55 protein-coding genes (2 of these 55 cut by a window edge) are annotated in these 57671 nt (G+C 45.1%); 20 read left to right on the top strand and 35 right to left on the bottom strand.

The annotated features are described in order from the left end of the window. The 4 genes from A3860_RS03460 to A3860_RS03445 all read right to left on the bottom strand — a co-directional run. A protein-coding gene (locus A3860_RS03460) for an MlaE family ABC transporter permease (protein ID WP_081145175.1) crosses the window boundary here: on the bottom strand, nucleotides 1-549 show its 5' portion. Its footprint begins 249 nt before the window's first position; 549 of the gene's 798 nt are visible here — the first part of the coding sequence; its start codon is at nucleotides 547-549; its stop codon lies off the left edge, out of view. A gap of 74 nt (nucleotides 550-623) precedes the next feature. Further along, on the bottom strand, nucleotides 624-1817 hold the full coding sequence (locus A3860_RS03455; RefSeq protein WP_081145116.1) for a S8 family serine peptidase: 1194 nt from the start codon (nucleotides 1815-1817) through the stop codon (nucleotides 624-626). 230 nt (nucleotides 1818-2047) lie between these two features. After that, complete coding sequence (locus A3860_RS03450; protein ID WP_158085126.1) at nucleotides 2048-2593, bottom strand: NADPH-dependent FMN reductase; 546 nt, start codon at nucleotides 2591-2593, stop codon at nucleotides 2048-2050. Nucleotides 2594-2609: 16 nt separating this feature from the next. Beyond that, nucleotides 2610-3845 (bottom strand): DUF2264 domain-containing protein, encoded by a 1236-nt coding sequence (locus A3860_RS03445; protein ID WP_245843464.1) that lies wholly within the window; start codon nucleotides 3843-3845, stop codon nucleotides 2610-2612. A 193-nt stretch (nucleotides 3846-4038) separates the two neighbouring features. Between A3860_RS03445 and A3860_RS03440 the strand changes: the two genes are divergently transcribed. After that, a complete protein-coding gene (locus A3860_RS03440; protein WP_081145115.1) occupies nucleotides 4039-4458 on the top strand; it encodes a response regulator in 420 nt (139 codons plus the stop codon). An 8-nt stretch (nucleotides 4459-4466) separates the two neighbouring features. Here the strand turns inward: A3860_RS03440 and A3860_RS03435 are convergent, their stop codons facing one another. Both A3860_RS03435 and A3860_RS03430 read right to left on the bottom strand, forming a co-directional pair. Further along, nucleotides 4467-7070 carry a T9SS type B sorting domain-containing protein gene (locus A3860_RS03435; protein WP_081145114.1) on the bottom strand — a complete coding sequence of 868 codons (2604 nt, stop codon included), beginning with the start codon at nucleotides 7068-7070 and terminating at the stop codon, nucleotides 4467-4469. 187 nt (nucleotides 7071-7257) lie between these two features. Beyond that, complete coding sequence (locus A3860_RS03430) at nucleotides 7258-7623, bottom strand: winged helix-turn-helix transcriptional regulator (RefSeq protein WP_081145113.1); 366 nt, start codon at nucleotides 7621-7623, stop codon at nucleotides 7258-7260. Between the two features lie 121 nt (nucleotides 7624-7744). Here A3860_RS03430 and A3860_RS03425 point away from each other — a divergent pair, with 121 nt between their 5' ends. The 3 genes from A3860_RS03425 to A3860_RS03415 all read left to right on the top strand — a co-directional run bounded on the left by A3860_RS03425 (nucleotide 7745) and on the right by A3860_RS03415 (nucleotide 9777). Beyond that, nucleotides 7745-8767, top strand: a complete 1023-nt coding sequence (locus A3860_RS03425) for a zinc-dependent alcohol dehydrogenase family protein (RefSeq protein ID WP_216823361.1) — start codon at nucleotides 7745-7747, stop codon at nucleotides 8765-8767. 76 nt (nucleotides 8768-8843) lie between these two features. Next, nucleotides 8844-9377, top strand: a complete 534-nt coding sequence (locus A3860_RS03420; RefSeq protein ID WP_081145112.1) for a carboxymuconolactone decarboxylase family protein — start codon at nucleotides 8844-8846, stop codon at nucleotides 9375-9377. Between the two features lie 148 nt (nucleotides 9378-9525). After that, nucleotides 9526-9777, top strand: a complete 252-nt coding sequence (locus A3860_RS03415; protein WP_081145111.1) for a hypothetical protein — start codon at nucleotides 9526-9528, stop codon at nucleotides 9775-9777. A gap of 66 nt (nucleotides 9778-9843) precedes the next feature. On the opposite strand, the gene A3860_RS41460 is transcribed toward A3860_RS03415, so the two are convergent. From A3860_RS41460 to A3860_RS03405, 3 genes are all read right to left on the bottom strand, one after another. After that, nucleotides 9844-10020, bottom strand: a complete 177-nt coding sequence (locus A3860_RS41460) for a hypothetical protein (protein ID WP_173820152.1) — start codon at nucleotides 10018-10020, stop codon at nucleotides 9844-9846. Nucleotides 10021-10283: 263 nt separating this feature from the next. Then, nucleotides 10284-10757, bottom strand: a complete 474-nt coding sequence (locus A3860_RS03410; protein ID WP_081145110.1) for an acyl-CoA thioesterase — start codon at nucleotides 10755-10757, stop codon at nucleotides 10284-10286. A gap of 36 nt (nucleotides 10758-10793) precedes the next feature. Next, nucleotides 10794-11393 carry a TetR/AcrR family transcriptional regulator gene (locus A3860_RS03405; protein ID WP_143773919.1) on the bottom strand — a complete coding sequence of 200 codons (600 nt, stop codon included), beginning with the start codon at nucleotides 11391-11393 and terminating at the stop codon, nucleotides 10794-10796. 305 nt (nucleotides 11394-11698) lie between these two features. Here A3860_RS03405 and A3860_RS03400 point away from each other — a divergent pair, with 305 nt between their 5' ends. From A3860_RS03400 to A3860_RS03390, 3 genes are all read left to right on the top strand, one after another. Next, nucleotides 11699-13123: an MATE family efflux transporter gene (locus A3860_RS03400; RefSeq protein ID WP_081145108.1), complete on the top strand. Its 1425-nt coding sequence runs from the start codon at nucleotides 11699-11701 to the stop codon at nucleotides 13121-13123. Between the two features lie 113 nt (nucleotides 13124-13236). Next, entirely contained in the window at nucleotides 13237-14271 is a 1035-nt protein-coding gene (locus A3860_RS03395) for an AI-2E family transporter (RefSeq protein ID WP_081145107.1), read from the top strand. A gap of 195 nt (nucleotides 14272-14466) precedes the next feature. Next, nucleotides 14467-15249, top strand: a complete 783-nt coding sequence (locus tag A3860_RS03390; protein WP_245843463.1) for a murein L,D-transpeptidase catalytic domain family protein — start codon at nucleotides 14467-14469, stop codon at nucleotides 15247-15249. 173 nt (nucleotides 15250-15422) lie between these two features. Here the strand turns inward: A3860_RS03390 and A3860_RS03385 are convergent, their stop codons facing one another. Both A3860_RS03385 and rpoN read right to left on the bottom strand, forming a co-directional pair. Further along, nucleotides 15423-16082, bottom strand: coding sequence for a hypothetical protein (locus tag A3860_RS03385; protein ID WP_081145106.1), 660 nt, complete (start codon nucleotides 16080-16082; stop codon nucleotides 15423-15425). Between the two features lie 9 nt (nucleotides 16083-16091). Next, nucleotides 16092-17579 (bottom strand): RNA polymerase factor sigma-54, encoded by a 1488-nt coding sequence (gene rpoN, locus A3860_RS03380; protein ID WP_081145105.1) that lies wholly within the window; start codon nucleotides 17577-17579, stop codon nucleotides 16092-16094. Nucleotides 17580-17683: 104 nt separating this feature from the next. Between rpoN and A3860_RS03375 the strand changes: the two genes are divergently transcribed. Beyond that, nucleotides 17684-18055: a hypothetical protein gene (locus A3860_RS03375; RefSeq protein ID WP_081145104.1), complete on the top strand. Its 372-nt coding sequence runs from the start codon at nucleotides 17684-17686 to the stop codon at nucleotides 18053-18055. Between the two features lies 1 nt (nucleotide 18056). Here the strand turns inward: A3860_RS03375 and A3860_RS03370 are convergent, their stop codons facing one another. The 5 genes from A3860_RS03370 to A3860_RS03350 all read right to left on the bottom strand — a co-directional run bounded on the left by A3860_RS03370 (nucleotide 18057) and on the right by A3860_RS03350 (nucleotide 23811). Beyond that, nucleotides 18057-18587 carry a hypothetical protein gene (locus A3860_RS03370; protein WP_143773918.1) on the bottom strand — a complete coding sequence of 177 codons (531 nt, stop codon included), beginning with the start codon at nucleotides 18585-18587 and terminating at the stop codon, nucleotides 18057-18059. 106 nt (nucleotides 18588-18693) lie between these two features. Further along, the gene (locus tag A3860_RS03365; RefSeq protein WP_081145170.1) at nucleotides 18694-19911 is read right to left on the bottom strand and encodes a DegT/DnrJ/EryC1/StrS family aminotransferase; all 1218 of its coding nucleotides are present in this window, start codon (nucleotides 19909-19911) and stop codon (nucleotides 18694-18696) included. A 243-nt stretch (nucleotides 19912-20154) separates the two neighbouring features. Beyond that, nucleotides 20155-21726 (bottom strand): glycoside hydrolase family 10 protein, encoded by a 1572-nt coding sequence (locus A3860_RS03360; protein ID WP_081145102.1) that lies wholly within the window; start codon nucleotides 21724-21726, stop codon nucleotides 20155-20157. A 42-nt stretch (nucleotides 21727-21768) separates the two neighbouring features. After that, nucleotides 21769-22221, bottom strand: coding sequence for a MarR family winged helix-turn-helix transcriptional regulator (locus A3860_RS03355; RefSeq protein ID WP_081145101.1), 453 nt, complete (start codon nucleotides 22219-22221; stop codon nucleotides 21769-21771). 558 nt (nucleotides 22222-22779) lie between these two features. Further along, entirely contained in the window at nucleotides 22780-23811 is a 1032-nt protein-coding gene (locus A3860_RS03350; RefSeq protein WP_081145100.1) for a radical SAM/SPASM domain-containing protein, read from the bottom strand. A 135-nt stretch (nucleotides 23812-23946) separates the two neighbouring features. Here A3860_RS03350 and A3860_RS03345 point away from each other — a divergent pair, with 135 nt between their 5' ends. Further along, entirely contained in the window at nucleotides 23947-24723 is a 777-nt protein-coding gene (locus tag A3860_RS03345; protein WP_081145099.1) for a glycoside hydrolase family 25 protein, read from the top strand. Between the two features lie 96 nt (nucleotides 24724-24819). Continuing rightward, nucleotides 24820-25056, top strand: a complete 237-nt coding sequence (locus A3860_RS03340; RefSeq protein WP_081145098.1) for a hypothetical protein — start codon at nucleotides 24820-24822, stop codon at nucleotides 25054-25056. A gap of 81 nt (nucleotides 25057-25137) precedes the next feature. Here the strand turns inward: A3860_RS03340 and A3860_RS03335 are convergent, their stop codons facing one another. From A3860_RS03335 to A3860_RS03295, 9 genes are all read right to left on the bottom strand, one after another. Further along, nucleotides 25138-25992 (bottom strand): DUF6089 family protein, encoded by an 855-nt coding sequence (locus A3860_RS03335; RefSeq protein WP_081145097.1) that lies wholly within the window; start codon nucleotides 25990-25992, stop codon nucleotides 25138-25140. Nucleotides 25993-26182: 190 nt separating this feature from the next. After that, on the bottom strand, nucleotides 26183-27088 hold the full coding sequence (locus tag A3860_RS03330) for a prohibitin family protein (RefSeq protein WP_081145096.1): 906 nt from the start codon (nucleotides 27086-27088) through the stop codon (nucleotides 26183-26185). A 95-nt stretch (nucleotides 27089-27183) separates the two neighbouring features. Beyond that, nucleotides 27184-27609 (bottom strand): YybH family protein, encoded by a 426-nt coding sequence (locus A3860_RS03325; RefSeq protein ID WP_081145095.1) that lies wholly within the window; start codon nucleotides 27607-27609, stop codon nucleotides 27184-27186. A 154-nt stretch (nucleotides 27610-27763) separates the two neighbouring features. Then, the gene (locus A3860_RS03320; protein WP_081145094.1) at nucleotides 27764-28633 is read right to left on the bottom strand and encodes a TIM barrel protein; all 870 of its coding nucleotides are present in this window, start codon (nucleotides 28631-28633) and stop codon (nucleotides 27764-27766) included. Between the two features lie 100 nt (nucleotides 28634-28733). Beyond that, on the bottom strand, nucleotides 28734-29309 hold the full coding sequence (locus A3860_RS03315) for a gluconate 2-dehydrogenase subunit 3 family protein (RefSeq protein ID WP_081145093.1): 576 nt from the start codon (nucleotides 29307-29309) through the stop codon (nucleotides 28734-28736). A gap of 38 nt (nucleotides 29310-29347) precedes the next feature. Then, complete coding sequence (locus tag A3860_RS03310; protein WP_081145092.1) at nucleotides 29348-31063, bottom strand: GMC oxidoreductase; 1716 nt, start codon at nucleotides 31061-31063, stop codon at nucleotides 29348-29350. A 170-nt stretch (nucleotides 31064-31233) separates the two neighbouring features. After that, nucleotides 31234-32913, bottom strand: a complete 1680-nt coding sequence (locus tag A3860_RS03305) for a GMC oxidoreductase (RefSeq protein ID WP_081145091.1) — start codon at nucleotides 32911-32913, stop codon at nucleotides 31234-31236. Nucleotides 32914-32966: 53 nt separating this feature from the next. After that, complete coding sequence (locus tag A3860_RS03300) at nucleotides 32967-33857, bottom strand: hydroxypyruvate isomerase family protein (RefSeq protein ID WP_081145090.1); 891 nt, start codon at nucleotides 33855-33857, stop codon at nucleotides 32967-32969. Between the two features lie 155 nt (nucleotides 33858-34012). After that, a complete protein-coding gene (locus A3860_RS03295) occupies nucleotides 34013-35248 on the bottom strand; it encodes an MFS transporter (RefSeq protein ID WP_081145089.1) in 1236 nt (411 codons plus the stop codon). A 175-nt stretch (nucleotides 35249-35423) separates the two neighbouring features. On the opposite strand from A3860_RS03295, the gene A3860_RS03290 reads away from it, so the two are divergent. From A3860_RS03290 to A3860_RS03270, 5 genes are all read left to right on the top strand, one after another. Beyond that, the gene (locus tag A3860_RS03290) at nucleotides 35424-36590 is read left to right on the top strand and encodes a Gfo/Idh/MocA family protein (protein ID WP_081145088.1); all 1167 of its coding nucleotides are present in this window, start codon (nucleotides 35424-35426) and stop codon (nucleotides 36588-36590) included. 121 nt (nucleotides 36591-36711) lie between these two features. Then, nucleotides 36712-37767, top strand: a complete 1056-nt coding sequence (locus tag A3860_RS03285; RefSeq protein WP_081145087.1) for a sugar phosphate isomerase/epimerase family protein — start codon at nucleotides 36712-36714, stop codon at nucleotides 37765-37767. A gap of 52 nt (nucleotides 37768-37819) precedes the next feature. Beyond that, the gene (locus tag A3860_RS03280) at nucleotides 37820-38215 is read left to right on the top strand and encodes a c-type cytochrome (protein WP_081145086.1); all 396 of its coding nucleotides are present in this window, start codon (nucleotides 37820-37822) and stop codon (nucleotides 38213-38215) included. 86 nt (nucleotides 38216-38301) lie between these two features. Next, nucleotides 38302-39021, top strand: a complete 720-nt coding sequence (locus A3860_RS03275; protein ID WP_081145085.1) for a 3-keto-disaccharide hydrolase — start codon at nucleotides 38302-38304, stop codon at nucleotides 39019-39021. A 28-nt stretch (nucleotides 39022-39049) separates the two neighbouring features. Then, nucleotides 39050-39838 (top strand): 3-keto-disaccharide hydrolase, encoded by a 789-nt coding sequence (locus A3860_RS03270; protein ID WP_081145084.1) that lies wholly within the window; start codon nucleotides 39050-39052, stop codon nucleotides 39836-39838. Nucleotides 39839-39938: 100 nt separating this feature from the next. On the opposite strand, the gene A3860_RS03265 is transcribed toward A3860_RS03270, so the two are convergent. From A3860_RS03265 to A3860_RS03250, 4 genes are all read right to left on the bottom strand, one after another. After that, entirely contained in the window at nucleotides 39939-41270 is a 1332-nt protein-coding gene (locus A3860_RS03265; protein ID WP_081145083.1) for a Gfo/Idh/MocA family protein, read from the bottom strand. Nucleotides 41271-41306: 36 nt separating this feature from the next. Then, nucleotides 41307-42179, bottom strand: a complete 873-nt coding sequence (locus A3860_RS03260) for a sugar phosphate isomerase/epimerase family protein (protein ID WP_081145082.1) — start codon at nucleotides 42177-42179, stop codon at nucleotides 41307-41309. A 165-nt stretch (nucleotides 42180-42344) separates the two neighbouring features. Continuing rightward, nucleotides 42345-43010, bottom strand: a complete 666-nt coding sequence (locus tag A3860_RS03255) for a hypothetical protein (RefSeq protein WP_081145081.1) — start codon at nucleotides 43008-43010, stop codon at nucleotides 42345-42347. After that, nucleotides 42997-43512, bottom strand: coding sequence for an RNA polymerase sigma factor (locus A3860_RS03250; protein ID WP_081145080.1), 516 nt, complete (start codon nucleotides 43510-43512; stop codon nucleotides 42997-42999). Before A3860_RS03250 ends, A3860_RS03255 begins: the two co-directional genes overlap by 14 nt. 277 nt (nucleotides 43513-43789) lie before the next feature. Here A3860_RS03250 and A3860_RS03240 point away from each other — a divergent pair, with 277 nt between their 5' ends. Continuing rightward, nucleotides 43790-44143 (top strand): arsenate reductase family protein, encoded by a 354-nt coding sequence (locus A3860_RS03240; RefSeq protein ID WP_081145078.1) that lies wholly within the window; start codon nucleotides 43790-43792, stop codon nucleotides 44141-44143. Nucleotides 44144-44268: 125 nt separating this feature from the next. Here A3860_RS03240 and A3860_RS03235 read toward each other — a convergent pair whose 3' ends face one another. Beyond that, the gene (locus A3860_RS03235) at nucleotides 44269-44871 is read right to left on the bottom strand and encodes a transposase (protein WP_081145077.1); all 603 of its coding nucleotides are present in this window, start codon (nucleotides 44869-44871) and stop codon (nucleotides 44269-44271) included. 327 nt (nucleotides 44872-45198) lie between these two features. Beyond that, nucleotides 45199-45726, bottom strand: coding sequence for a hypothetical protein (locus tag A3860_RS03230; protein ID WP_081145076.1), 528 nt, complete (start codon nucleotides 45724-45726; stop codon nucleotides 45199-45201). Between the two features lie 378 nt (nucleotides 45727-46104). Here A3860_RS03230 and A3860_RS03225 point away from each other — a divergent pair, with 378 nt between their 5' ends. The 3 genes from A3860_RS03225 to A3860_RS03215 all read left to right on the top strand — a co-directional run bounded on the left by A3860_RS03225 (nucleotide 46105) and on the right by A3860_RS03215 (nucleotide 48568). Then, nucleotides 46105-46452 carry a hypothetical protein gene (locus A3860_RS03225; RefSeq protein ID WP_081145075.1) on the top strand — a complete coding sequence of 116 codons (348 nt, stop codon included), beginning with the start codon at nucleotides 46105-46107 and terminating at the stop codon, nucleotides 46450-46452. A gap of 225 nt (nucleotides 46453-46677) precedes the next feature. After that, nucleotides 46678-47844, top strand: coding sequence for a sensor histidine kinase (locus tag A3860_RS41590; protein WP_216823360.1), 1167 nt, complete (start codon nucleotides 46678-46680; stop codon nucleotides 47842-47844). Continuing rightward, nucleotides 47837-48568: a LytR/AlgR family response regulator transcription factor gene (locus A3860_RS03215; RefSeq protein WP_081145074.1), complete on the top strand. Its 732-nt coding sequence runs from the start codon at nucleotides 47837-47839 to the stop codon at nucleotides 48566-48568. Before A3860_RS41590 ends, A3860_RS03215 begins: the two co-directional genes overlap by 8 nt. A gap of 102 nt (nucleotides 48569-48670) precedes the next feature. On the opposite strand, the gene A3860_RS03210 is transcribed toward A3860_RS03215, so the two are convergent. The 4 genes from A3860_RS03210 to A3860_RS03195 all read right to left on the bottom strand — a co-directional run bounded on the left by A3860_RS03210 (nucleotide 48671) and on the right by A3860_RS03195 (nucleotide 55415). Then, nucleotides 48671-51025, bottom strand: coding sequence for an ATP-dependent helicase (locus A3860_RS03210; protein WP_081145073.1), 2355 nt, complete (start codon nucleotides 51023-51025; stop codon nucleotides 48671-48673). A 203-nt stretch (nucleotides 51026-51228) separates the two neighbouring features. Next, on the bottom strand, nucleotides 51229-51582 hold the full coding sequence (locus A3860_RS03205) for a hypothetical protein (RefSeq protein ID WP_081145072.1): 354 nt from the start codon (nucleotides 51580-51582) through the stop codon (nucleotides 51229-51231). A gap of 171 nt (nucleotides 51583-51753) precedes the next feature. Beyond that, the gene (locus tag A3860_RS03200) at nucleotides 51754-53619 is read right to left on the bottom strand and encodes a M1 family metallopeptidase (protein WP_081145071.1); all 1866 of its coding nucleotides are present in this window, start codon (nucleotides 53617-53619) and stop codon (nucleotides 51754-51756) included. Nucleotides 53620-53852: 233 nt separating this feature from the next. Then, entirely contained in the window at nucleotides 53853-55415 is a 1563-nt protein-coding gene (locus A3860_RS03195; RefSeq protein ID WP_081145070.1) for a C1 domain-containing protein, read from the bottom strand. A gap of 845 nt (nucleotides 55416-56260) precedes the next feature. Between A3860_RS03195 and A3860_RS03190 the strand changes: the two genes are divergently transcribed. Then, a protein-coding gene (locus tag A3860_RS03190) for a helix-turn-helix domain-containing protein (protein ID WP_081145069.1) crosses the window boundary here: on the top strand, nucleotides 56261-57671 show its 5' portion. Its footprint extends 836 nt past the window's final position; 1411 of the gene's 2247 nt are visible here — the first part of the coding sequence; the start codon lies at nucleotides 56261-56263; the stop codon falls past the right edge of the window.

Genomic DNA, 57671 nt, shown 5'->3' with positions numbered 1-57671 from the left:
TTGCTCATTTGAATGCACATTTACAAATGCACCCAGCAATGCAAGCAGCGCCATATACAACATTAATAAAGGCACCATACAGGTGGTGGCTATTACTCTTGTAACCACTAAAAATTTAAAGGGATTGGTGGCTGATACTTCCATCGCATCTATTTGTTCCGTCACTTTCATGGAGCCCAGTTCTGCGCCAATGTTCGAACCAACCTTGCCGGCAGTAATGAGGCCGGTCACTAAGGGCGCCAATGCTCTTATAATAGCAATAGCCACCAGCGATGGCAGCCAGGAGGTTGCACCAAAATCTGATAAGGAAGGCCGGCTTTGTTTTGTAAATACGATGCCGGTAATAAAACCCGTCAATGTGATGAGTGATAAGGATTTTACTCCTATCATATAACACTGCCTGATGATCTCTTTAAACTCGTAAGGTGGTAGCAATAGGGCGCGAAAAAACCGCGCAACAAACTGGCCGAAAGCGTATACATCAAAGAAAAATGTATCGAGCTTTTGGGTAAAGATATATCTGCGGGGCTGTTTCTGTTTTAATTTCATGGATGCATCATGCATCGAAATTTAGAACCAGCCTTCCTGGGCAACTATTTCCCCAATATGAATATCAGTAGTAACTATTTATGCGCTATGGGATCGGGATTGCCGTCGGGGTCATTTTTAGCTGTGCCTGAAGACGTTATGCTGTTTCCTTTCAGCAATAACAAACCGGCCACATGTGGCGCGGCCATGGAAGTACCGCTGAAGATGGCATATTTCCCGTTCAAGTAAGTAGAGGGAATGCGAACACCGGGAGCAGCAAAATCTACCACATCATTTCCGTAGTTCGAAAAAGAAGCAAAGTTATCGAGGCTGTCTACAGCAGATACTGTATAGATATTAGTTCCATTTACCCGGCCCGGCGAAAACTGTGAGGCTGGCTTGCTATCGTTACCCGCCGCAATGGCAACATAAATACCTTTGGCTGCCACATTTTGAACCTGTTGATCCAGAATTGACGACACCTGATCTTCACCCAGGCTCATATTCACCACATCACCGGCTTTGGCGTTGCTGCTCACATACGAAAGGGCCTGAATAATAGAACCCAATGTTCCTTCACCATTTTTATCAAATACCCGTAATGCAACCAGGTTGGCGCCAGATGCTACACCCAGCACACCAAATGAATTATTCTTTGCACCAATAATTCCGGCTACATGGGTTCCATGTCCGTTTTCATCGGCGGCAGAAGTTACACCACTTATAAAGCACTTGCTGCGGACAGAATCTGCATTGAGGTCGGGGTGTGCGAAATCGATGCCCGAATCAATGATCCAGGCTGTTTTGCCGGTTCCATCGCCATAGCCAACACGGGCCACGTTCCAGGTAATCGTTTTGGGTTCAACAACCTGGAAGCAGGTACCATAGGCAATAACCCGGTCCTGTTCTATAAGACCAACAGTAGAATCCTGCTTTAACTTTTCCAACTCCACTGCCGATAAATGGGCAACAAAACCTCCGTACCTGCCGGTAAAGGTTTGCTTTATAGCAGTATTATTGATCCTGAGTCGTTGAAATAGCGAGTTGGTATATGACGTAACTCTTGCAATAGTAGAAAGTGTAGGCTCAGCATTTAAGCCTGTGTTGGTTTCACCGTTGTAAGTTATAATGTACTGATCGGGAATAATCCTGCCATTGTCAGTGCTCTGTGTCACTACACAATTGCTGGTAGAAGCATTATTATCGGAAGAGATCTTATCTGTTTTGCGGCAGGCTGCAAATAGCAACAGACCGATGGCAACTGAACTGGTTATTGATTTTATATGCATGGGCTGGGCCTCCGGATTATAATAACGGTTTTTTATAATGAATGGCTGGGTTCAATCTTTCCTTTAACAACCTTTTAAATATTCTACTTAAATATGCTGACCCGGTTCTATGGCAAATAGCGAACCAACCGGGCCCAAAAACCCGCTCCGGATAGCGTGATGTCAAAAAAAAGCAGTGGAACTTATCAACACTAATGAGTTACCCTGATACATAATCAATTACCGGGATGCTATGTGCCTGCAGCCATTTGTTTAATGGCATTTATCAACGCCTGCAGCACCGCCTCAACCGCGGTTTTGGTTGCCGCATCGGCTATTTCGCCTCGTTCATTGAGCTTCGTTTTAATAAAGGGGATCAGTAATGCCCCGCCTTCGGGAATATTGGCCGATAATGCGCTGAAGATCTGCAGCCAGGCTGCATGAGCTTTTTCGCCATTCGATGCGGCAGTGACCAGCGCCAGGGGTTTGTTAACCAGTTCGCCCGAGCGTACCGTCCAGTCAATGGCATTTTTCAGCGCTCCGGGAATACCAAAAGCATATTCGGGCGAACAAAGAAAAATGCCGTCTGCTTCGGCCAGCTGGCGGCGCCATTTCGCAACTGGTTCTCCCTCTACTGCGCTGTCATCAAAAGCAGGCAGGGTTGCCAGGTCCTCATATACGATAAACTCAATGTCGGCAGGCGCCCATCGCTGAATATCTTTAACCAGTCTTATATTGGTTGAAGTTGGCCGCAAACTTCCCGCTACGGCCAGTATGGTGATCTTTTTGTTTTGCATAGGACTATGAAGTGCTTTAATTTTCAATAGCATGATCAATGGGAACGGGTTCGCCTTTCCAGGCCTTTTTCGCGGTCCAGTCGGCATCGGCATTTTGCCAGAACGGGTCGGTAGCCGTTAATCCTAACACCAGGAACACCTGTGAGCATAGGTACAGGCTGCCGGTTGAAATATAGGGTTCGCCCACACCCGGCTGGTGACCAACCAGGCCTATCTGCAACCAGCCCGCTGAATCAAAAGTGCCGGACACTTCCATTTGTTTTTTCACCACTTCATATAATGCACAGCGCACCTGTTGGGGCGATACGTCTTCGGGTAACTGATGCATTAAGGCCATCTTTGATAATAGTTGAAATGCACCAAACCGGTAGGCGAGCGAACGGCCAATGGGCGGGTAGGTACCTTCGGGCGAAATCAAACGTTCCTGTACAGCTGCATACCGGCGGGCGCGGGTTAACTCCAGCTCCAGTGTTTTATATTCTTTTTCTCCACTGCCTATGAGGGCATCCAGAATTTCGAGGAACATGGGCTGTATAACAAAGCTGTTGTAATAATCCCAATGAAAAGAGGCGCCATCGCCATAGGCCCCATCGCCTTTATACCATTGCAGATGCTGTTGCACGGCATAATCTATGCGCATTTTGTCACCACTTCCTTCAAACTGCAGCAGGGCTGCTTCTATCATGGCGCTGAAAAAAAGCCAGTTATTATGCCCGGGCGTTATTACCCGCGATGATTTAAGAGCTTCCAGTACATTTTTTTTTGTTTGGGCATCGAGCCGGCCCCATAACTGTTTGGGTGCGCGAATAAGCGCCTGCGACAAAAACGCCGCATCAACCAGGGCCTGCCCGCCTTTATTAAAATTCATATAATCGGGCGCGGCCGGGTCGGTGGCATTGTGAATGCCTGTTACTGAAAGATCAAGATATTTTTTCCGCAATTTTCCTTCGGCGGTACTATCGGGTCCCAGCTCAAGCCAGGGCGCCATGCCGGCCAGCAAACGGCCGAACGCTTCAAGGTGTGTAAAGTTTTGCCGGTCATTTTTCTTTGCTTCTACCGGCATTTTCTTTTTAAGCTCATTTTTGCTCAGCGCCGTTAAAACAGGATCGGCAATACGTATAAGTGATTGAACAAAATAATCACGGTGCATTAAACCGTTTGAAGCTGCTTTCTCATTTTGTGCGCACAAACAGGCAGGCAACAACAGTGATACCAGGAACAGTTGCCGGGAAGCTTTTTTCATTTGATTCATGAATCGTTTGGTTTAGTGGCTGCCGGAATATGCTTGCTATAGCATACCGGTTGTATAGCGGGCCTGAAGGTACCTATTTATAATGAGCGTATGCATTGCAGAAATTACTATTCTTATACCCGGATTAAAAAATTTTTCCGCAAGGAAAAATACTCTTGAAAATCAGTATTTTTAATCAATTATTAACAACCTCATGGATAAATCAAAAACCCTTTTCATAATTGATGATGATGAAGACGATCAGCTGTTTATTAATGAAGCCATGAAGGACCTGAACATTCCTTTTGAATGCTTTTATGCCAACAACGGCGAAGTGGCCCTAAAGCAATTAAAGGATGAAATAATACCACTCCCCGATTTTATTTTCCTCGATCTGAACATGCCAAAATTAAATGGCAAGGAATGTCTTATTGAAATAAAAAAACTGCCCAAATATTCCGGCGTTCCACTAATTATTTACACCACCAGTTCGAACCAGAAAGACAAACAGGAAATAATGCAGCTGGGGGCGCATTATTTTTTAACCAAGCCCACCCGCATCAGTGAATTGTGCAATTGCCTGCTGAACGTATTTTCGATGGACTGGAAAAAGGTAGCCGGGAAAACAAATTAAAAAGCTTTCTATCTTATCAACACCAGCGTTCCTCTTTGCATATACGGCGCACCGGTATAATCAACAGCTTTTACCACCCATACATAGGTACCTGAAGGCTGCAGTTTTCCGGCAATGGTTCCGTCCCAGCCATATTCATTGGTAGAAGTTCTGAAAACCAGCTGGCCCCAACGGTTGTAGATTTGGAAATAATCTATGCGCGCCATTCCTACGGCAATGGGTCGTAACAGATCGTTCTTCCCATCACGATTAGGCGTAAATGCATTGGGCACAAAAACTGTGGGCATGGTTTGAAATACCTTAACTTTTATAAAAGCGGAGTCTACACAACCGGCGGTATTATACACCAACACCTTGTACAATATGCCAGAAGAAGATATATTATACGTTGCCACAGGATTGGCAATAGTGGGGTCAGACAGATAAAAATAAGGTACCCATTTATACTTTACACCACCGGTAGCCTGTAACTGCAACGCCTGGCCAATCACCACTGCGGTGTCCCTTCCTGCAGATGCATTGATATCGGGCAAAACCTTAACCACCGTTGTATCATATCCCGGTTTCGGACAACCTTTGTTATCATACACAGACAGTACATAGGCTGTAGTGACTGTTGGGGTGGCCACGGGGTCAAGTATATTCAAATTGCTCAATGTGGAGGCCGGTAACCAGGCAAATGTATTGGCTTCGGTACTGCCATTTAATTGGGCTGTTGTTGCAAAACAAATAGTGGTATCGGGCCCTGCAAAGGCTACCGGGTAAGGCACTGAAGTAACTATTACCCGGTCAACGGCGGCACAACTACCTATTCTGCCTATTACCTGGTAACTGGTGGTTGACCAGGTTACTACCCGGGGATTGGGGTCGGTGAGGTCTAACACCTGGTTCACCGGCGTCCAGCTATATTTCAATGCATCGGATTGCAAATGCAGTTGAATGGTATCGCCCTGGCAAATGGTTGTATCATTCATGGCCTGCAGGGTAACATGGTCAACCACCCGCACTTTTACCGAGTCGTGGTTAATACAGCCATTATCGTCAAGATGAACAGCATAGATAATAGTGGTTTTGGGCGCCACAGTTGGCGTGGCCGTATTTCCATTCACCATGGCGGTATTGGGCGTCCAGCTAAAAATACCATTGCCAATTGCTTTCAGTTGAACCGCATCAGGAACGCAGATGAGGGTATCGCGAAAAGCCAGCGTTATAGGAGGCTTATCGACGATAGAGATATTCTTTACCACGGTATCGCGGCAGCCTTTGGTAGTGGTGGCTATCAACTGCACGTTTTTTGTCCCCATGGAAGTATAGGTGTACGTGGGTGAAGGCAATGCCGACACATCATTGGCCGTGACATCACCAAAATCCCAGGCCCATGAATTTATAGTTCCGTAGCTGGTGACAGTAGCATCAACAAACTGGGTTGGTTTGGTGAAGCAAATGCCACTGACCGTAAAATCGGGTTTGAATCCCGGATATACATAGGCCATCGATGTAGCCGAATCGGAACATTGCTGGTCACGGTTGATAACCAGTTTTACGGTATATGTACCGGTATCGGGAAATGTAAAACTGGTGATAGCGCTGTTTGAATTGTAAACAGATACCCCTTTGTTATCAAAAAGCTCCCAGTTGGTTGAGGTAATGAGCGGACTGGTGCTCATATTGGACAGCGCAATGGTGTTCGAATTTTTGCACAGCATATATTCGGGCGGCATGCTGGCCGATGCAATGGTGCAGGCTGTTATGCGTATTTGCAGGTCTTTTCGCTGGGTGGCAATTACAGTACCGTTCCTGATCTCTTCTACCTGCACGGTTACCACATAAATGCCATCGCTGGGCGCTATACCGGTTATTAAGCCTGTTTTGGGATTGATCTTTACATTACTACCCATGGGAGAACCAGCCCCGTAACCCGACCCGTAGGGCACCGATTGATAGGGTGGCGCCGTAGGGGGAAAATTAACGCCACCTCCGCCCGAACCACCAATATAGGCATCAGTAAAAGAATACCGCAGCTGGTCTTTGTCTTTATCTTCCGCCGCAAAACTGTAGGAGAACGAATTGTTGGCGCAGATCACTACCATATCGTCGCCGGTAAACCGGGCGCTGTTATTTTGAGGGCCGCTCGCCTGTTGACCGTTTCCCGGAATTTCGCCTGTATAGGTTGCACCGATATTACCATAACCTGGCGAAAGGTTCGCAATGCCCTGCACCCGGTATACCACCTGTATTACAATTATATACCCTTCTGCCGACGGGGGCAGGGTAACAGTGAAATCATAAAAACCTATATCGTAACAAACATTGGGCGGGTTGGTAATACATTGGCTGGGATTGGTTAAAAGCAGCCTGTCCTGATGCGCCATGGGAATGGAAAGGTCCTGAATGTGTGCGCCGGTTCCTTTGTTAAAAATGCCAAAGTAAGCAGGGTTGGGAAGCCGCCGGTTACTGTAACAATCCATAAACAATTTTGCGGTAACCTGGTAGGTGTATTGGCCTCCGCTCATGCCGGTAAATGTATAGTTCATTTCACCGCCGGTGATATGATCGGCCCGGGCGTTGAATAGCATAAGCATCAACAGGCAGCCAATAACATTTTTCTTCATGCCTTCGGCAAAAAGTGGTTAGTGTAATTGCAGTAATAAAGGGCTTTGATCAAAAAGGTTAGTATGTAATCCCACATTAGGCGCACGAAGCTCCGCGCCCTAATGAATTTACGATTTTTTCAGGAAGATAGTTGCCAAAAAACACGGTGTGATTGAGTTTATTTAACGGGAAGGGCCGCAGCAGGCCTTATTCTTCGCCTTCTTCCAAAGGCATGGCCGTTATTCCCTGGTGTTGCATTTGTGCCTGTCCCCAGGTACTGATCATTTGAATGGAAGGAATGAGTGCACGGCCGGTTTCAGTTAACGTATATTCAACCCGGGGTGGAACCTCGTAATATACCGTGCGCGTAATAAGCCGGTCATCTTCCAGCTCACGCAAAACCTGGGTAAGCATTTTGGGCGTTATGCCTGAAATGGACCTGCGTATTTGGCCATACCGTTTAACGCCATCGCCTAAAAACCACAATATCCGGCCCTTGTACTTTCCACCAATACGTTGAAAAGCATAATCTACAGGGCATGTTGCCGGCGGCGCCTGATTTATTTTACCCATTTAAGAAAAAATTTAGTGCTGATTATCAACAATAGTATACTAATGGTATGTAGGCTACCAAATGGTGCATACTTGACTCAAATATACTAACGCCCATAGATTTGCCCCTAAATATTTTTCTATGAAAGAAAAACAGATGAAAAGCTATCACATTCAATATGGCGGCGGTTTAAATGGATTAAGCCTGAAACAACACCCCATTCCAAAAGCCGGTGCGCGCGAGGTGCTTATAAAAATGCGGGCCAACTCGCTCAGTTACCGCGATGTGAATATTCTTGCCGGCAATTACCCGCTGCCGGTAAAACCCGATGTAATTGCGGTATCGGATGGCGCCGGGGAAGTTGTAGCTACAGGCGATGGCGTTACCCGCGCCCGGCCCGGAGACCGCGTGGCCGTTAACATGTTCCCTTTATGGCTCGATGGTCCTTTTGGCTGGGACTACGCCCCGCAGATCGGCGGTTCACTCGATGGCCTGTTAACCGAATATGCCGTTGTTCATGAAGATGCTATTGTACCCATTCCCGATCATTTAACCTACGAAGAAGCAGCCACATTGCCCTGTGCCGCCCTTACAGCCTGGAATGCACTAACCGGTGGCAAGCCGCTGCGGGCAGGCGAAACCGTATTGACTTTGGGATCGGGCAGTGTATCGCTTTTTGCCCTGCAGTTTGCGAAGTTGTTTGGCGCCCGGGTTATTGCAACCACTTCTGACGAGGTAAAAGCGCAACGGCTTAAAGCATTGGGCGCCTCTGAAGTGATCAATTACCGGCAAACACCTGAGTTTAGTAAAGCGGTGCGGGAACTTACGCAGGGCAACGGGGTTGATCAGGTTGTTGAAGTGGCCGGGTCTTCTATGGAACAATCTATATTATCGACCAGGGCGGGTGGACAGGTAAACTTTATTGGCCGCATGGGTGGCGAATCAAAACCAGTGAACCTTACCACGCTTTTTATGTCAGCAGCACATATACGGCCCATTGCTGTAGGCAACCGGTCGCAATTTATTGCCATGAACAATGCCATTGCGGTAAATAAACTGAAACCGGTAATTGACCGGGTGTTCCCTTTTGCCCAGGCTAAGGAAGCCTTTTCTTATCTGCAAACAGGAAATTATTTCGGGAAGATCGTGATCACGCATTCCTGACCGGTTAAACCCTAACTATTCCGGCTAACTGCAATTCATCAACACAATTTATTTATTACTATTAATTATTGAAAGTATGCATATTTTCAAAGTACCCGCACGCGAGGAAGTTTCTGAAGACAATCAGCACCTTTTTGACAATTTCAAAAAAATGATGGGTTTTGTTCCTAACCTGCTGGCCATGTTTGCGCACAGCGATACGGCCCTGGCCGATGTGCTTGCACTGTCGAACCGCACAAGCACTTTAACAAAAAAAGAAAAAGAAGCCATCAACCTTATCGTAAGCCAGGTAAATGGCTGTAAATATTGTTTAGCGGGGCACACGGTGGTTGCCCGTTATGCAGGTTTTACCGATGATGAAATTTTACAGATCAGGAAAGCCGAGGTTCAATTCGATAAAAAGCTCGACGTACTGGTTCAATTTGTAAAAGAAACCACTATTCAACGTGGCAAACCATCCACTGATGTACTCAACCGTTTTTTTGAAGCAGGTTACACCGATGGCAACCTGGTTGATGCAATAATTGCGATTGCGGGTAAAATTATCACCAACTATTTGCATAACATAACCCAGATCCCGGTTGACTGGCCGGCCGTTCCGGAAATTTAACCGTTAAGTATTTCGACAATAAAATAAGAAATTGAATTGCAACGCATTACAATGAAATGCCACTATATACCCCAAGGCTTTCCGGCACAATGCTCAGAATGGAAAGATTATTGTGCACCTTTGTAGTTGGGTTTAAAATGGGGTAATCATGGAAAAAGAATTTTCAACAACCATTTTGTGTACAGACGGGCTGGAACGGGAATTTCATTTTGCCCGCATTAACTCAATTGCCATTTATTTCCATATTTCCGTTGTTGATAACAGCGGCCGCCTCATCACGGCAACACTTGCCCGGGATGTGAACGGTCACTGGAAACTACATGAGCAGGAATTACCGGGCTGGTTTATTACTGCAGAGCCTGAATTGGGCAACGAGGTTGAACATAAGGCAGGGAGATAAAAAAAGGAACCGGTAAAAACCAGTTCCTGGAACCCTTATGTTATGACTGAAAGAAGCTTCTTTATATTAACTCAATACCACTTTCTTGCTGCCCAGTACAAAGATCCACAATGCAGCAGATAAATAACTGGTCAATACCAACAAGGCTGAAAATGTATAATGTCCATGTTTAAATAAAATGAAACTAACTAAACTGGCAATTACTATCAGTACAATGGTCGTGAGTGTAAAAAACGTTTTCATATTTAATGTTTTTAAGGTGATTGTTACTTTTTTTACTTGTTATAAGCGTGTTGCTTTATGTACTAATAGAAGGTGCAAAAGCCAGGAAGTTTATTAAAGAAATGCTAAGAAGAAAGGCTTATTTATAAGCTGAAAGCGGGAGAAGAAAGGTATTAGTAATTCCTTAACAGAAGGGGTTTAAACGAAAGGTCCGGAAGGCGAAAGATGTTTTCAGCATAACATCTTCCGGCTTCCGGACATATTAATAATACAATCGGCAGCTATTACTGCACGGGGTTCATCAGTGTTTTAATACGTTCGGGTATGCCTGCAGGTATATTCACATCATCGACCTTTACACCGGCTGCAAATTCCATAAAAGAAGCAGGGTGTTCTTTTCTGCGGCCTGTTTTAACATCTACACTGGTGAAGTTGGTCCACATAATGGCTTTTAATGTGGTTTGCTGCTCATCGTACATTAGCATCTCCACCAGCACGTGCGACTCGCTCAGTTCAATAAGCCGCGATTCAATACACACCACTTCATTGTAAAAAGCAGGGCGCACATATTGTATATCATGCCGGCGTACTACCCAGGCAATTCCCTGTTTATGGTAATCGAGCAGGTTTATCTGGTAAGCCTGTTTCAAATGATCTTCGCGGGCATTCAACAGGTAATCAATATAGCGGGCATTATTCAAATGCCCCATAGGATCACAGTCATTGAACCGTACTGTATAAAATGTTTTTAGTTGCATGGTACTTTTATATTGAAAAAATCAGGAATCAGTTTATTAAGGCAATTTCATGTATTCCTCTTCCATCCGGTATTTAAGGTTATCCAGTAACCTGTTCAGCACCGTTACCTCATCGAGCACCTTGGCCATCATTATACCGCCCTCTATTTGTGCAAAGATCAATTCGGCTTCTTTCTTCACATTCAGGTCTTTCCTGAACGAACCTTCTTCTATGCCTTTTTTAAGTATATGTTGCAGGGAACCCAGCATTTCCTGCAAAGCCGCCCGCGCTTTCTTTTTTAAGAATGGATAGGCGTCATCGGCATCTATTGCAGTATTCATAAGCGGGCAGCCGCCATCAACAGGCGGCGAAACCGTATAATTTTTATAATACTGGAAAATGGTAAGCAACTTATCTACACCGGTCTTTTTAGCGCGCACTTTTGCACCAATGTCTTCTTTTAACTGGTTATAGGAATACTCAAAGGCCAGGGCGGCAATTTCATCCTTGCTTTCGAAGTTTCCATACAGCCCGCCTTTAGCCAGGCCGGTCGCTTTCATGATATCACTCATTGAAGTGCCGGCATATCCTTTCTTGTTAAACAGGGGCGCCGCTTTGGCAATAATGAATTCCTTTGTTTTTTCTGCTTTTGTCACAGGGCAAAAATAAACCGATCGGTCTAATTTGCCAAAGAAATGATCCAGCTGTATTCACACCCTGAAAATCCGTTCTCATCCTTTATTATTATCGGCTCATGCTTTTGCCGGCAAAAAAATTTTGGTACTTACTGCTATTGACTACCTTTGTGCCTCTTCAATGAATCGAACAATGAGAAACTAATACACCGTTCGCTGCAGCATCAGGCATGTTCCACGAACATTTAATTTCTTCTTCATCACATGGCTAGCGCTTGCTGCGCTCTCATTATCTTTTATTGTATTATCTCTTAAACAGGATTTATATGTCGGATCAAACAACCAACATAGGTACCATTCGTATCAAAACTTTTTTTTCTTTATTCAAGCAGGCCATATCGGGCCAGCAACAGGATTATACACAAGGCAGCATACGCCGGGCCGTGTTCTTACTGGCTGTACCCATGATACTTGAAATGTGCATGGAGTCGGTTTTTGCCGTGGTGGATATTTTTTTCGTAGGCCATACCGGAAAGAACGAAGCAGTTTCAACTGTGGTGCTCACCGAATCGGTGCTCACCATTGTTTATTCACTGGCTATAGGTTTAAGCATGGCAGCAACGGCTATGGTTGCCCGTCGTATAGGTGAAAAGAACCCCGAAGCTGCTGCAAAAGCCGGCATGCAATCGTTGATGATTGCGCTTTTTATAACAGCTGTTATAAGCATCGCAGGTTCAATATTTGCTCCGGAGGTCCTGAAATTGATGGGCGCTTCAAAGGAAACCGTAAGTATAGGCAGTAATTACACCCGTATCATTTACAGCGGCAGTGTAGTTATCATGTTGTTGTTCCTGATCAATGGTATATTCAGGGGAGCCGGTGATGCGTCTATGGCTATGCGCTCTTTATGGATCGCCAATATCTGTAATATCATTCTTTGCCCGCTTTTTATTCGGGGCCTGGGTCCAATTCCAGCTTTTGGTGTTACCGGCGCCGCCATGGCTACTACCATTGGCCGCGGTATTGGCGTTTGTTATCAACTATACCATTTATTCAGTGGTAAAAGGGTGATTAAGATCAAGCGGCAGGACTTTATTCCCGACTGGCCCATCATTAAATCTATTTCCAATATTGCCTGGACGGGCACTGCACAGTTTTTAATTGCTTCGGCCAGCTGGATGGTAATGGCCCGTATTATGGCCGAGTTTGGCGATACCGCCGTGGCAGGCTATGGCGTGGCCATCAGGCTCATCATGTTCTTTTTATTACCTGCCTGGGGCTTGAGCAATGCAGCCGCTACGCTGGTGGGGCAAAACCTGGGGGCCCAACAGCCGCTAAGGGCCGAACAATCAGTATGGCGCACCGCTAAATACAATACCATCTTCATGATCTTTGTAACCCTGGTGTTTATGTTATTTGCCCAACCCATTGTGGCTTTCATGAACGATGACGTTAAGGTCGAAAGCTATGCGGTACTGGCCTTACGCATAGTTAGCCTGGGTTATATTTTTTATGGCGTAGGGATGGTAGTTACCAATGCCTTTAACGGCGCCGGTGATACCAAAACACCTACACTCATCAACATCTTTGGTTTCTGGATGTTTCAGGTGCCGCTGGCCATTCTATTGGCGCTGGTATTTAAACTGGGGCCCAAAGGCGTATTTATCGCCATTGTTCTGGCCGAAACCGGTATCACCATTGCGGGTATCATCATTTTCAGAAAAGGTAAATGGAAACAGGTTAAAATATAACGGACCGGTTTTCGAAAATATTCAAAGGCCTCCCGCTACATAGGGAGGCCTTACCGTTTAACGGAATGGCTTTTGCAATTATTAGTTACTTTTAATTCCAAGTTACAACCTGCATGAAGCAAATTCCCAACAATGCCATTAGGCAAATACTGATACTGGCTACCATTATTACCCTTGGCATAGTTCTGTTTTACCAGTTAAGCAGCCTGATACCCGCATTCCTGGGAGCTTATACCCTGTATGTGTTGTTGCGTAAATGGATGTTCATTTTACAGGGCCGGTATAAGTGGAATAAAAACCTGACTGCCGCCACCCTCATGCTGCTGTCGTTCCTGATCATTATGCTGCCCATTTTAGTGGTGGTGAATATGCTCACTACAAAAATTGCGTTTGCCATGGAGCATTCGCAGGAGGTATTGGCTTCCCTGCAGGCGTTTATTCAAAAACTGGAGGCCCAGTACAAGATCCAGATACTGACCAGTGCCAATCTCGAAAAAGTAACTGCCTGGGGCGGCAATACCGTGCCAAAGATCCTGGCCTCTACCTTCGATACCATCACGGGCATTGTGATCATGTATTTTATTCTATACTTCATGTTGGTAGATGGCCGCAAAATGGAATCGAACTTTTACGACTGGGTGCCGCTGAAAGATGAAAACACCCTGTTGTTGCGCAAGGAGCTTAACAGCATGGTATATTCGAATGCCATCGGTATTCCCCTCATTGCCATATTGCAGGGCATTGTGGGCCTTATTGGCTACCTCATACTGGGGGTTGATGAACCCTGGTTCTGGTTTGTGATCACCTGTATCACCAGCATGCTGCCGGTGGTAGGGGCCGCCCTGGCTTATATTCCGGTAAGCCTGCTGTTTTTTGCCGCCGGTCATTCGGGTAAAGGGATCATTATGCTTTTATATGGTTTCGGGATCATTGGTACGGTCGATAACCTGTTCCGTTTCTGGGCCCTTAAACGCATAGGCGATGTGCATCCGCTGATCACCGGTTTCGGGGTTATTATCGGGGTAAGTCTTTTTGGTTTTATCGGCCTCATCTTCGGCCCCATCCTCATCTCCTTATTCCTGGTGCTCATTAAAATTTACGCCAGTGAATTTAATCTCGAAAAAAGAGACGGCACCGTTTCCAAATAATTGTTCTGCACACACTTACTTATCAATAAGAGATTTCTCTTATACGGGTGTACTCCAATCTACATAGCTTCCGGAATTTTTCCGGAAACTCTTCATTTTCACCTCAAAACGCAAAAATATTTTGCGCAATACCACGTTTAAGTGCAGTATTCAATTTAAAAATAGTTGTAAATCGTTTTTTAAGTTCAAATTCCTATGAAACGGACATATAAGAAAATGTCATTTGGTGTGTTGTTTTGCTGTTTGGCTGTATCGCCAGTTGTAACCACCGGTACAGGAAACGAGGTAACGGAAGCTGCTGAGGTTAGTACAGCCAAAGTTATGGATCCGATACCCGCTTCAACAAAGGAAATCGTACAATCAACTGCAGAAGCTATGGCGTCAGAGGCTATGGACCTGTACAATGCAATGAACCTGAAAAAAGTTGGCCTTTCTATAAAAGCCTTTGAATATGCGCTGAGGGGTTACAAAAATCTGGTTGAACGCGGAAAAGTAATCCGTGACCAGGTACTGTCGATCTGTGATTTCAGCCAGTCGTCGCGCAAAAAAAGATTTTATGTAATTGATATGGCCTCAAAGAAAGTGCTCATCAATACCTGGGTAGCACATGGCCGCAATTCGGGTGGCGAATATGCCCGGTCATTTTCAAACAACCCTGAATCGCATAAAAGCAGTCTCGGTTTTTATGTTACCGGCAATACGTACTACGGCAGCCACGGTTTGGCCTTAAAAATTGAAGGATTGGAAAAGAACATAAACGACAAAGCCGATGCACGCAATATAGTTATCCATGGTTCTGAGTATGTAGGCGCCAACTTTTTAGCACGCAGCCCCATCAACGGCCGCAGCTTTGGTTGCCCCGCTCTGCCTCAACAAGAAACCGGAAAAGTTATTGAAACAATCAAGGATGGTAGCTGTTTGTTCATTTATCATCCCACTAAAACTTATATACAAAAGTCAAAAGTTTTGAATGGTTAGATAGGACACAACTTCAGATGGTTTGAAGGTTAGAAAGCTCAATGTAGGTTCGTACCCTATGGTTGGGCTTTTTTCTTTTTACTTATGTGCGCTTCGACTTTCCGCCGGCAGGCAAACCCGCACTCAGTATATTTGCCTTTCTGCCCCTTCAACTTCGCTCTGGTTACTCTGGACTACTGCAAATAAACCGCCATCACCTGGCATAATATTCCAGCTATCAGCCCCAGGTAAATTTCTTTCTGTGTATGGTCCGAAACAATGAGCCGCGCCGTGCAAACCAGGCCGGCGATCAAAATAGCAATGGAGAAATAAATGCCCGTAACATCCTGCTGACTGAAGGCTTGCAGCAGGAAGAACGCCGCCAGTCCGCCCACGCCAATGGCATGCATGCTTACTTTAGCGATAATATTTAAAAACCAGGCGGCACAAACTGCCAGAAAAGACCCTAATAAGAAATTCAGAAAAGGTACCGGCGTATCCTTCTGGCCATGGAATACATACCAGGCCCAAAAGTAAAAGATCATCGCAGCGGCATAGGGTATTATCCTTTCTTTCTGCGTGCGCAAATGCATGGATTGTATCAGCTTCAACCGCCACATCAGGAACACGGCAAACCCCGGAATAAGGGCCGTATTCAGGATAACAGCTATAAGCCTCATTATTTTTATATAATGCGACGCACCTGCAAACGTATAGGGGTCAACAAACAATAAAAAAGCGGTTGCATAGGCCGGAATAAACAACGGATGAAAAATATAGGATATAATATTTGCCACTGCCCTGATGGGCGCCGGTTGTTTGGGAGGCTGGACGATCAAAGGTGTAGTTGACATAGCTTGCTATTACAGTTCTTTCCGTAACCGGGCTACCGGAATATTCAGTTGTTCGCGGTATTTGGCCACTGTTCGGCGTGCAATATTATAACCTTTTTCCTGCAATAGCTCGGTGAGTTTTTCGTCGCTCAACGGTTTCTTTTTGCTTTCCCCTTCTATGAGGTCGCTGAGGATCTTCTTTACCTCGCGGGTCGATACTTCCTCGCCACTATCGGTACTAAGCGATTCGCTGAAGAAGAATTTCAAGCGGTAAGTGCCGAACTCTGTTTGTACAAATTTGCTGTTGGCCACGCGGCTTACAGTCGAAATATCGAGGCCGGTACGTTCGGCAATATCTTTCAGGATCATGGGCTTCAGCGTGGTTTCATCACCAGTAAGGAAGAAGTCCCGTTGATAGCTCATGATGGTTTCCATTACACTGCTGAGGGTATGCTGCCGCTGTTTAATGGCATCAATAAACCACTTGGCCGCATCTATCTTCTGCTTTATGAACAGGATCGCTTCTTTCTGCCGTTTATCTTTCTTGCTGCCTTTATCGTATTCGCGCAGCATATCGCGATAGCCTTCACTGATGCGCAGGTCGGGCGCGTTCTTTGAGTTAAGGGTAAGCTCGAGCTTGCCGCCGTTGTTGTATACAAAGAAATCGGGCACTACATAACTTTCCGCTTTGTTGATATCGGCATGGTTACCGCCGGGCTTGGGCGTAAGGCGAATAATGTGGCCAATCACATCCTTCAAAGCATCGTCATCGAGGTTAAGGCCCCGCTGAATTTTATCGTAGTGCTTTTTGGTGAATTCATCAAAGTAATCGGTTAGCACGTCTATCGCTTTGTCAACATTTCTGCCTTCACGCTGCTGGCGGGCCAACTGTAATAACAAACATTCCTGCAGATCGCGGGCGCATACGCCGGGTGGGTCAAACTGTTGCACCAGCCTGATCACTTTTTCTACTTCCTGTTCGTTGGTCTCAATGTTTTGCCTGAACGCAAGGTCATCAACAATGGCTGCTGTTTCGCGGCGCAGGTATCCATCATCGTCAATACTGCCTACGATCTGTTCTGCGATCCGGCGTTCATTATCGCTCATCTTCAGCATGCCCAACTGGCCAAGCAGGTGTTCATGAAAAGACGTTTCAATTTTGTATGGAACTACTTTTTTGTCATCCAATTCGGGATAGTTATCATCCCGCAATTTGTAATCAGCAATTTCGCCATCTTCATCGCCTACGTATTCGCTAATGTCTATATTATCGTACTCATCTTCACTGCCATCTACATCAAAATCCTCTTCATCGCTGCTGTCGAATTCATCCTTCGTCTCATTATCATATTCGTCGTGATTTTCTTCAGACACTTCCAAAGCCGGATTCTCTTCCAGTTCTTCTTTGATCCGTTCTTCCAAATTAGCGGTAGGCACCTGCAGCAGTTTCATCAGCTGAATCTGCTGTGGAGAAAGTTTTTGTAATAGCTTTTGCTGTAAACTTTGACTCAATGCCATGTGCGTCAATATTTTAATCAGTTAGTCGCCAAAAATATTTTTAAAAAATTCGCGGCAACCACAAAAATCAGGCCGTAAATTTACAGACAAATGTAATCAACGTAATGAAACGATTTTATAAAATTATTGCCTTTGCGGTTTTTTGTTTCCAATCGGGGATTATTTCGGCTCAAAACCAGGTAAATATAACATCGCGGCAGGTGCTTTTTTCACCAGCCCGGGTGGCCCCGGTTTCTGTGTATAATTTACCCAAAAAGTTACCAACAACTGGTTTTCAGCTGTTAAATCAATATAAAATAGGTATTAAGCCGGCTTTCCCCCGGCCGGCAACCCTTACTATTATAGATAATAATTTATATACGCTACAGTTTGGCTATTTCTGTAAAAAGGAACTGCAGTTCGAAAAAACCACCCGCATTCCGCTCAGGTTGCGGTTGGGGTCGCTGGAGTATGTAAATAAACTGGAAGGGAAATAGGTTACTTTCTCACTATTTTATTGATCACAGTAACATCGTTCTGAAACTTATCTAATGTCTTGAGTGCCTCTTTCGGGGTGCTTTCCTTAAAATATTTCTGAAGCCATAATTTCGAGCTGTCGGGTTCCCGCATAGCCCTGTACTGATCTTTTTCGGTATACGATTCGGCATACACGGCGCCGGCCTCATACATGCGGCGCAATACCAGGTATAAAGTATCGCCCTTCGTACTGTTGATGACCAGGCTATCGACCATTTCTTTTTTATTGCCGGCCATTTCGGCCCTGGTTAAATCCATTTGCGTTTTCATGATCCAGGAAGTGGCATCCAGGAAAATGATCGAGAGGTCGTTATTTAAATAATGGGTCTTTCTAAGGCTGTCGAGGCGGTCCTGCGCTTTGCGGGTACTATCGCCCACATTACCGCTGAGCCCTTCGGCCGGGGCATCCTGGCTTTTACAACCAATAAGTACGATGAATGCACCGAGGCAAATGAACAGGTTTGTTCTTATAGCGAAGTCGGTTCTTTTCATTTTAAAAAAACGCAGGTTTTTCAACTATTCAAAAGGTTTAGAAGACGATCCCGCCACAGCTGGCAGCACCATCTTCTAAACGCTATGCCGGTAATTTAAATTATTATCAGGCAGATATCTTTTGTGCAGCCAGTACTTTCTTTACGGCAGCCACTATTTTCTCGCCCTTTTCTTTCACCTGCTGTTCGGTAGGCAGCAATGCGACCTGGGTACTAATACCACGGCTCATTATGGCGTCACTGGCCGAAAAATCTTTATTGGCTTGTTGCAGAATGGCGGCTTTGTATTCGGGATGCAGCGCATTGAGAGTAACGCCTTTTTTCAGGTGCTCCCATTTGCGAATGTAATGCCAGTTGTGATCGAACCAGTAGAAATTACCGCCCCAGCTATTCTGGGCTTTCAATTCGGTCACTACCGCCTCCGTTAATTCAGTTGTTGGCAGGAACCAGCTTAAGAAAGTGCAGCTGTCACCGGCTTCATCGAGCACGCGGCGGAAGCTGATCTCAGGCACTTGCGATAAGATGGCTTTCAATTGCGCATGACCGGCGCGTTGTTTGGTCAAAAATTCTTCGAGGCGGTTGAATTGCGCAAGGCCCACCGCAGCATGCAATTCAGAGATGCGGAAATTATAACCCAGGAACGGATGCAGATCGGCGCCGCGGTCAACACCTATATGGTCGTGACCATGATCACTGAAACCATCGCTGTTGATATATACATCTTTGCGGTTGGTTACAATGGCGCCACCTTCACCACAGGTAACGATCTTTACAAAGTCGAATGAATAACAACCGGCATCGCCGATGGTACCCAGGTATTTTCCTTTATAGGTTGCGCCAAAGCTTTGGCAGGCATCTTCGAGCAGGATCAGTTTATGTTCTTTACAGATCTGTTGCAGGGCATCCAGATCGGCCTGTGCGCCGCACATATGAACGGGCATTACGCATTTTGTTTTGGAGGTAATGGCTTTGCGAACAGCCGCAGGGTCCATAGTGAGGGTATCATCCACATCAACCAGTACCGGCAGGGCCCCCACGCTGATGATGGCCTCAAAACTGGCCACAAAAGTGAAAGTGGGCATAATTACCTCATCGCCGTAGCCAATGCCCAACGCGCTTAATACGGTGGTTAGGGCGGTGGTTCCGCTCGATACCAGGTGGGTATAGGTACAATCAAATTTTTTGCTGATGGCAGCTTCCAGTTCTTTTGCTTTCCAGATCCCCTTGCGGGCTGCATCGAAGCCAAACCGCATCAGGATCCCGGTTTCAAGTACATCATTTACTTGTTTGCGTTCTTCGCTGCCAAATAGTTCAAAGCCAGGCATATTGAATTTGTTTAGTGTTTGATGTTTGTTATGGTGAGCAAAGGTAGAAAAATCGGGTGACAGTGGTGATCCGGTTTGTGTAACTGTAAGGGTACCAGTTGAAAACAGTTCATAGCCGGCCAAAAAAAGAGGCTCCCCAGGGGGAAGCCTCCTATCTTTAATCCTTTTTTCTATTTCCGGAGCCCACTTATAGGGCACACGCTGAGATCTGGAATTTCCTTCACCCCTTTAGGGGGCCGGGGGTTAATTCGTTGAAGCGGTAGTTGCTTCTTTGCTCACCGTCCAGCCCAATCTGTCAACCTTCACCGCCTCCAGCTTAATAGGCCAGTTGGGGTAAGGTTTGCTTTCATTATTCTCATCATCGAGACAGGTTACATAGAACCGTACAAACTTCTTATCATTTCGCAGCGGCGCATAAAAAACACAGCTGTCGCACGAATCGAACCGGCTGCCTATCAATTGGGAATTATAGAAGTTGTTGTTATTGTACGCTTCATTATAACAGGCGTACAGACGGTAACATTTTATCTTTTTTGTTTCGCCGGGTGTTTTTACCACCTCAATGCGCAGTACGGTGTCAACCGGTTTTATGGATACCACATCAGGCGTTGCAGGCCGCACAGAATCGATCCAGGGCATGGCGGGTATCATGGCCGGTTCTTTATAATAATTATAGCGCAGGCTATCGTTCCAGCCTAATGGATTTTTTACAAATGACTGGGTGCTGAAGTAAATAGCGCCCTGTATTTCAGGGTATTTGCGCATAGCCTGTATTTGGCGGGGCAATTGCGTTTTATCGCGCCAGGCGGGGGTGGAACCGGCTTTAAAAATACCAATTCCAATATAACAATGCCGGCCATAACTATGCTTCGCCCACCAGTCGAGCAACACTTCATACGCGGCCCGGGGATGACCGAATTCGAAATAGATCTGGGGCGCTACATAATCGATCCAGCCGTTCTTTAACCAAAGCAGGATATCGGCATACAGTTCGCCATAATTTGTGAGGGCCTTTGTTTCGCTGCCTTCGGGGTCCTGACTTTTGTTGCGCCAGATGGCGAAGGGCGAAATGCCGAACCGGCATAAGCGGTTCTCTTCCTTGATGGCATTGCTCAGCTTGAAGATGATAGAATCGGTATTGCTGCGGCGCCAGTCGCCGATGTCCATTCCATTGCCATATTTCTGGTACGACTCCTTATCAGGAAAATCTTTATTGCCTTCGGGGTATGGATAGAAATAATCATCAAAGTGAATGGCATCTATATCGTAACGGCTAACGATGTCGCGAATAACATTCACCACATAGTTTTGTGCTTCTTTATTACCAGGATCAAAATAACGGGTGCCGGCATAACTCAGGAACCACTCGGGGTGCAGGCGGGTAATATGGTTGGCTGCAATGGACGATTTTCCAATGGCAAATTCGGCGCGGTAAGGATTGCACCAGGCGTGAAATTCCATGCCGCGTTTGTGCGCTTCCTCGATCATAAATGCCAGGGGATCATAATAGGGAACCGGGGCCTTGCCCTGCTTACCGGTAAGCCATTGGCTCCAGGGTTCATATTGCGAGGGATAGAACGCATCGGCACAGGGGCGTACCTGAACGATAACGGCGTTAAGGCCGTTCCGCTTATGCATTTCAAGCAGCTGAATGTATTCTGCTTTCTGACTTTCGGTATTGTAATTCCCCTTTGTAGGCCAGTCGATGTTGTCTACAGTAGCAATCCATGCAGCCCTGAATTCATATTTGGGTTGCGCTACTACATTAAACACTATAAAACAGGCCACTACAAACAGGCTCGCAGTTCTTTTCATATTCGGATTAAAGATTAACGGATGTTGTTATACAAAGTACGGTTATTCTGAACTTCTTATTTTATCAAGTAAATGATTTAACATTTTTGCATCTTCTTCACTCAGGTTACCGAGCATCAGATCCATTTGCTCATTATAACTGTCGAGCTGATCGAGCAACTGTAAACCCGTATCGGTAATGGTAACGTCTACCAGCCGCCGGTCGGTTTTACAAATTACTTTTTGTACCAGTTCCTTTTTTACCAGCCTGTCTACAATGCGGCTGGTATCGCTCATTTTATCCAACATCCGTTGTCGGATCTGCAAGGTCGATAAGGGCTTCCCGGCGCCCCGCAAAATGCGGAGGATATTATACTGCTGGGAAGTTATATCTCCTTTTTCAAAAAACTGCTTGGTCTTTTCTGTTATCCAATTGTACGTGAAAATAAGATTGACCACTGTTTTGTGATACTCATTCCTGAATTTCGATTGTTGTATATCTCTTTCTATACTCATGGCTCTGCACAGAGGTTATTATTTGTTATTTAATCAAAACAGATAATTAGGGGCGGGGCGGCCGTGTTTGCATAAAAATGCTGAACTTATGATGCGTTTGAGGCAACATAACAGATGCTTCTGAAGATCCATTCAACCAATCATGAATGGTTTCAGGCTGATGTGGTAACCGGCTACAAAGAGAGGCAGACAAGGACATGTGCTTATCAGTTTAACTTGTTCTGCGGTCAGGTATGGGGAGGATGAGGTTTAGGACACTTAATGCTGGTCTCCGGTATTTTTCTACGTTGGGCTTCGCCAGCTGGCGAATTGTTTAGGGGTTGTTGGTCTGGTCTACTGTCCGATCGGTTATTATTGTTCTGCTAAACCTATTTTGTTTTTCGAAATTACAGTTTTTCTAATTCCTTTGACAATTTTCAATCCTTATTCTCCGCATTTCAGCTGACAAAAATTTTACGCCATGCAAGTTAAGGTGAAATCGCTGCGTACGGTGATCCATCATAAACATTCCCATCACTTTATATACTTTTCTTGCCGCCGGTAAGGAATTTCCTATAATCAATCGCCCCATACTCTGGTACCTTCACTGCAATTGGCGCAAATATCAATATTTTTTCGTCCCATCAGCACCTGTTCCCTGAATCGCTTATACTTATCGTTATGCCAAACTTCCTTGAAGCTTTTTCCTTTCAGGTCGCCCAGCGTATGTTGGGCATCTTTATCAAAACAGCAGGGCACTACCAATCCATCCCAGCTAATTACCGTTGCATGCCATAAGCGCCAGCAATGGTTCTGCAGGGCGTTCCTGATTTCCATTTCACCCTGTTTGTTCTTGCGGTAGCGGCTGTATTTTTCAATGGTCGGTATCAGCTTGTTGGGATCGTTCTCATAATCGTATACCTGGGCTGTTTTGAACCGTACTTCATCGACCCCGATCTCTTTTGCCAGGCGTTTGATATCCTCAATCTGGTGCTCGTTTGGTTTTACTACCAGGAACTGGAAGAACACAAACGGCGTTTTGCTTTTCAATTCCTTTTTCCACTTTACAATATTGCGCGCCCCTTCAAGTACTTTATTCAATTTTCCACCCACGCGGTATTGCTGGTACACGTCCTGGGTAGTGCCATCGATGGAAATGATCAGGCGGTCGAGCCCGCTTTCCACCGTTTTGCGGGCATTTTCTTCGGTAAGGTAATGTGCATTGGTTGAAGTAGCCGTATAAATACCCTTACCACTTGCATATTTCACCATATCGAGAAACCCCGGATTGAGGTACGGTTCGCCCTGGAAATAAAAGACGAGGTACAGCAGGTCCCTGGATAACTGGTCAATGGTATCGCTGAAAAAATCTTTCTGTAACATCCCTGTGGGGCGGGTAAACGCCCGTAAACCACTGGGACATTCCGGACAACGCAGGTTGCAGGAAGTGGTAGGCTCGAATGAGATAGATATCGGGTACCCCCATTGTACAGGTTTGCCGGAAATTTTGCTAATATAATAGCTGCTTAATACCTTTCCGGCATTCCATACCCGGCGGGGTGTTAACCTCGATAATAAATTGAAACTATCGTGCCAGTTAATTGCGGGCATAGAAGTGTAAAATTAGGGTTCGCAGGGGTAAAGACAATGTTTTAAGCACCCTATCGTTTAAAAGAGTTAAAATTTTCCACTTCAACAGATTATATCATCGCTTTGTTCAAAGGCTAATATATTTGTGAACCCATTATGGCAAATAAAAAAAAGGTAGCCATTGTTTTTTGGAAAATACTAATAGGCCTGATCGCAACAGCGACCGTATTTATGCTATTATTCCGTGTGTATGAATGGTGGCAGGAAAGGCGGGCTCATTTTATCCGTTATGAAGCTTTTGGCATTGAAATTCCCACCCGTTATCATATTCATGGCATAGATGTATCGCGTTACCAGGAAACCATTGACTGGGAAAGCGTAAAATCGATGGATGTAGAAGGCGTGAAGCTTGGCTTTTCTTTCATTAAAGCCACCGAAGGTGTTGAAAGTGAGGATCGTTTTTATAAACGCAACTGGAAAAGGGCCAAAGAGGCCGGCATGGCCCGGGGCGCCTATCATTTTTTTATTGCCACCAAGAACGGAAAGGTGCAGGCCGAACATTTTATAAAAACGGTAGAACTGCAACCCGGCGACTTACCACCGGTGCTCGATGTGGAAAAAACCTTTGGCGTGCCTTATTCAAAAGTGCGGGAACGCGTTCGGGAATGGCTGGTAACCGTGGAGAATTATTACGGGGTCAGACCCATTATATACGCTAATGTGGATTTTTATCAGCAAGTGCTGAAAGATGAATTTGATGACTATCCTTTATGGGTAGCGCACTACCTGCAAAAAGAAAAACCCCGCATTTACCGCGACTGGCATTTTTGGCAATACAGCGAACAGGGTCATGTAAATGGGATCTTCTGCCGGGTCGATTTCAACGCTTTTAATGGCGATTCTACTGAGTTTAAGAATTTGTTGATCAATTAAGAGAGCATTACAGTAAAGCAGTCTCATGTGACCCAACAAGGGTCCTGTTCCCCGAAACTAAAAACTTACCTACCTTGCTATTATAATTCAGCCCGCATGAGCCAGATGGAAGACGATGTAAAAGATTTTCTGAAACGGATCGTTTGGACGGTTTCCTCCGGATTTTTATGGCTTACGCTTACAATCGGTATAGGCGCCTACAATGATTGGCTGGTGCCCGAACATTCAGTCAGCATCGGCAACATAATCTTTTATATCTGGATGGCCGGCACCCTGGCAGCATTGATCTACATGTATAGCCGCATCTGGAAAAAGAAATTCCCGCACGGATGATCGCATAAAAAGAAAAAGGCTTCCCAAGGGAAGCCTTCAATATTTTAAACCGGTGTTCGTGTACTCCTTAGGGGCTGGGTATTAAAACCTCGTGGCCGGACAACCTACTTTTCTATCACGATGATAGGTAGGCAAGCCTGCAATGCGTTTATATTGATCAATAAACGAGCGTACGGTCACCGTAAGGGCCATGTAATAATAACCGTCTTTTTCGTTTGAACCGCCGCGGGGTGTTTTAGCAGTGGGGTACGAACCGGCGCCTACTTCATCGCCCCGGTAAGCCAGGTCAACTGCAGTTTGCCCTTTGGCAGCCAGCAGCGTAGCCTGATCAACATATTCTGTACTAACATCATCAAGATAATCAGTAAACAATTTTCGGTAACCCAGCTCCAACCCAACCCTGATATCTTCACTTATGGCATACGTGGCGCCAATTCCCAACGGAATATTGAACTGGGTGAGCTTATATCCCTTTTTACCGGCAACAATACCCTCACCTTCGGTGCTCAGGGGTTGCAGAAAGGTCTTGGTGCCGTCGGGTGCTTTTGTGTAAGGCTTAAAATGATATAAGCCTATACCTGCAAACAAATAGGGGGTGAACCAGGAATCGTTCAAACTTAAAATATTGTATTGCGCACTCAGTTCCCAATCGAACAGTTTGGTAGAAAAATTCAGGTTACGCATTTTCATGTTGCTGTTGCCGTATTTATCATCGGCCGCAAGGGATGAAAGCGTGAAATAGGTTCGGGCAGTAAAATGTTCGGAAAGATCATACTGGGCGCCCAGCGATCCCAAAAATTTAGCTTGTTTAAAGGTAACCCGCTTTGCCTGCAGATCGCCCTGGTAGTTGGCGACTCCCAACCGGGCCGAAAAATGAAAATTCTGGCCAAGGGTTGCCAGGGGTAAACAACATAACAGCGTGAAAATGTTTCTCATTGATATTCAATTAGGACATAATACATTCATCCGCACAAATCTACGGTTTGGTTGACACCTTTTAAACGGTTTGAAAGCTAAATTATTACGCCCCGGCCTCCGCCAGGTGGCGGAGGTGTAAAATCCCCTTCTGAGTTTCACACTGTTTGCCCGCAACGCCCGTGCACAGCTGTATTTCTTTCACAATTACCTATTGTTTCGCATCAAGGATAACCGGCGTATTGCCCTTGCCCATGATCACCATTTTGGCGTTGCTTGAACCAGCCAGTTCTTTCATGGCCTTTATTTGTTCATATTGCAATTGCCTGTCGGTAAGACTTTCGCTGATGATGTGCTGGTAGTCGCTGATACCCTGCGCTTCTACCCGTTTGCGTTCCGCCTCCTGCTTTTCTTTTTGCAGTACGAATTGCATTTTCTGGGCATCCTGCTCGGCGGTGATCTTTTGCTCAATGGCTGTTTTTACCATGGCCGGCAGCGTTATATTACGTACCAGCAATTGTTCCAGCACCAGGCCCCGGTTTTTAAAGTCGGTTTCAATGCTTTTAAAAATGCGGGTCTGAAATTCATCGCGCTTCGAAGAATACAGCGATACCGCTTCATAATACACCGCATTATCGCGGATTTTGGTACGGGTGAGCGGCCGCACGATCTTATCAGTAAAATCGAGCCCGGTTTCCCGCACCAGGCGCGGCGCTTCGGTTGGCAATACCCTGTACAGCACCGTAAGGTCAATAACTACTTCCAGCCCGTCGGCTGTAAGGGCGCGAATGGCGTCATCGCCCGATTTCTGTCCTTCATCACGCACGCCGCTCATGGTGTAGTTCTGGGTTTTTACATCCATCTTTTCTACTTCGAGCAGGGGATTAATAAAATGCAGACCGCTGCTTAATACATCGTTCTGTACTTTACCAAACAATTTCTTTACACCTATTTCACCGGCTTCAATCTGAATGATACAGGAAGTGAGTATGCCAATCAGGATAAAGATGACCCCGATTATCCGTACGGGAGAAGCAAAACGATGGAAATTTTCCTGGCTGCGGGCAATTGCCAGGCCTACGATAAAAATGATAAATCCAATAATTATAAGAGCCATGGTAGTATGATTTATGTTTGCCCATATGAATGGGCAAATTGGGTTGAAGTGTACTGGATGCCGCGCTTGGGTATAACCTGTCCCGCTCTGCGGAATTAGCTACTATGGTCTGCCACAATCACCCAGGTACCATTAATTTTCCGGAAGAGAAGATTGTAGTGGCCGCCCACATCGCCGATTTTCCTTTTCAAATGCCATTTACCAACAATGAAGTAGTATTCGGGCGACAGTCGCTGCACTTTGATAAGCTCAAACGACAGGGTTCCCATTGCGTCGGCATTGTTGTAATGCTGTTTATAATTCATTAGTGTGTTGTGGTAGCCATATGTTACACCGCTTTTACCAATAAACATCAAAGAGTCGTTGTTCCAGTACCCTTTCATAAATTCTTCAATATTCCCATTGTTCCACGCAACGACCTGATCGCCCAGGACCTTACGTATAGTTTGTTCATCGCCCGACTGGGCGCAGGCATGTTGAATGATAAAGAAGGTAAGAATGAATAAAGGCAAATTTCTCATAATGTGTAGTTGTTTCTTTAAAGATACAAAACCGTAAACGGCAAACGGCACTGCCACCGGTAACCGGAAAAAAAAGAGGCTTCCCTTTTAGGAAACCTCTTAAAATTTTTGAACCTCATTGCTCCTCCGCCAGCCCCCAACTCGTCGGGGGGTATTATATCTTAAACTTCTTCATATACGCTGCGTCCACCTCTGCACTCTTCAGCGGGGTGCTGTTATCATAGTGCTCCTGCTCAACAATATAATATTTCAGTCCCTTGCTGGTACCCACTTTCAGGATCTTCGCAAAGTCAATACTACCGGTGCCCAGGTCGGTAGATGCATCTGTATTCTTGGGATCTGCACCTTTTAACCGGTCTTTTACATGACACAAGGTAAACCGGCCGGGATATTTGTTCAACCAGGCAATTGGATCGGCGCCGGCGGTAACAACCCAGTAAATATCCATTTCAAAATCAACCAGGGCTGCATTGGTATTCTTCATCAAAACATCCTGGGGCATTTGTCCTTCCAGCTCGGTAAAGCTGTAGCCATGGTTGTGATAAGCGAATCGCAATCCGTTCTTTTTACAGATCTCACCGCAGGCATTGAATTTCTCGGCACTCCGTTTAAAGTCATCAATGGTCTTTTGTACGCCCAGGTGCGGACAAATAAGATATTTCATTCCAATTTCACCGGCCTGTGCTGCCTTTGTTTCAAAATCACTATTGATATTACAGTGGCTCGAAACAATGCTCATGCCCAGCTCATCCATATATTTTTTGAATTCCTTGTTGGTCATACCCCAGAACATGCCCTGCTTGCCTTCATAGCTTTCAACCTGTTTATAACCAAACGAGGCTACCTGTTTTAAAACACCTTTGGGATCTTTCGGCAGATCATCGCGCAGGGACCATAACTGCAGGCCAAATTTTTTAATGTGTCCATTCGTTGAAAAATCCTCCATTGAAAATGCTGATCTTCCAACGAGTATTCCTGACGCCAATGCTCCGGTTGCTTTGAGAAAACTTCTTCTGTTATACATGATGGTTGTTGTAATTAATCCATATTTAAAATACCAATGATGAATGGCGAAGGGTTTTGCACTTCAACATTCATCATTTATAATTCAATAGTCAATTTGCTTATAAAGCCCAGGCCTTATCGCCTTTTTTGTAAGGCATACAGGCTTCGAAACGGCCGGGTACCGGCACATAACGCAACGCTTTTGTAGCGCCGGGTTCCGATGTAAAGTAACCCAACAGGGTTAACTGTTTCATCAGCGAAAAATAATGCGGCTCATCATCCTTCTTCTTGTTCTTGCCGTGTTCTTTCTGCTCCTTATCCAGGGCATTCAACAACTCCTTACGTTGTTCAGGGGTTATTTTCATAAACCCATTACCGCCGTACTTCTGTTTGCTGGCTTCATTCAGCTTGTTCATGCCTTCCAGGAATATTTTCTGTTGCTTTTCGTCGTAGCAATCTTTCACCATAACGGTCATGAAGGAGCCTACTTTAGCTTCTTTGGCGCCGGGTGTATCGGTAGCAGGAATAATGGTCTCTGCTATTTCATCCAGGTAAGCAATATCGTCGGCGGTGAAGTCAACTGATTGTCCGATCTTTTTATCGGAGCTGGTGCAACCGCTCAGAAAAAATTCTCCCCCTATTACCGTTCCCCCCAACAACAATGCAACACGGGATAGTGCGTCTCTTCTGTTCATAATTATTAATTTGAAGTATGAATCAATTTTGAGATTTATTAGAGATTACCTTTTTTCAGCTCATTCACCGCAAAATCTGCAGCCCGTGCTGTAAGCGCCATATATGTCAACGACGGGTTCTGGCAGGCTGATGAGGCCATACAGGCGCCATCGGTTATGAACACATTCTTTACATCATGCATCTGGTTATTGCCATTCAGTACCGATGTTTTTGCATCTTTACCCATGCGGGCAGTGCCCATTTCATGAATACAGAATCCGGGCGGGGGATCACTGTCGAATGTTTTTACATTCTTGATGCCTGCTTTTTCAAGCATTTCCGCGGCGCTGTCCATCATATCCTTCCGCATGATCTTTTCATTCTCCTTGAACTCACAATCAATATCGAGTATGGGCAATCCCCATTTATCTTTCTTCTCTTTGTTCAGGGTAACCTTATTTTCATAGTAAGGTAAGTGTTCGCCCCAGGCAGCAATGCCCATGCCCCATTTACCGGGTTCGGTAAGGCTTGCTTTCAGTTCAACCCCAATGCCATCTTCACCATTCCCACGTCCCCGGCTGGCGCCACCCTGATAACCAAAACCGCGAACATAATCGCTGCGTTTTGTTTTTTCATTGATATTCCTGAACCGGGGTATGTAAATACCATTCGGTCTTCTTCCATAATAATACGAATCCTCAAATCCATCATAATCGCCGTGTGCGCCTACTCCATAGTGATGGTCCATGAGGTTGTGGCCCACCTGGTTGCTACTATTGCCAAATCCATTCGGAAATACATCCGATACGGAATGTAACAGAATATGCGCAGTTCCCAGGGTACTTGCATTCAGGAAAACTATTTTAGCATAGTACTCTTCGGTCTTCATGGTTTCTGCATCCAGGATCCGAACGCCGGTAGCCCGCTTTTTATCTTTATCATACAGCACATCCAGTACTATGGAATGAGGCCGTAAGGTAAGATTACCGGTTGCTTTGGCAGCAGGCAGGGTAGCCGAGTTGCTGCTGAAATACCCACCGAACGGACAACCCTGGTGGCATTTATTGCGGTACTGGCAAGGCCCGCGGTCACCCACCTGTTTGGTATGGTTGGCCGAGCGGCCCATGATCATTACCCGGTCGCTGTAGTTTTGCTTAAGGCTGGCTGCCACATGTTTCTCCAGGCAATTCATTTCCATGGCTGGTAAAAACTCCCCATCGGGCAATTGCGGCAAACCGTCTTTGTTGCCATTAATACCGGCGAACTTCTCTACATAGCTGTACCAGGGCGCCAGGTCTTTATACCGTATTGGCCAGTCAACTCCATGGCCATCTTTGCCATTGGCTTCAAAATCAAGATCGCTCCACCGGTAGCTTTGACGGCCCCACATCAGCGAGCGGCCGCCAACATGGTATCCCCGTATCCACCAGAACTTCTTTACCTCGTTGTACGGGTTTTCAATATCATTGACAAAGAACTTTTTTGAAACCTCATCGTAAGCATAGCATTTGCTTTGAATGGGGCTGTTCTTTTTATCTTCTTCGGTCCGGTTATTATGGTGCGTCAACTCCCAGATGTTCTTTTCTGTTCCGGCGTAGTCTTTAATGTGTTCTACATTTCTACCCCGTTCCAGCACCAGTGTTTTAAGACCTTTTTCGCATAATTCCTTGGCGGCCCAGCCACCACTTATACCCGAACCAACTACAATGGCATCATAGGTGTTTTGTGCGGTTGCTTTCGTGTTTAGGTGTACGTTCAGAGAATCTCCTGGCATAGTGTTGCTTATTTGCTAATTTGATAATGTGCTAATATGCTAATTGAAGACGATATCTAATAAATTAAGGAAGCGTGTAAATTAAAAAAAATTTTAACCGTAAAGAAAACATTTAACAAGCCTGCCCTTATTATCAGCCCATTAGCAAATTTGCACATTAGCACATTATTCTACAGATTTCCTTTTTTCAATTCACTCACAGCATGATCAGCGGCACGGGCCGTTAATGCCATGTAAGTAAGTGAGGGGTTAACGCAGGCAGCAGATGTCATGCAGGCGCCATCGGTTACGTATACATTGGGGGCATCCCATACCTGGTTGTGCCCATTGAGCACAGAGGTTTTGGCATCTTTACCCATGCGGGCGGTACCCATTTCATGAATACCCATACCCATGAAATAATCGCTTTCTGAAGGTTTTACATCCTTTAAACCGGCGGCAGTAAGCATTTCCATGGCATCGTTCTTCATATCGACCCGCATCTTTTTTTCATTATCCTTCAATTCGCAGTCGATGGCCAGCACCGGCAAACCCCATTTATCTTTTTTCGTTTTATCGAGCGAGATCGTGTTTTCGTGGTAGGGCAATATTTCGCCAAAAGCGGTCATACCCAACGACCAGGGACCGGGTTCCTGCAAAGCATTCTTTAATTCTGCGCCAATGCCCAGCTCCGCGATCTGGCGGTTCCAACCCTGGCGGCTGCCAGCGCCCTGGTAACCGAAGCCCCGCACATATTCTCTTTTATCGCTGCCCACATTGCGGAAACGCGGGATATAAAAACCGGTGGGCCGGCGGCCGAAATAATATTTATCGTCATAACCCTCAAAAATTCCATCGGCACCAACGCGGAAATGGTGGTCCATTACATTATGGCCCAACTCGCCGCTGCTGCTGCCCAAACCACCGGGCCATACATCAGTTGCTGAATTGAACAGCACCCAGGTACTGTTGAATGCCGAAGCGCACAGGAACACTACTTTCGATTTAAACTCGTAGGTCTTGTTTTCCTGCGCATCCATCACTTCAACACCGGTGGCTCTTTTCTTGTCTTTATCGTACAGCACTTTGGTTACAATAGAGAAAGGACGAAGGGTTAAATTACCCGTAGCTACGGCAGCTGGCAAAGTAGATGATTGCGTGCTGAAATAACCGCCGAACGGACAACCCAACCAGCATTTGTTGCGGTACTGGCAATTGGTTCTGCCCGGTAAAGGCAGGGTAGCATTCGCTACGCGACCAATAAACAAATGACGCTGTCCTTTATAATGATCTTTAAGCCGGGCGGCCACATCTTTCTCAACACAGTTCAATTCCATGGCTGGCTGAAACTGTCCATCGGGTAAATGCGCCAGGCCTTCTTTACTACCGCTGATACCGGCAAATTTCTCAACATAGTCGTACCAGGGCGCAATTTCTTTATAGCGGATGGGCCAGTCAACACCATGGCCATCTTTTGCATTGGCTTCAAAATCGAGATCGCTCCAGCGATAGCTTTGACGGCCCCACATCAGTGAACGGCCGCCTACATGGTAACCACGGAACCAGTCGAACCGTTTTGTTTCTGTATACGGACAATCCTTTTCGTTTGTCCAGTAATTCAGGTTCATTTCATTGAGCGGATAATCCCTGTTCAACACGGGATATTCCTTTATCATTTCCTGGGTTTTGCCGCCGCGGTGAGGAAATTCCCAGGGTGCTTTATTGGCGCTAGTATAGCCTTTAATATGTTCAATATTTTCACCCCGCTCCAGCAACAGCACTTTCAATCCTTTTTCGGTCAGTTCTTTTGCAGCCCAGCCGCCACTGATACCCGATCCCACTACAATAGCATCATATACATTATCTGCCATGATTCATTGTTTTATTTAGTTTTAAGAAAGACGAGAAAAATGCGAAAACAGTTTTATACATCACAGATCTTAATGGCTTTTTCAAGCGAAACCAGCTTTTCTTCATTGGTTTTGCGCGCGGGTATAAATTCCTGCGCAACATATCCTTTGAAACCGGTTTCAAGAATGGCCTTCATGATCGCAGGATAATAGAGCTCCTGTGTTTCATCAATTTCATTTCGGCCCGGAACGCCACCGGTATGGTAATGGGCTATGTACTGGTGATTGTCTTTGATGGTGCGAATTACATCGCCTTCATCGATCTGCATGTGGTAGATATCGTATAACAGCTTGAAGTTTTCGGAACCTACGCGCTTTACCAGCTCAACACCCCAGGGTGTTTTATCGCACTGGTAATCTTTGTGATTCACTTTGCTGTTCAGCAGTTCCATTACGATCATCACATTGTTCTTTTCAGCAAGGGGCATTATTTGCTTTAAGCCTTCAGCACAATTGTTCCAACCGGTTTCATCGTCTATACCCCGGCGGTTGCCACTGAAGCAAATGAGGTTTTTATAACCTGCTTTCGCTACCAGGGGAATCATTTCGGTGTAGTTCTTGATTAACTGGGCGTGATTTTTTTTATCGTTCCAGCCATCTACCAGGTTAATTTCGGCGCCATTGCACATAGAAGAGAACAGGCCGTGTTTTTGTAAGGTTGGCCAGTCTTTGGGGCCAACAAGGTCAATAGCACTGATACCCATTTTTTTTGCTGCCGCACAAAATTCATCCAACTCAATGGAACCATAGCACCAACGGCAAACAGCGTGGTTGATATTTCCTTTCAAAGTAGTTGATTTAATTGCTGAGGGGGTGGTAAAAGACGAAAGCACGTTGGCAGTACCCAGTGCGGCCGTTCCCGCTACCAGGTTTTTGATGGCAACTCTTCGCGATTGATTAGCCATGTTTATAAATGTTAAGATTGAAATTTACAAATTGTTCTCACAAATTCGTTTAATTGTAAAAGCCTTCGCGTTAAATTATTACAAAAGGTTAAGATAGTACTATTATAAGCTAACAGGTGTTAATAGCAGCACAGCGGCTATTTTACCCTTTACAGCTATGCTATCGCCTGTTTATGTTGTGTATAGTGCTTGCGACGGGCAAAATAAACGATCACGAAGATCACCACCAGGATCGCAGGCATTATAGCCACTTTCATAAATGTATTCGATCCCGCTATAGCATCGGCTTTAGCAGCCTCTTCGCCGGCTGCAACAGCGGCCGCTTTATATTTATCGTACCATTTTCCCATCACTGGCAATATTAAAGAAACCGAAAACATCCCGGCCCCGCCCATTAAGGAAAGCCCTAATGCACCTGTATTGGGTAAATATTCCGATACAAAACCCAGCATGGTAGGCCAAAAGAAGCAGATACCCACCGCAAAAACCAATGCAGCGCCAAATGCAGCACCACCGCTGGCTTTGCTCAACAGTATTAAACCAATGCCGGCAAACAGGGCCGAAAAGATCAACATACCATTGGGATTCAACCGGTGTACCACGGGGCCGGCAAAAGAACGGCCCAGGGCCATAATGCCATTAATAAATACCAGTACCAGAATGCCCGAAATACCGGCACCCTGTAATAAAGCGCCCAGCCATTGGTTAGTACCCAATTCAGTAGCAGCGGTCATGAACATACAAATGACCATTACTATGAACAGCGGGTTTACGCAGGCTGCGAACATTTGTTTAGTGCTAATTCCTTTTGCAACCCGTTCAGTTGGGGGGAAAGTCAATTTCAGGAATAACACCCCATATATAACAGCAGGTATCAGCAGCAAGGCTACCAGGACATGCCAGCCGATCTGCAATTTTTCGAGTAATGCGTAAGCGATCAAACCACCAATAACAATCCCGCCGGGGAACCAAACGTGAAAGCGGTTCAACATGGTTGTTTTGTTCTCGGGGAACAGGGAAACTACGAGGGGGTTACAGGCTGCTTCTACCATGCCATTCCCAATACCAATACACAGCGTACCTATAAATAACATGGTGGCATCTTTGGCCACCAGGTAAATAATAACGCCCGATACATGGCCAATGAAAGCCAACCCTATCAAACGTTTCATACCTATTATATCACAAAGCGGGCCGCCAAATACCATGGCCAGGGTAAAACCCCAGAATGCCGGACTGAAGATCCAGCCAATTTGTTCTTTATCGAGATGGAATTCCTGACCCCATACGCCTTCGAGCGAGGCACGGAACGCAAAGGTCATTGCAGTAACAATAAGAGCAGTACAACTGGCAACAAATAATTGCTTACGTTGGATAGTTGGTTGTTGCATGGCAAGAATCAATTTTGTTTTTAAACGGTTTGGTAATTGATAATTTTTAAAGTTTTTACCGAACCACCGTAACTTTATCGAACGCTAATGTAAATTCGTTAGATTCAAATAAGCATGTAAATGTAATTTTTTATTTTAAAACAAATCCTTTTTCACATTTTCTAATTTCTTTTTCATGAACAGAAAATTAAGAATGGGAATGGTGGGTGGAGGCAAGGATGCCTTTATCGGCGCTGTTCACCGCATTGCTGCCAATATGGATGGCCTTATTGAGCTCTCCTGTGGAGCCTTAAGCGTTAATCCTGAAACGGCCATCGAATCTGGTAAGATGTTATTTCTTCCCGATGACCGCATATATACCAATTATGAAGATATGATCAGGGCAGAAAGCAAATTGCCAGCTGACAAACGCATGGATTTTGTGACCATTGTAACGCCCAATTTCGCGCACTTTGCACCGGCTATGATGGCGCTTGACCATGGCTTTCATGTGGTGATCGAAAAACCAATGACCTTCACACTCGATGAAGCTAAACAGTTAAGCAAAAAAGTTCAGGAAACCGGTTTGCAATTATGCTTAACACATACCTATTCGGGTTATCCCATGGTTAAGCAGGCCCGCGCCATGGTACAGGGCGGTGTGTTTGGCAAGGTTAGAAAAGTAATTGTAGAGTATCCGCAAGGTTGGTTAAGCAAATTGAGTGAACGTGAAGGCAATGCACAGGCAGCCTGGAGAACCGATCCCAAGAAATCGGGTAAGGCCGGTGCTATGGGCGATATTGGTACACATGCTGCCCACCTTACAGAATACATCACTGGTTTAAAGATCACACAACTGTGCGCCGATCTGAACATCATGGTTGAAGGCCGCCACCTCGATGATGATGGTAACGTATTATTAAAGTTCGATAATGGCGCCGCCGGTGTATTAATAGCTTCACAAATAGCCGCCGGGGAAGAGAATGCTTTAAAAATTCGGGTATACGGCGAAACCGGTGGATTGGAATGGGCACAACACGAACCCAATAGTCTCATCGTAAAATGGCTCGATCAACCGACACAGATTTTGCGTGCAGGCGCCAATTATACAGGCGTATTATCTTCATTTGCTACGCATAACTGCCGCACTCCGGGCGGTCACCCTGAAGGTTATCTCGAAGCTTTCGGTAATATCTATCGCAATTTTGCACTAACGCTTTCAGCAAAGATCGATGGGAAGGAACCATCAAAAGAAATGCTCGATTTTCCGCGGGTAGACGAAGGCGTTCGGGGCATGGCGTTTATTGATAATGTGGTAAAGAGCAGCGCCAGCAAAGAAAAATGGACATTGTTTGAAGTGTAGTGCGTTTTGATCCTTCAGTCGGGAACGCGTGTATGCCCTTTGGCGGAAAGTCGAAGAACGCGCAGGCCTGGTTTCGCAAATCTGCAATTATCAAATTCCTAATCACTCAAAGCGCCATTAAATGAAAACGTTAAAAGGACCCGGATTATTCCTGGCTCAGTTCATGGGCGATCAGCCACCATTCAATTCATTGAAATCAATTTGCCAGTGGGCAAAAAGCCTCGGTTTTGTTGGTGTGCAAATACCCAGCTGGGACAGCCGCTGTATCGATCTGCAAAAAGCAGCGGAAAGCAAAACCTATGCTGACGAAATAAAAGGGCTGGTTAAAGAATGCGGGCTCGAGATCACTGAGCTCTCCACCCATTTACAGGGACAACTGGTGGCCGTTCATCCGGCTTATGATACATTGTTCGATGGCTTTGCACCGGAAAAATTCCGTAATAATCCCAAAGCAAGGACCGAATGGGCCGTTCAACAATTACACTACGCAGCAAAAGCATCGCAGAACCTGGGCCTCAACGCCCATGCCACGTTCAGTGGCGCGCTGTTATGGCCCACGGTATATCCCTGGCCACAACGCCCTGCCGGACTGGTTGAGACCGGTTTTAAAGAGCTGGCTAACCGCTGGCTGCCCATCCTGAATGCTTTTGATGAATGTGGGGTTGACCTCTGTTATGAAATTCACCCCGGTGAAGATCTGCACGATGGTATCTCTTATGAAATGTTCTTACAGCATACCAATAACCATCCCCGGGCATGCCTGCTGTACGATCCTTCACACTTCGTATTGCAATGCCTCGACTATCTCGAATACATCGATAACTATCATGAACGCATCCGCATGTTCCATGTAAAAGATGCCGAGTTTAACCCAACAGGAAAACAAGGGGTATATGGTGGTTACCAGAACTGGATCGACCGCGCCGGCCGTTTCCGCTCGCTGGGCGATGGCCAGGTAGATTTTAAATCGATCTTCAGCAAACTGGCCGCCTACGACTATGCAGGCTGGGCCGTGCTTGAATGGGAATGTTGCATAAAACATCCTGAAGACGGGGCTGCAGAAGGGTCAGTGTTTATCAAAGATCATATTATACGGGTTACAGAAAAAGCTTTTGACGATTTTGCAGGAACCGGTAGCGATGAAAAATTTAATAGATCGGTATTAGGATTAAAATAATGTAATTTGCTAAACTTTTAAATTGCATTTCAGAACTTAAACTTTTGTTTCGATGAAGAAATACTTTGTATTTGCTGCTTTATGTACAGCAATGGTTGCATGCGGCGGCTCAGATACCAAAAAAGGCACTGAAGAAAAACCAGCCGAAAGCGCCAATAGCGCACCAGCCGGCGACGCAGCAGGCGCCAATGAAAAAGGACTTGAAATGATTGGTGCACTCGATTGCACTACCTGTCATAAGATCAGCGAAAAAAATATCGGTCCCGCTTATACCGATGTGGCAAAAAAATATGAAGCTACCGACGCAAATATTGAAACATTGGCCAACAAGGTGATCAAAGGGGGCTCTGGTAACTGGGGCACCGTACCAATGACACCGCACCCAACATTAAGCCTTGACAGCGCCAAGGAAATGGTTCGCTACGTTCTCTCTTTAAAAAATAAATAAACACCATAGCCCCTGCCTCCAAAAAGCAGGGGTCTCTTTTTTACGGTATTGCTGCCGATCACCCTACCACTTATTTCTGAAAATACATGAAGAAGATTATTATCGCCTTATTCCCTTTTGCCTTGCTGGCCTGCCATGCTGAGCACAAATCAACAGGTGCATCAAAAGATGCCGCTGGTAAAAATGATGGCTGGCAGGTTTTGTTCGATGGCAGTTCAAAAAGCGCCTGGCACGTTTATAATAGTAAATCAGATGGGGGTGCATGGAAAGTACAGGATGGTATTTTATACCTTGATCCCCAGGCTAAAAAAGGCGGCGCAGGTGGTGGTGACCTGACCACCAATGAAGAATATGAAAATTTTGATCTGAAACTCGATTGGAAGATCGATTCGGCTGGTAACAGTGGTATTATTTTTCTTGTTCAGGAAGATCCCAAATACAATGCATCCTATTTAACCGGTCCCGAAATGCAGATCATTGACAACAATGGCCATCACGATGCAAAGATCAATAAACATCGTGCCGGTGATCTGTACGATCTTATTGCCAGTACCCCCGAAAACGTACATCCCTGGGGTCAATGGAACCAGATAGAGATCATTATCAATAAAGGTCAGCTTGATTTATTCCAGAACGGAACCAAAGTTGTATCTACCACCATGTTGAACGACAACTGGAAGCAATTGATCGCTAACAGTAAGTTTAAGAACTGGGCCGGTTTTGGCATGTTCCGGAAAGGCAGAATTGCCTTACAGGACCATGGTGATGGTGTAGCGTTTAGAAATATCCGTATCAAACGGTTATAATTCGCCTTTTCACTAAAATCATCAACATATGCGTACTACGTTTGCCTGCCTCCTGTTCGCAGGAGCAATTGCCGGTTGCCAGGGTGGTTCCGGCACAAAACAACCGGAAACCGATTCAACAAAAAAGGATACTATGACCACTGCAGCTCCTGCTGATATGAACAACCGCCTCACCGATGAAGAAAAAAGCGCCGGCTGGCAATTGTTGTTCGACGGCACTTCAAAAAGCAATTTCCATGTATTCAACAATACCTCCGATGGTTCGGCCTGGCAGGTGACCGATGGAGCATTACACCTTGATACCACCACTAAAAAAGACAATAACATAGTTGGTGGCGGCGACCTGGTCACCAATGATGAATATGAGAATTTCGATCTGAAACTGGATTGGAAAATTTCACCGGCTGGCAACAGTGGTATCATGTTCTATGTGCAGGAAGGGCCCAAGTTTGAAAAACCTTATTGGACCGGGCCCGAAATGCAGGTGCTCGACAATGCCGCGCATCCCGATGCTAAAATTATTAAGCACCGCGCCGGCGATCTCTATGATCTTATTACCAGCACCCCCGAAACGGTAAAACCAGCCGGGGAGTGGAACCAGGTGGAGATCATTTCAAATAAAGGCGCACTTGAATTTCATTTGAACGGAACCAAAGTGCTCACCACTACCATGTGGGACGATGCCTGGAAAAAAATGATCGCAGGCAGCAAATTCAAACAATGGGCGGGCTTCGGAACGTTTAAAAAAGGAAGGATCGCCTTGCAGGACCACGGTAACACCGTATGGTACCGGAATATCAGGATCAAAAAATTATAAACGAATTGATCGGGCAGCCGGCCGTGAGCCTATGGCTCCACGGTGCGCCAGGCGCACATAAAAAAACAGTCCCGGCAATACCGGGACTGTTTTTTTATAGTTATACCTTCGGCATCTTATAACCATTATTATATTCCTTCGCCAGGAATTGACTGTTCACTTTTTCATCGGTAAACCGCTCTTTTTCTTTATCCCATACCAGCCGCTGACCGCTTCTGAATGAAATATTACCCATTTGGGCAACCGTAGCTACATGCGCCCCGGCCTGAATGGAACAATTCAGGTTCTCCGTTTTCCGGCTCTTCACAACATCAATAAAATTGACCCAGTGTTTATCGAGCCCGTTATCTGCGGGTTTAACAAAGGACTTACTTGCTTTATTGGTGCTTTGCGGTTCTTCCAGTACTTCCCAGCCGCCGCGGTTAAGCACCAGTGTTCCATTATTGCCAATGTAGGCTATGCCATGGTTGCGGCCATATGAACCATTGTCGATACCCATGGCAGAATCCCATACCAGGTTGAATTTATCAAACTCGTATAAGGTGGTTAAAGTATCAGGTGTTTCCTGGCTCAGGTCGGGATAGGCAAATTTGCCACCCAGTGCAGCTATTGATTTAGGCACATCGGCCTGCATCCCCAGCAGGGCATAATCGAGCAAATGCACGCCCCAGTCGGTCATAAGACCACCGGCATAATCCCAAAACCATCTGAAATTAAAATGAAAGCGGCTGGCATTGAAAGGCCGTTTCGGTGCGGGGCCTAACCAGCTTGCATAGTCAACTCCTGCCGGCGGGTTACTGTCAGGCACAACCGGTTGCGGCCGCATCCAGCCCTGGTAACACCATACCTTCACGGTTCTGATCATGCCCAGCTTTCCGCTTTGCACGTAGTCAACAGCATCTTTAAAATGCTGCTGGCTGCGTTGCCACTGGCCAGCCTGCACCACTTTATTGTACCGTTGCTGGGCGGCAACCATACAGCGGCATTCCGCAATGGAATTACCAACCGGCTTTTCAACATATACATCCTTACCCGCTTCACAGGCCTCAACCATTTGCAAGGCATGCCAATGATCAGGGGTTCCTACTATCACGATATCAATATCTTTTTGTTCAAGCAGCTTACGGTAATCGCCATATGTTTTCACCTTCGAGGTGTCGATATTGTTCTTTGCCAGCTCGGCCATTCTTTTATCGAGCACATTTTTGTCAACATCGCATAGTGCCGCTACGTTTACACCCGGCACTTTCAGGGCGGCCATTAAATTGGCCCAGCCCATACCATTGATACCGATGGCGCCTACCCTCAGCTGATCAGAAGGCGCTATGCGGTTTTTAAAAATGGCAAATGTTTTATTATCTAATGAGGATAATACGGTTCCACCGGCAAGCAGCGTACCGGCTTGTTGCAGGAATCTTCTTCGGTGCATCATATAAAAGCAGGATTAGGTTATAAAAGAAGGATCTGTTTATTTAATGATATTCTTTTTCAAATAAGCAATGCTTTTGGCGGTACTGTCGAGCGGCGCACCGGGGCACATATCCTGCTCAACAAAGAAATACTTCATGCCGCTTTGTTTGGCATAGTTGAAGATCTTCTTGTAATTAATAACGCCACTGCCAACTTCGGTAAAAGATTTTTTCGGGGTATTGTCCATATCCTTTACATGCCACATGGCAAAGCGGCCGGGGTATTTTGCAAATAGGGCCAGGGGATCTTTACCGGCTTTTGAAACCCAGTAAATATCCATTTCAAAGAACACCAGTTTGGGATCGGTTTCTTTTAAATAGATCTCGAAACCGGTTTTGCCTTCAACCGGCGCAAATTCAAAATCGTGGTTATGATAAGCGAGCTTTATACCTGTTTTTTTGCAAACCTCTCCGGCCTTGTTAAGCCCTTCGGCGATCTTTTTATAGTTGTCGGCCGATGTGCGGTATTGTTCTTCGAGCCAGGGGATAACTATAAATTCCTGACCTACAGCTTTTGCATCTTCCACAGCAGGTTTCCATTTTTCTTCCCAACCGCTTTGTAAAAACATACTGGCAGGAAAGGTATGACCGCTTGGGGTTGATAAGCCGTTTGATTTAAGCGTGGCACGCAATTCGGCTGCGTTCATGCCAAACCATTTGCCGTTACCATAACCAAAGGTTTCAACTGTTTTATACCCTTGTGCGGCCACTTTGGCTAAAGTGCCTTTTGCATCTTTACCCATTTCATTGCGGAGCGTATAAAGCTGTAAGCCGATCTTTTTAGGTTCAGCGAACCAATTTTCTTTTTTAGTGATCAAAAAACCGGCAGTAAGCAGGGATGATTGCCTGATGAAATCGCGACGAGTAGGCATAACGAATCGTTTTAGGAGATTGAAATTACTTAAAAATCAAGTACGACGATTTGTTAAACTAACATAACGGCAATCCAGGTAAAAAAAGCATCAGTTTTTGGTTACAAAAAACCCTGACTGTGATGTCAGGGTATAAAATTTATATATTATCTGCTAATTATCTGACTAGCCCTCATCTTCCATTTGGTACAGCAGGTCTTTCAGCTTTTCAATATGCTGCCCATACATTTTATTTATAAGCCAGCGGTTGAGGAAATAACTGCCAACTGTTAGCACTACCCCAATGGAAACAAACAGTACAAAGAACCGGTGATTGCTGACGGTGCTGGCTATAGGCATATTCGACACCGAGGTTTGGGCTTCAACCGGCAGATCGCTGAGTGAAGGAGTTACTTCGTGGAATAAAATAATAACGCCGGCTGCAAAATACGCCAGGGGCGTAAGCACGGTGCCGGCGATAAAATAAAAGCGAACGTATTTTTCAAGCGTAACCAGCTGCTGTTTCAGGTTCGACCGCACTTCACAGGCCACACATTGCATTTGTTTCAGCAGCTTGTTCTTACGGTAATAGTAAAAGAGGAAAGCACCCCCTACCAGTGCCAGCAACACAGCCAGTTCGCTGTATAGCCGCTGGTAAGTAACAATATACCATATGGTAAGGGAATATATGATCAACACCGCAATCAGCTCGCGGTTGAGGTTGCGCTTCAGCCTTGCAATGGTGCTTTGCGACCGTTTTTGCAACATGGACAAAATAGGCACGTCCCTGCCCGGTTGAAGATCTTCTTCATCCAGATTTTTCCAAATATCTTTCAGGCTATCTAACTCCATGTTCTACAGATTTTGTGAGTTTACGTAATTTTTCTTTGATCCGGTTCATTTTCACGCGCAGGTTATTCTGATTGATCCCCAAAATATCTTCCATTTCTTCGTAACTCTTGTCTTCAAGGTACAGCATTGTTATAGCCCGTTCTATTTCAGTAAGATGGTTAATAGCTTTATATAGTTGCTGCAACCGTTCTTCTTTTTCATTACTGTATTGAATGTCCTGGATCTCCGTTGGTAATAATTCGGGTTCTACGCTTTTAATGATCTTTTTTTGTTTACGCAGGTCAGAAATGGCGGTATTGAGTGCAATACGGTACAGCCAGGTGCTGAATTTTGAATCACCCCTGAACCGTGGATATGCGCCCCATAGTTGTATCACGATCTCCTGGAATAGATCCTGTTTATCGTAGTCGGATGTGCAATACAGATTGCACACCTTATACAACATAGCGCGGTGTTGGTGCACCAATGCCACAAACTCATCCTGGTTAAGTTTTGCCTGCAATTGGGTTGGTTTTAGCGAAAAGATACCAAATTCGTCGCCGAAACACCTAAAAAATTACACCTGCGATGTCCGTTTTCTATAAATAAAGTGTGAAAATGCCATCAGGGAAAACAGGTTACCGGGAAACCAGCCTTCCGCTTTCATTTTTGACGTTCAGAGATATTATTTCCTGCTTAAATACCTGCCAAAAACAGGGCAAGGCTGTAAACTTGTCAATCCCGGCCTTTTGGCGGCAGGCTTTTTTAACCTTTCATTTGCTGCTCCTATCTTCGCATTTATGAAAAAAATCTATCATCTGGGCAATTGCACAACCTGCCAGGCCATAATAAAAGAGACCGGAATCGATAACAAAAGCTTTGAGATGCAGGATATTAAAACCGAAAGTATAACCGCCGCCCAGCTCGATGAAATGAAAAGCAAGACGGGCAGCTATGAATCGCTGTTCAGCCGCCGGGCCATGAAATACAAGGAAATGGGCCTTAAAGACAAACCCCTTACCGAAAAGGATTATCGCCAGCTGATCCTGGATGAATACACTTTTTTAAAAAGACCGGTAGTTTTTGTGAACGACAAGATCTTTGTTGGCAGTGAGAAGAAAACAGTGGCGGCGCTGAAGGATATATTAAAATAGCCTCAGCCTGGCCATTCAGCAAGCTGGCTTCCGGCCTAAGACTTCTGTGTGCTCCGGCTCCCCCCAACTGGCAGATCTGACGCAGGCGCCCAGCTTTCAGCTGCGGCGGCCGAAGGACCTCCGGTTCAGGCCGACCCGTTCTTTAATAATGACATGCGAAGGGCTTCAAAATTTATTACGTTCACTTTTACCATCCCCGGTTTTCCGGCATAATCGGTAGCAGAACTGTAGATGTAATGTTCCGGTTTATCTACAATACCATCGCGAATGGGATTTTCGTGGATGTATAATACTCTTTCCTGTAGTTTATATACCTGTTTGAAGTCGATGTAAGAGGGATTTGTGCAGCTTTGCCATAGCTGAAACTTCTCAATCTTTTTTAGGCTGAGGCTGCAATTCTCAAACCGGTTCAGCATCCACGACCGGCGAAGGTCGGGTTCAATATCAATAGCCTCCAGTATCTTGGTGGTAGTATATCTTTTAAATTCTTTTTCGATCATGGCCAGCCCCGAACCATCCTGTGCCCTGGCCAGTATATGCAAATGATTGGTCATTAAGACCCATGCATATACGGTGAATTTTTTTGTTTCAATGCAGTAGTTCAACGCATCGACAATGATCTGCTTATAAGTAGGTCTTATAAACACATCTATCCAATCTACTACATTAAAGGTCAGGTAAGAACAATCCTGTGGTTTTTGAACCTGGTCTTTATTTTTATTAATCATAGGAGCATTGCTTTATCAATGATCATTAATAAATGCATATATCATGTGAATAATAAAACCGTGCTGTTGAATTGGCCCGGGTGCGGAATTACGTACAATCAGGCTTGGAAATAATATTGCAGGAACAAGGGAGTGTAATATACTAAAAGTTGAGTATAAAACGACCTTATGTTAATGTGAAAAAACTATAAAATGCTTTATCGATATCGCAATATAGCTGATAAAATGGCAGACTGACAAGGCATAAAAGAAGTACGCCCGGCTGGTATCCTTTAACCGGCCGGTGTTAAAAATTGGCTAACAGAGGTATACGGAATTCGGACGAACCTATTGCCAGGGTGCCAGCTTAACCCGTTGTTGCGGATGGGCGCTGCTATAAACGTAATGATGGGGCTCATCGACCAACCGGGTGGTAACGGGTAAGTGCTTTACCTCGGTTACATGCCGGGCAAACAATTCAGAACTGTCTAAAACAACCGGGTGATTACCGAATTGCCAGAAGTGATGTTCCGCATCATTTTGATACCGGTTACTGTAATAAGAAAATAGCCGCATCATCCATTCCTTTCGCTTTTCATCGGGGTTTTCTGAAATTGATTTCAGCACCTGTTTGGCAGTACCGTTCTTGAATTCCCTCAAAATGGTAGAGATGTGTTTTTTCTTTGATGAGGCAATAATAGTGATGTAGCTGGGCATTAACACGTATTCATACACATGCAGGTTTTTGTTGTCAATACAATAGTTTAGGTTGTCAATTAAAATTTCACAATAGGTGTGGCAGGTGAAAACATCTATCCAGCCAGACACACTTAAGGTAACATAATAAGAGCCGAAGGGAGGGGGTTTTTCGTACATTCATATAAGGTAGTAAAGTTTTGGCATTAAATCAATCCTGTATCAGGTCTTTATACCAAATACCATTTATTTTGACAGGGATCAACTATTACCTGTTACAATTCAATGACTTAAATCATCTAAAAACCGTTATTTCACCTATTCGGTAGATTTAGGGGAGTAATTTTAACAGAATGCCAAGTGTTGGGGCTACATCATGTTTTTGTCGAGCCCCGTTGTTCTTCGTCGACCAAACCATTTCATCTTTCCATTTTCATTTAGTCCACGTTTAGCTACATTCTAACTAACTATTATAGTATAACGGCCACTTTATAAATTGACCGGCCAGTACATCAAATAGCTTTACGGTGTTTAATCATTTACAATAAAGCTATAGTCATGAAAAAGCAACTGTTCATTACATTATTCCTGTGCCTGCTGGTACAGGCCACCCTCTTTGCTCAGCACAAACCCCGGGCTATCCCTGAATGGGTCTCAGAAAAAGGATGGTGGGTGGTTGAAAGTAATATCCATACCCCAAAAGTCAATACCATTTATTTTTATAACAATGACGGGGTGCTGGTGTACAAAGAAAAAATAGAAGGGTTGCGTATCAATTCATCCAAAAAAACAATCCGCATACAGTTGAAGCAGGTGCTGGAGACTGCTGTGGTTACCTGGCAAAAAGAACATCAGCTGAAGGAAAATGAATCGTTGGTGTTAAACAGCCTAAGGGGAAATAAGTAGAAGCATCACCTGATGCCAGGCAGGAAGTAAGAAGGGCCCGGATTTTTTAGGCGCCTTTTTTTACGTCCTGCTTCTTCCCATTCAGGAGCCTGTTTTTTACCACGAAATTTCCTGCTGGCTTCCGCTCATCCCTCCCCAAACACTTTCGTCGACGAAAATTTGATGTACAGCGATATTAACACGCAAAGGCATCCTGTAACGCCAAACGATTGGTAATTTTAGCCTATGCAAGCCATCGCACAATACCCCTTTATCTTTTCAGATGAACCCCGGCACCGCATCAGGCGGCACCTTGCCTTTTGGGTATTCTGGTGGCTGAGCCAGGGCGTTTTGTATTCTACAATTGGCTTTTCCAGCAAATTTAGCTATCCTTTTGTGCTGCTTGATTCAACGGTTGAATCGTTGGTGTATATGATTGCCCATATTTCTTTGGCGTATGGCCTCCTGTATTTTGTAATTCCCCGCTACCTGCTCAAACAAAAATACTGGCAAACAGCCGGCTGGGTGTTGATCAGCTTTTTAGGGGCCGCCTGTATCTCCACCATTTTATCGGCTACCATAATTCCTGAAATACGATACTGGGTTCTCGGCGATATCGAGCATGGTTACTCATTACGTGAGCGGGCAATTCACCAGTTCCAAAAATCGCTCATGGCAGGCTTGCGGGGCGCGATCACCATCGGTGGCATCGCAGCTTCCATTAAATTAATGAAACACTGGTACGTAAAAGAGCAGCGCAACCTGCAATTACAAAAAGAAAATGCCGAGGCGCAGTTGCAATTACTGAAGGCCCAGGTTCACCCCCATTTTTTATTCAATACATTGAATAACATTTATTCTCATACGCAAAATACAGCCCCGGTGGCTTCACAACTGGTAATGGGTTTGTCAGACATGTTGCGGTTTATGTTGTATGAATGCAACCAGCCCAAGGTGCCCCTGATGAAAGAATTAAAAATGATCCAGGATTATATTTCGCTGGAACAGATCCGTTATGACGACCGGCTCGACGTTCATGTAGACCTGCCCGCTCATACCAACAACCAGGCCATAGCGCCCTTGCTGTTATTACCGCTTGTTGAAAACTGTTTTAAACATGGCACCAGCCATATGCTGGAACAACCCTGGTTAAACCTGCAGGTTACCCTGGAAAATAACAGGATGTATGTAAAACTGATGAATGGAAAAGCCAGTGAGGTAGCCAAAAACAATCATAAAGGCATAGGCATTTTAAATGTAAGAAAACGCCTGGCTCTATTATACCCCGGCAGGCACGAGTTATCGATCACCGATGAAGAAGAGGTTTTTATTGTAAACCTGTGGATACAGCTCGACAGCATGTCCCTCACCAAAAAAGAAAACGCCGCATTTAAGTTAGCATACGATGAGTGAAGCCCAAACTATACGTTGCCTCATTATAGATGATGAACCACCAGCCCGCGAAATCATTCGCCGGTATGTACAGGAAATACCCACACTGCAACTGATGGGCGAATGCGCCAATGCCATTCAGGCCTTCACGGTATTGCAACAGCAACCGGTCGACCTGCTGTTCCTCGACATTCGGATGCCGCAACTAAACGGTACTGACTTTATAAAAACATTAAAAAATCCGCCCAGGGTTATTTTCACCACTGCTTTTTCAGAATATGCGCTGGAAGGGTATGAGCTCGATGTAGTGGATTACCTGATGAAACCTATCCGGTTCGACCGCTTTTTAAAAGCAGTTAACAAAGCCTTCCCGTTACATGCAGCTGCCACCGCAATAAAGCCGGTTATAGCCAGCGAGGTGGAAGAAAAGAAAAATGAAAGCTTCGTTTATTTCCGCGCCGACCGCAAAATGGTAAAAGTGATGCTCGATGATATTCTGTATATCGAAAGCATGAAAGATTACATCAAGGTGTTTACCAGGCAGGGAGTTATTATTACCAAGCAATCGATAAGCTCGGTAGAAGCCATGTTGCCCGGGAAATTATTTGTTCGTACACACCGTTCATTCATCGTTTCCATCAACAAAATAAGATCATTCACCAACGAATTGGTTGAAATTGACAAAACCGACATTCCCATCGGAAAGCTTTTTCGGAATGGTGTATTGAAAGTGTTTTCGTCCTGAGCGGGCTTGCCCTGAGCGGAGTCGAAGGGCCCTAAAAAAGACTGCCCCCGGGAATCCGGAGACAGCATATATTTTACGAATAAGCTTCAACTCAATCGCCTGTTAACTTATGATCCTGAGCCGTGCATAGTTAAGCATGATCTTTTTCTCACCATTCAATTCAAACTTTACGGTGGCAATGGGGTTGTGCCCACTTCCTTCCATTTTTACTACTTCGCCAAAACCAAATTTCTGGTGTTCAACCCGCTGACCTACCTGTAAATTTGAAATATCACTGGCCACAAAATCGGCAGAAGGCACATGCTCCACTGCTTTTTGTTGCGGCTTGGGCGGAATATAAGAAGGGGTGGAAGGCGTGGTACCGGCCCTTTTCGATGGCGGCGCTCCATATCGCTTCTCGGCCTCCCGTGCAGCTGAGCCACCGCCCCAGCCACCACCATTCATTCTGTCGTAAGCGCTGCGATTATTTATCTGGTTGCGCATACCGCCACCGGCAAAGCTTCTGTCTAGGTATTTTTCAGGCAGTTCATCGAGGAACCGGCTGGGTTCATTTTGTACCAGGTTACCAAAACGGTACCGGGTGTTGGCATAAGAGATCCAAAGACGTTCCTTGGCCCTTGTAATTACTACATAAAACAGGCGGCGTTCTTCTTCCAGCTCTTCCCGGCTATTGATCGCAAGGGCGTTGGGGAATAGCATTTCTTCCAAACCCGCAGCAAATACACAGCCGAACTCAAGCCCCTTGGCCGCGTGAATCGACATTAACTTCACGGTATCGGCATTGGGATCTTTTTCATCGGCATCAGTAAGCAGGGTGATCTGTTGCAGGTAGGCGCCCAGTCCCTTGTCATTCACTTCACCTTCCTCAGTATCGGGGCTTTCCGTCCATTCTTTTATACTGTTCAGCAATTCCTGCACGTTCTCATACCGCTGAACACCTTCAGTACTTTTATCGTTAAATAACTCTTTAACAAAATTGGTTTGCTTGCCCACATGCACGGCCACATCGTATGCGTTCTTGACCTGCAGCATGCTGGCAAAGCTTTTGATCATCGTAACAAAATTTTCGATCGCTTCCAGGGTGCCTGCTTTAAAACCCGCCTCGCGGGCACGCTCCAGCACTTCCCACATGGAGATGTTATGCTGGTTAGCAAGTAATACCAGTTTATCGATGGTGGTTTTGCCAATACCCCGCACCGGGTAATTAATAATACGTTTTAACGCTTCTTCATCGCGGGGGTTAACGATAATACGCAGGTAGGCAACGTAATCCTTGATCTCCTTGCGTTGGTAGAAGCTGATACCACCGAACATGGTATAGGGAATGCCCATCCGCCGCAGGCTTTCTTCAAAGGCCCGGCTTTGCGCATTGGTACGGTAAAGGATCGCAAAATCGCGGTTGTTATAATGATTGCGCAGCTTTTGTTCCTGAATGGTATCGGCAACAAACTTGCCTTCATCATTATCGGTATTCAGCCGTACTAATTTTAATTTTTCACCTTCGCCTTTATCTGTCCAAAGGTTCTTGGGAATTTGCCCCTTGTTGTTTTTGATCACTTCATTGGCTACATCAAGAATGCTTTTGGAGCTGCGGTAGTTCTGTTCCAGCTTCACCACCTTGGCATCTTCATAATCCTTCTGGAACTGCAAAATGTTTTCAATGGTAGCGCCACGGAAACTATAGATACTCTGCGCATCATCACCCACCACGCACACGTTTTCGTGCATGGCGCCCAACAACTTTATTACTTCGTACTGCGCAGGGTTGGTATCCTGGTACTCATCAACCAGAATATATTTGAATTTGCGTTGGTATTTGCTAAGCGATTCGGGCACATTCTTCAGCAGCTCATAAAATTTCAACAACAGATCGTCAAAGTCCATGGCGCCATTTTTAAAACAGCGCTTTACATACGCGTCATAGATCTGGGCAATAGCCGGGCGGTTAGCGCGCATATCTTCCTGCTGAAGAGCATAATCATTGGCATATTCTGCCGGGCCTACCAAGGCGTTCTTGGCACTTGAAATACGGTTGTAAACAGCGGAAGGTTTGTAATGCTTATCATCGAGGTTCAGCTCATTCACCACTGTTTTTATCACACTCTTCGTATCGTCGGTATCGTAAATAGTAAAATTGTTGGGATAGCCAATGTTATGTGCTTCACCACGTAAAATGCGGGCAAACACACTATGGAAAGTGCCGATGTATAAATTCCTGGCTTCGTTATTACCAAGCACCTTTTCAATACGCTCTTTCATTTCCTTGGCGGCCTTATTGGTAAAAGTAAGCGCCAGAATGTTAAAAGCATCCACACCGGTGGCCATTAGGTGTGCAATACGTGTTGTAAGTACTTTCGTTTTTCCACTGCCGGCACCGGCCACAATCATTAACGGACCGTCTTTATGTAGAACAGCCTCACGCTGTTGCGCGTTTAATCCCTGTAAATAATCGATCATTATTGCAAGTTAATGCCTCTGCCGGTTATTTGTAGCGGAAAAAAAATATTGTGCAAGGTTGGTTAAAAACTATTGCTAACTGAATTAAATAGATATAGTGATGGGGAAAAATAAAAAAACCCTTCTCTCGGCAAGGCCGGGAGAAGGGCTATAATTCATTATTCGGAATAGGAAAAAGTAGGGTTAAAGATGAAACCAATTGCCTAGGCCGTTGTTTCTTCCAAAGCCAGGGCTTCGGGTTGCGGCGTGCAATTTTTAATGCTCACTTCAAACTTGGTGTTCAAGCTGATCTGGTAGTTGTTAGTGAGAAACAGATTTTTCATGGTGGCATCTTCCAGCATAACAGCAGCCAGATCAAGGGCCAACTGTGAAGTGCTGATAACATTAGCCACTTTACCATTGGTAAATTCAATGGTGAATTTGTACCCGGCTTTACGCGCTACGCCGGCTTTTTCAAAATCTGGACGATTGAGTTTCAGAACCTGATCACCTGTTGCCGATTTCTTCATTAAAATTCTGATAATGGGCAGGTATTTAAGCCAAATGTGGGTATACATCAAATAAACGGTTTTACTATAGAAATAATAAACTCTTTTTTTATGGCAGCAAGCGTCTACAAAGATGCAAATTTAATTCACTAAAAACGAATGAAAAATTAAAAATCATATAATGTTTTTCCACTTAACCGCCTGTAACCCTTTACAGGTCTGCAACATGCAAATTATTTATTAATTATTGTTCCACAAATTATCCTTCCTGTTCACATCAGGCACATAGATGCCGCCCAGCGTAAAAGACTTAACAGCCTTTTTAGCAGTCAATGTCAATGTGACCGAATTTGCTTTTTCCCAAACCGCAACTGAGCGATGCACAATATCTTTTGAATCATCTGAATAGGTTATGGAGAGGTCAATTGGTACGGGTTTATTCCCGGTGCAGGCAATAACAAGGCTGAAACCCGTGGCCGTTTTAGTAACTTTCTTTATTGACAGGTCGGGAACGCCGCCATCAATAAACCATCGTTTCCAGAACCAGTTCAGGTTTTTCCCCGAACCGGTATTCATGCAATTAAAAAAATCAAAGGGAATGGGGTGCTTTCCCTGCCAGTGTTGAATATAGTAATGCAAAGCCGCGGTAAAAAGCGAGTCGCCCAGCATATCCTTTATATACAAGTAGCCCAATGCCGGCTTGGGATAGGAATTTACAAAATAATTCACGCCGGTCATTTGGGTCGACAAAGTACTGATAGACCCATCATTTTCGGTTCCAGCTGTTCGTTCATAACCGCCTACGCCATAATCATCTTTCAGGTTACTGTCAATGATCGACGAAATGATCCATTCCCCAATAGTGGCCCAGCCTTCATCCATCCAGCCGTATTTTGTTTCATTGGTGCCCATATAAAAAGGGAACATGGTATGAAACACTTCATGGTCAACCAGTTCAATGGTCTCGGCCCGGCTTTCGAGCGGATTATCATTCACCATCATGGGATATTCCATTTGGTCGAGCCCATCAACAATTGTTTCATGCGAATATGGGAACGGCCAGCGCGGAAAAACATAGCTCATAGCCCAAACCGTTTTGCGGCCAAAATCAACCACATCATAATAGTCTTTGTGCGATTGTTTAAAAACCGCATCTACCCGCGTCCTTCTTTTCGTTGCAGCATCCACTTCAATGCTGGTCGACTTCCACATATAGTGATCGCTGACTGCAAAGGCGAAATCCGAAACATTGGTGGCTGTAAATTTCCAGGTATTGAACGCGTTGGGCCGGGTGATACCTTTTTGCCGAAGATCAACAGAATCAATAATGTCGACAACATCATTCTGTTGTTGGGCCGTTTGCAGGCGCTGACAATATTTTTCAGTTAATACCTCATTACAATTGGCCAGGTCGCCGGTTGCCCATACCACGTAATTGGTTGGAACCGTAATGGCCACGTTGAAATTGCCAAAATCATTATAAAACTCCTGCGGACCGGTATATGGTTCCATATTCCAGCCATCGACATCATCGTACACAGCTATACGGGGGAAGAAATAAGCGATGAAGTTGGCCCCCGGTTCAATTTCACCGGTACGGATATGAGACGTTTTATTAAGTGTATATGTGTATTGAATACTAAAATGCATGGTACCGCCCGGGTCAAGTTGGCTAACCGGCACCATCATATTAGTACCTTCGATCCGCAACCTGCTGCTGTCAACTACTGTATTATTATATTGAAACGATGAAATGTGAACGCCGTCTGTTATATCCGATGGCTTTACCGCCATCATTCGTACGGTTCCCTTTTTATAAATATTGGGATATAGTTTGAAAACGATCTGGCGCAAGGTGGCCGGACTATTATTAACATATTCAATATCTACCTTGCCGGTCACTTGCCTGGTATCGGGATTAAAATTAACATCGATAGTATAGGTGCCGGTGTTCTGCCAGTATTTACTACCGGGCTGCCCGGTGCTGGTACGGGTTTCTTTTTCATAAGCCGTTCGCAAATTGCGGGGTATTGTCAATGCCGTTTGGGCATTTGCTATAACGCTGCCAAATAATGCCAGTAAAACCAGTGACCGTTGTATCAACATAAACAACTTTTAATTATAGATAAATATACAAAACAGGGCAGCCTGTTCACAGGAAAAATTGAATGCCGGTTAAACCGGTAACCGACACCATACATTAAAAATATTGCTATTGAACCTGAAAGGCTTATTTACGGCGAGGCGTATACTAAAAAGAAGCGGATAAATGAGGAAATGGAAGGGAATAGCAAAAAATAAAGGGTGCGTTTTGGTTAAACACACCCTTTAGTATCGGTTCAGGCTTTAACGGTTGACCGGTGCCTGCTTTCTAAATATTTTTCATACACCACTTCGCGCATCGGTTTCTGGTATACTTTACTTTCGGTCCAGGAAATAATATCGAGGTAGGCAAATGCCCTGGTTTCGTAGCGGTTCTTTTCAAGATGTTTGATCTTGGTTAAAAATTTCTCCAGCTCAGGTTTTAACTCCCGCGGACTAACGCCAAATGAATTTCGCAGGAACTTCACCATTTCCTCTTCTACCACGGTTATATTTCTCATACGCGCCATAAACCGGAAAACCGATTTGGTGAGCGATTCCATCAACTCATAATTACCCATTTCATAGTGGGCCAGCATGTGCAATAACCGGGCATAACATTGCAGGTCTATACGCAGGTCAATCGGCCCGTTAATGATCCTTTGCAGGTAGTCAATACACTTTTCATATTCCCCATTCCCGAAATACAGGGTGGCGATCTTGTAATTGAAAACCAGGATCCGGTGCTGATCAACATACAGCGAATATTCTTCCAGCTTCTCTTCAATAGAAGGTACCAGTGCAAGCCCTTCGCGAAAGGTTCCCTGCATCAGGTGTTGATTGATCTTGGCGCTGTTGATGTAAATAAAGGTATGCGTGCGAAAATTATCGTGGTGATTGGCTACCGGCGTTTCGGAAAATTCTTCAAACTGCTTTAATGTAATTTCAAACTGTTTAAAATTACGCAGATCGAAATGGGCATTCAGCAGGTTGTGCATACCTTTTATATAGTGACCAGTTTCCACCTCCTTCATCAGCGGCTGTTCATTAAATAGATCGATCCATTTTTGACCGTAGCGGTAGTACATTAAGAAGTCCTGCTGAATAAATGCATACCAGCTATAGCTCTGGTACAGGTATAGTTTTTCGTAAAAGCCATTTACGGCATTTACATCGGCAGGCAGGTATTCCTTAAAGAAAGTGTTTAATTCCTGTACGTCTTCCGGGTTACGCGCATGGCCATTCAGCACAAACCACCGGTACAGGAGCAGGGCCAGGTTCGAAAGCCGGGTAACCCGGTCAATGTGGCTGCTGATCTCCAGCGCCTCTTCGGCCAGTACCTGGGTTTTTTCTGTTGAACTGCGGGTAATATGAAGGGTTTCGATCTTCTTTTCAAGGGAAATTACCTGGGCCAGGAAATTAAATTTCTGGTTGGCGCGTGCGATCTCCTTAGCCTTTTCAAGAATTTTAAGGCTTTGCAGTTTTAATCCCTTATTGTAAAGTACGCGGGCATGGTCAAGATGCTCACTCAGCTGAAGATCAATATTTTCGGTAGCTTTTAACAGCCTAAGACTGGCCAGTAACTGTTTATATAAATGTGTTTTTATGTTGGCAAGTTGCGGCTTCTGAATGTCGGGTAACTTTTTCAGCAACAACTTTTCGTCATATTCGGGCAATTTATCCAACGCATCGAATAACCTGATGATCTTTAAATCTTCGTTTGCCGAACTCCTTTTTATATAAAGCTTAAAGTGCCTCTTTTCCGACTTCTCCAATGAATGAACCAATTGAAACAACGCGTCTGTAAATCGGTTGGACATAATTATGAAATTTGCCTGAAACTCAATACCGGTAAGGGTTTTAGGATTTCTTTCACGCTTTTGGCGTAATTAAACCGGTAGTAAGATGTTTTGAAAGGTACGGATTTACATCCTACTTTTGATTCAGCAAATGAGCAAAATGGTTATGGGAAGCAATCGTTAGAGTAAAAGCAATCATTAGAGGCTCAAAAGAATACGGCAAGTTAAGACGCGGTATTCAAAAAGACAAATAGATTTATCTCTTTTTTCATATGGCAAGCAATCGTTAGAGGCCAGCTGTTTCTACAGGTGGCTTTTTTTATTTGCCACTGCTAATATAGAAGTTTTTTTCAATTCCGCGAATTTTTTGTGATCTAAATCATATAAAAAGGCAAAATTTTTCTGATCTGACCCTTAAAATATGATTTTACAGTCTCCCAAACAGCAAAAACTCCTTCCGAATTCTTCCAAAATAGCCCTGAAGGCAATAAAAGATTATATTTTATAAAGTACAATGTATTATGTAGGTCTTAAGGTACAAACTGCCTCGTCCTAAAAAAACTGTCACATTTCCCAATCCGGGATAACCGAAGCTTGACCGAAGGATAACCGAAGCTTAAGCGAAGCGTTTCCTAAAGTATTCCCGCAATGGGAACAATAAAACCACTTTCCCCTTTAATCTCTGTTTTCAACCTGAACCATTATTAAGCATAAGGAGACCTTTTGCCCTTCCTTTTTCTAAGTTCACCATTTGCGACCTTAGAAAATCCGAAACTTGAGATCACAATTTGTGACCTCAGGTTCTAAGTAGTTTACTCATTGCCCTTTATATCACATTAATTATCTTGCCCGAAAGTGAGAGTGTCATGGCTTTTTCTACCGATGCATCCAATCAATTGTTCCAACTGGCTGTTCGGTTTGTGAATCAAACAAACCGCCACCTTTTCCTGACCGGAAAAGCAGGCACCGGCAAAACCACTTTTTTAAAATACATCCGCGACAACACCTTTAAAAAGCTGGCCGTGGTGGCGCCAACCGGCGTGGCCGCAATCAATGCCGGGGGTGTTACGCTCCATTCCTTTTTCCAGCTACCACACGGTTCCTTTCTGCCGGTACAACAAAGCGGCTGGAACAGCAGCAGCCAGTCCTTTAATACGCCGCATACCCTCCTGAAAAACCTGCGGCTCAATAATGATAAAAAATTATTACTACAGGAGCTGGAATTGCTGATCATTGATGAAGTGAGCATGCTGCGGGCCGATATCCTCGACGAAATAGATTGCATTTTACGTCATGTAAGAAGAAAACACCAGGAGCCGTTTGGCGGGGTTCAACTGTTGTACATCGGCGACCTGTTTCAACTGCCCCCGGTAGCGAAAAACGAAGAATGGGATGTGCTGCGGCAGCAATATAGAAGTCCGTTCTTTTTTGATGCCCATGCCCTGCAGCAAAACCCGCCGCTGTACCTGGAGCTGAAAAAGATCTACCGCCAGCACGAACAGGAGTTTATTACGGTGCTCAATAATATAAGGAACAATACAACCACCGCCGCCGACCTCGACCTGCTGCACCAACATTATTTGCCGGGGTACGAATGCCCCGACAATGAAAACTTCATCACCCTTACCACGCACAACGCAAAGGCTGATACTATAAACCAGCATCAACTGGATAAACTGTCAGGGACCGCTTTCGAGTGTAAAGCTGAAGTGACCGGAGATTTTAATGAGCGGGCATACCCTGCCGATATGTTGCTGCACTTGAAAGTAGGCGCCCAGATCATGTTCATTAAAAACGACAAAGGCGAATCAAGAAGGTTTTACAATGGTAAAATTGCTACCATTTCAAAGATCGCCGGCGACGAGGTGTATATCAGATTTGAAGGAGATGAACACGATATGCTGCTCGAAAAAGAAACCTGGCGCAGCATCAGGTACCAGTACAACCAGGAAGAAGACAAAATAGAAGAGGAAGAAGTTGGTTCTTTTAAACAATACCCGGTAAGGCTGGCCTGGGCCATTACCATCCATAAAAGCCAGGGGCTCACATTTGAAAAAGCGATCATTGATGCCGGGGCCTCCTTTGCTCCCGGGCAGGTATATGTTGCCCTTAGCCGGTTAACCGCTTTGGGTGGACTGGTTCTTTACTCCCGCATTCAACCTTCGAGTATAAACACCGATAACCGGGTAATTGAATTCACCCGGTTGGAAAAAGAAGAAGATCAGCTGGCACGGGAATTACAGCAGGAACAAAAGAATTTTTTAACCCGAACACTGG

The organism is Niastella vici, from assembly GCF_002077945.1.
Classification (GTDB): Bacteria; Bacteroidota; Bacteroidia; order Chitinophagales; family Chitinophagaceae; genus Niastella; species Niastella vici.
This window is presented reverse-complemented; position numbering and strand designations above follow the sequence as displayed.

Excerpts from the sequence above, each read along its gene's own strand:
- A3860_RS03455 (WP_081145116.1), bottom strand. The coding sequence starts at position 1,817 with ATGCATATAAAATCAATAACCAGTTCAGTTGCCATCGGTCTGTTGCTA.
- A3860_RS03450 (WP_158085126.1), bottom strand. The coding sequence starts at position 2,593 with ATGCAAAACAAAAAGATCACCATACTGGCCGTAGCGGGAAGTTTGCGG.
- A3860_RS03445 (WP_245843464.1), bottom strand. The coding sequence starts at position 3,845 with ATGAATCAAATGAAAAAAGCTTCCCGGCAACTGTTCCTGGTATCACTG.
- A3860_RS03440 (WP_081145115.1), top strand. The coding sequence starts at position 4,039 with ATGGATAAATCAAAAACCCTTTTCATAATTGATGATGATGAAGACGAT.
- A3860_RS03435 (WP_081145114.1), bottom strand. The coding sequence starts at position 7,070 with ATGAAGAAAAATGTTATTGGCTGCCTGTTGATGCTTATGCTATTCAAC.
- A3860_RS03430 (WP_081145113.1), bottom strand. The coding sequence starts at position 7,623 with ATGGGTAAAATAAATCAGGCGCCGCCGGCAACATGCCCTGTAGATTAT.
- A3860_RS03425 (WP_216823361.1), top strand. The coding sequence starts at position 7,745 with ATGAAAGAAAAACAGATGAAAAGCTATCACATTCAATATGGCGGCGGT.
- A3860_RS03420 (WP_081145112.1), top strand. The coding sequence starts at position 8,844 with ATGCATATTTTCAAAGTACCCGCACGCGAGGAAGTTTCTGAAGACAAT.
- A3860_RS03415 (WP_081145111.1), top strand. The coding sequence starts at position 9,526 with ATGGAAAAAGAATTTTCAACAACCATTTTGTGTACAGACGGGCTGGAA.
- A3860_RS41460 (WP_173820152.1), bottom strand. The coding sequence starts at position 10,020 with ATGAAAACGTTTTTTACACTCACGACCATTGTACTGATAGTAATTGCC.
- A3860_RS03410 (WP_081145110.1), bottom strand. The coding sequence starts at position 10,757 with ATGCAACTAAAAACATTTTATACAGTACGGTTCAATGACTGTGATCCT.
- A3860_RS03400 (WP_081145108.1), top strand. The coding sequence starts at position 11,699 with ATGTCGGATCAAACAACCAACATAGGTACCATTCGTATCAAAACTTTT.
- A3860_RS03395 (WP_081145107.1), top strand. The coding sequence starts at position 13,237 with ATGAAGCAAATTCCCAACAATGCCATTAGGCAAATACTGATACTGGCT.
- A3860_RS03390 (WP_245843463.1), top strand. The coding sequence starts at position 14,467 with ATGAAACGGACATATAAGAAAATGTCATTTGGTGTGTTGTTTTGCTGT.
- A3860_RS03385 (WP_081145106.1), bottom strand. The coding sequence starts at position 16,082 with ATGTCAACTACACCTTTGATCGTCCAGCCTCCCAAACAACCGGCGCCC.
- rpoN (WP_081145105.1), bottom strand. The coding sequence starts at position 17,579 with ATGGCATTGAGTCAAAGTTTACAGCAAAAGCTATTACAAAAACTTTCT.
- A3860_RS03375 (WP_081145104.1), top strand. The coding sequence starts at position 17,684 with ATGAAACGATTTTATAAAATTATTGCCTTTGCGGTTTTTTGTTTCCAA.
- A3860_RS03370 (WP_143773918.1), bottom strand. The coding sequence starts at position 18,587 with ATGAAAAGAACCGACTTCGCTATAAGAACAAACCTGTTCATTTGCCTC.
- A3860_RS03365 (WP_081145170.1), bottom strand. The coding sequence starts at position 19,911 with ATGCCTGGCTTTGAACTATTTGGCAGCGAAGAACGCAAACAAGTAAAT.
- A3860_RS03360 (WP_081145102.1), bottom strand. The coding sequence starts at position 21,726 with ATGAAAAGAACTGCGAGCCTGTTTGTAGTGGCCTGTTTTATAGTGTTT.
- A3860_RS03355 (WP_081145101.1), bottom strand. The coding sequence starts at position 22,221 with ATGAGTATAGAAAGAGATATACAACAATCGAAATTCAGGAATGAGTAT.
- A3860_RS03350 (WP_081145100.1), bottom strand. The coding sequence starts at position 23,811 with ATGCCCGCAATTAACTGGCACGATAGTTTCAATTTATTATCGAGGTTA.
- A3860_RS03345 (WP_081145099.1), top strand. The coding sequence starts at position 23,947 with ATGGCAAATAAAAAAAAGGTAGCCATTGTTTTTTGGAAAATACTAATA.
- A3860_RS03340 (WP_081145098.1), top strand. The coding sequence starts at position 24,820 with ATGAGCCAGATGGAAGACGATGTAAAAGATTTTCTGAAACGGATCGTT.
- A3860_RS03335 (WP_081145097.1), bottom strand. The coding sequence starts at position 25,992 with ATGAGAAACATTTTCACGCTGTTATGTTGTTTACCCCTGGCAACCCTT.
- A3860_RS03330 (WP_081145096.1), bottom strand. The coding sequence starts at position 27,088 with ATGGCTCTTATAATTATTGGATTTATCATTTTTATCGTAGGCCTGGCA.
- A3860_RS03325 (WP_081145095.1), bottom strand. The coding sequence starts at position 27,609 with ATGAGAAATTTGCCTTTATTCATTCTTACCTTCTTTATCATTCAACAT.
- A3860_RS03320 (WP_081145094.1), bottom strand. The coding sequence starts at position 28,633 with ATGTATAACAGAAGAAGTTTTCTCAAAGCAACCGGAGCATTGGCGTCA.
- A3860_RS03315 (WP_081145093.1), bottom strand. The coding sequence starts at position 29,309 with ATGAACAGAAGAGACGCACTATCCCGTGTTGCATTGTTGTTGGGGGGA.
- A3860_RS03310 (WP_081145092.1), bottom strand. The coding sequence starts at position 31,063 with ATGCCAGGAGATTCTCTGAACGTACACCTAAACACGAAAGCAACCGCA.
- A3860_RS03305 (WP_081145091.1), bottom strand. The coding sequence starts at position 32,913 with ATGGCAGATAATGTATATGATGCTATTGTAGTGGGATCGGGTATCAGT.
- A3860_RS03300 (WP_081145090.1), bottom strand. The coding sequence starts at position 33,857 with ATGGCTAATCAATCGCGAAGAGTTGCCATCAAAAACCTGGTAGCGGGA.
- A3860_RS03295 (WP_081145089.1), bottom strand. The coding sequence starts at position 35,248 with ATGCAACAACCAACTATCCAACGTAAGCAATTATTTGTTGCCAGTTGT.
- A3860_RS03290 (WP_081145088.1), top strand. The coding sequence starts at position 35,424 with ATGAACAGAAAATTAAGAATGGGAATGGTGGGTGGAGGCAAGGATGCC.
- A3860_RS03285 (WP_081145087.1), top strand. The coding sequence starts at position 36,712 with ATGAAAACGTTAAAAGGACCCGGATTATTCCTGGCTCAGTTCATGGGC.
- A3860_RS03280 (WP_081145086.1), top strand. The coding sequence starts at position 37,820 with ATGAAGAAATACTTTGTATTTGCTGCTTTATGTACAGCAATGGTTGCA.
- A3860_RS03275 (WP_081145085.1), top strand. The coding sequence starts at position 38,302 with ATGAAGAAGATTATTATCGCCTTATTCCCTTTTGCCTTGCTGGCCTGC.
- A3860_RS03270 (WP_081145084.1), top strand. The coding sequence starts at position 39,050 with ATGCGTACTACGTTTGCCTGCCTCCTGTTCGCAGGAGCAATTGCCGGT.
- A3860_RS03265 (WP_081145083.1), bottom strand. The coding sequence starts at position 41,270 with ATGATGCACCGAAGAAGATTCCTGCAACAAGCCGGTACGCTGCTTGCC.
- A3860_RS03260 (WP_081145082.1), bottom strand. The coding sequence starts at position 42,179 with ATGCCTACTCGTCGCGATTTCATCAGGCAATCATCCCTGCTTACTGCC.
- A3860_RS03255 (WP_081145081.1), bottom strand. The coding sequence starts at position 43,010 with ATGGAGTTAGATAGCCTGAAAGATATTTGGAAAAATCTGGATGAAGAA.
- A3860_RS03240 (WP_081145078.1), top strand. The coding sequence starts at position 43,790 with ATGAAAAAAATCTATCATCTGGGCAATTGCACAACCTGCCAGGCCATA.
- A3860_RS03235 (WP_081145077.1), bottom strand. The coding sequence starts at position 44,871 with ATGATTAATAAAAATAAAGACCAGGTTCAAAAACCACAGGATTGTTCT.
- A3860_RS03230 (WP_081145076.1), bottom strand. The coding sequence starts at position 45,726 with ATGTACGAAAAACCCCCTCCCTTCGGCTCTTATTATGTTACCTTAAGT.
- A3860_RS03225 (WP_081145075.1), top strand. The coding sequence starts at position 46,105 with ATGAAAAAGCAACTGTTCATTACATTATTCCTGTGCCTGCTGGTACAG.
- A3860_RS41590 (WP_216823360.1), top strand. The coding sequence starts at position 46,678 with ATGCAAGCCATCGCACAATACCCCTTTATCTTTTCAGATGAACCCCGG.
- A3860_RS03215 (WP_081145074.1), top strand. The coding sequence starts at position 47,837 with ATGAGTGAAGCCCAAACTATACGTTGCCTCATTATAGATGATGAACCA.
- A3860_RS03210 (WP_081145073.1), bottom strand. The coding sequence starts at position 51,025 with ATGATCGATTATTTACAGGGATTAAACGCGCAACAGCGTGAGGCTGTT.
- A3860_RS03205 (WP_081145072.1), bottom strand. The coding sequence starts at position 51,582 with ATGTATACCCACATTTGGCTTAAATACCTGCCCATTATCAGAATTTTA.
- A3860_RS03200 (WP_081145071.1), bottom strand. The coding sequence starts at position 53,619 with ATGTTGATACAACGGTCACTGGTTTTACTGGCATTATTTGGCAGCGTT.
- A3860_RS03195 (WP_081145070.1), bottom strand. The coding sequence starts at position 55,415 with ATGTCCAACCGATTTACAGACGCGTTGTTTCAATTGGTTCATTCATTG.